Genomic DNA, 42,103 nt, shown 5'->3' with positions numbered 1-42,103 from the left:
CCCAGGCCCGGGCGGGCCGGAGCGTGCCGGGCTGAGTCTGCGATCCGTGCGGTGCCGTGCCGTCGGCCGTCCGGGATGCCGTCATGCCGGTCATCGTTGAACAGCCGTCCGAGGAAGTCAAAGAGGCCCGGTTTGTTTGCCGATAGGCGGCGCTTATCGATAACCCGCGCTTATCACGTCATCGAAAACACCTCTTTGACTTGCTTCAGGAAAGCGGCGGATGCTGCCGTGCGGTGCGCATCGGAGAACGCGGCAACACGCGGGCACGCATATCCCACGCGTGCCCGCATGACAACAGAAAGAGGCGGACCGGATCATGAGTGATATCGAGGACCCCGGCGACGATCTGACGGCCACCCCGCCCAAGCGCTGGGCGACCGGTGTGCCGGCGGTGACACACGCACTGGAGTACTCGCTGGGCCAGACGACCGTACGACGCACCGCGCTGACCCTGCTCAACATCAACCAGGTCAAGGGATTCGACTGCCCGGGATGCGCCTGGCCGGAGCCCGCACCGGGCAAACGGCACCGCAATGAATACTGCGAGAACGGCGCCAAGCACATCAGCGACGAAGCCACCTCGCGGCGCATCACCGCCGAATTCTTCCGCCGGTACTCGATCGCCGAACTCGGCGAGAAGTCGGACTACTGGCTCAACCAGCAGGGCCGGCTGACCGAGCCCATGATCAAGCGGCCCGGCGCCGCGCACTACGAACCGATCGGCTGGGACGAGGCGTTCGACGTGCTCGCCGGCGAACTGACCGGGCTGGACACCCCGGACGAAGCCCTCTTCTACACCTCCGGCCGGCTGAACAACGAGGCAGCCTTCCTGCTGCAGCTCTTCGCCCGCGCCTTCGGCACCAACAACCTGCCGGACTGCTCCAACCTGTGCCACGAGTCGAGCGGTTCCGCGTTGCAGGAGACCCTGGGCATCGGCAAGGGCAGCGTCTGCCTGGACGACATCCACACCGCGGACCTCGTCTTCGTCGTCGGCCAGAACCCGGGCACCAACCATCCGCGGATGCTGACCGCGCTGGAGGAGACCAAGCGCAACGGCGGGCAGGTCATCGCGGTCAACCCGCTGCCGGAGGCCGGGCTCATCCGCTTCAAGCATCCGCAGAAGGCCCGCGGGGTGATCGGCCGGGGCACCCCGATCGCGGACCAGTTCCTGCAGATCCGGCCCGGCGGCGACCTCGCCCTGTTCCAGGCGCTCAACCGGCTGCTGCTGGAGGCCGAGGACGAGCGACCGGGCACGGTACTCGACCACTCCTTCATCAGCTCCCACACCACCGGCTTCGGCGATTTCGCCGACCACGCGCGGAAGATCCCGTGGGAGGACATCCTCGCCGCGACCAGGCTGACCCGCGAGGAGATCGGACGCGTCCACGACCGGGTGCTGCGCAGCGGGAAGATCATCGTGTGCTGGGCCATGGGCCTCACCCAGCACAAGCACGGCGTCCCCACCGTCCGCGAAGTCGTCAACTTCCTGCTGCTGCGCGGCAACATCGGCAGGCCCGGCGCGGGAGTGTGCCCGGTGCGCGGTCACAGCAACGTCCAGGGCGACCGCACGATGGGCATATGGGAGCGCATGCCCCAGCGGTTCCTTGACGCCCTCGGCCGCGAGTTCGGCTTCACCCCGCCCGCGCACCACGGACTGGACTCCGTCAACGGCATCCGCGCCATGCGCGACGGCACCGCGAAGGTCTTCCTCGGCGTGGCCGGGAACTTCGTACGGGCCACACCCGACAGCCGGGTCACCGAGGATGCGATGCGGCGCTGCCGGCTCACCGCGCACATCTCCACCAAACTCAACCGCTCCCATGCGGTCTGCGGCGACACCGCCCTCATCCTGCCCACCCTCGGCCGCAGCGACCGCGACATCCAGGCGTCCGGCGAGCAGTTCATCACCGTCGAGGACTCCATGAGCGAGGTGCACGCCTCCCGCGGACGCCTGGCAGCGGCCTCCCCGCACCTGCTCAGCGAGGTCGCGATCATCAGCCGGCTGGCCCGCAGGACCCTCGGCGACACACCGGCCATCCCCTGGGAGGAGTTCGAGGCGGACTACGACACCGTCCGCGACCGCATCGCCCGGGTCGTACCGGGCTTCGAGAACTTCAATGCCCGCGTGGCCGGGCCCGGCGGCTTCCGGCTGCCCAACCCGGTCAACCAGCGCGTCTTCCGCACGCCGAGCGGCAAGGCCGTCTTCACCGTCAACGACTTCACGATGCCGCACATCCCCGAGGGCCATCTGCTGCTGCAGACGCTGCGCTCCCACGACCAGTGGAACACCGTGCCGTACGCGATGAACGACCGCTACCGCGGCATCCACAACGCCCGCCGGGTCGTGCTCGTCCACCCCGCCGACCTGGCCTCCCTCGGGCTCGCCGACCGCGACCGGGTGGACCTGATCACGGTCTGGCGCGACGGGCTGGAACGCCGGGCGGAGGACTTCCGCGTCGTCGCCTACCCCACCAGCCGCGGCTCCGCCGCCTCCTACTACCCCGAGACCAACGTCCTGGTACCGCTGGACAGCGTCGCCGACATCAGCAACACCCCCACGTCAAAGGGTGTGTTGATCCGCTTGGAGCCCACGCGCGCCGACGCCGCACGATCCATCTGAAGCGCCGGGGGACCGACGCATCGCCTGGCGACTCCGCGGACCGTGGCCGAGGAGCCGCCGAGCCGCACCGGTCCCCGGAATGCCGCATCCGGCCCGGTGCCGTCGGCTACCGGCCCGGGTCGCCGGGCACGCGTTCCAGTGCCGAGGCGACGTCGGTCGTGCCGGCGATGTCCGTCAGGGCCCTGGCCATCACCGAATCCGGTTCCCGGGCGGCGATCACCAGCCCCACCGGCACCGCCGCCGCGGGCTCGACCAGCGGGACCGCCCGCATGCCGTGCGGGACGCCGAACACATGGAGCCAGGCATGCGGCACGATGCTCGCCCATTGCCCCGTCCGCACATGCGCGAACAGCGCCGCCACGGAGTCGGTCTCCAGCCGGGGCGAGGGCTGCGTCCCGGCCCGCGCGAACAGCTCGTCCAGCACCCGGCGGCCCTGCATCGTCCCGGTCAGCAGACACAGCGACAGCCCCGCCGCCTCCGCCCACGTGGCCGTCGTACGCCGGGCCAGGCCGTCGGCGGCCGTGAGCAGCAGGACGTAGCGCTCCTGATACAGCGGAACCGTGTGGAAGTTCCCCGACAGATCCTCGCGCAGATAGGTGACCGCGGCGTCGAGCTCGAAGTTCTGCAGCTGCCGCAGAATGTCCACCGACTGCATATCCGCTATGACCTCCACCGTGACCAGCGGATGCGCCGCGCAGAACGGTCCGGTCAGCTCGGCCACGGCACCGGACGCCGTCGGCACCGAACCGATCCGCATCCTGCCGCTCAGGCCGCTGCGCAGAGCGTCGACCTCGTCCTTGAGGGCATCGCGGTCGGCGAGGATCCGCTGCGCCCATACGACGATGCGCTCCCCCTCCGGGGTGAGGCCCTCGTACTTGCGGCCGCGCCGCACCAGCGGCATGTCGAGTTCCTCCTCCAGCTTGCGCAGCGCCTCCGACAGAGCGGGCTGGGAGACATGGCAGGCCTGGGCGGCACGGGCGAAATGCCGCTCCCGGGAGAGGGCGACGAGGTATTCCAGCTGACGAAAGAGCACGGCACGGGTGTACCCGACCGCTCCCCGCAAAGCCAAACCCTTCGTGGACGCGGGCAGACCCTCCATCGAGTCCTCGGCACAGCGGCGGGCAGTGACTCAGCGTTACCGGTGACGGCGGTGTGTGTCCTCCGTTTGCGGTGCAGTGCCCAGCGGGGTTCAGTGATTACGGACCCCGGAACAACGACCCCGCGGATCACGGATTCGCTGCGGAAGACCGATCCCCCGCGGAATACGGGCCCCCGCGTCCAGGAGCTGTCATGTCGATGTCGTTCGGTGCACCGTTCGGTTCGTCGGATCCCTTCAGCGAGTTGTTCAACCGGTTCTTCGGGATGTCTCCGGCGTCCTCGCCTCCCGCGGTGCAGCGGGTGCCGATCGGACGGCTGCTCACGGAATCGTCGCAGGAACTGCTGAACCTGGCTGCCCAGCGGGCGGTCGAGGACGGTACGGCCGATCTGGACACGGAACATCTGCTGTGGGCGGCCACCAAGGTCGAGCCGTCCCGGAGGCTGCTCGCCCAGGTGGGCGTCGACCCCGACACGCTGGCGGCCGAGATCGCGAAGATCCTGCCGCGTGAGTCCGGCGAGCCGTCCGCGCAGCCGGGCCTCACCCCGGCGGCCAAGCGCACGCTCGGCGCCGCCTACGTCCAGTCGCAGGCCGCCGGTGTGTCGTACATCGGCCCCGAGCACGTCCTCAGCGCGTTGCTGGGTGACAGTGACACGGGTGCCGCCAAGCTGCTGCGCGCCGAGGGCACGGACACGCGGAAGCTGGCGGATCTGACCGAACAGGCCGCCCGGGCCGACGGACTGCCCGCCGAGCGGAAGCAGCCGGCCACGACGCTGGACGAGTACGGCCGGGACCTGACCGAGGAGGCCAAGGCGGGCAAGCTCGACCCGGTGGTGGGGCGAGCCGAGGAGATCGAGCAGACCGTCGAGGTCCTCTCCCGGCGGTCCAAGAACAACCCCGTCCTCATCGGCGAACCCGGTGTCGGGAAGACCGCCATCGTGGAGGGGCTGGCACAGCGGATCGTGGCGGGGGAGGTGCCCGACACCCTGAAGGACAAGCGGGTCGTGGCGCTGGATCTGTCGGGGATGGTCGCGGGCGCGCAGTACCGGGGCCAGTTCGAGGAGCGGTTGAAGAAGGTCATCGAGGACGTCCAGGCCGCCAAGGGCCGGATCATCCTGTTCATCGACGAGTTGCACACGGTCGTGGGCGCGGGGGGCGACGGGGGAGGGGGCGATGGACGCGGGCAACATGCTCAAGCCCGCGCTCGCACGCGGTGAACTGCATGTGGTCGGGGCCACGACGATCGACGAGTACCGCAAGTACGTGGAGAAGGACGCGGCGTTGGAGCGCCGGTTCCAGCCAGTGATGGTGCCCGAGCCGACGGTGGAGGAGACCGTGCAGATCCTGGAGGGGCTGCGGGACTCGTACGAGGCTCACCATCAGGTCCGCTTCGACGACGCGGCGTTGGCGGCCGCCGCCGAGATGTCCGACCGCTACATCACCGACCGATTCCTGCCCGACAAGGCGATCGACGTGATGGACCAGTCCGGGGCGCGGGTGCGGTTGCGCAGCGCGGGCCGTTCCACGGAGGTGGTCAGCCGCGAGGACCTGATCGCCAAACTCCGCCGTGAACTCGAAGAGGCCGTGTCCGTGGAGGACTTCGAGAAAGCCTCGCAGCTGAAGCGGGAGATCGCGCAGGTGGAGGGCGAACTCGCCGGCATCGAGGAACGCCGGCAGGGCGTGGTGTCGGTGACGGCGGCGGACATCGCCGACGTGGTCTCGCGCCGTACCGGGATCCCGGTGTCGCAGCTGACGGCGAGCGAGAAGGAGAAGCTGCTCAAGCTGGAGGAGGAGATGCACGCCCGGATCGTCGGCCAGGACGAGGCCGTGACGGCCGTGTCCCAGGCGGTGCGGCGCAACCGGGCGGGCATGGGCGACCCGAACCGGCCGGTGGGCTCCTTCCTCTTCCTCGGCCCCACGGGTGTGGGCAAAACCGAACTGGCCAAGACGCTGGCCGCGTTGCTGTTCGGGGACGAGGACCGGATGATCCGGTTCGACATGAGCGAGTTCCAGGAGAAGCACACCGTGGCCCGGCTCGTGGGTGCCCCTCCCGGATACGTCGGGTACGAGGAAGCGGGCCAGCTGACGGAGAAGGTGCGCCGCCAGCCCTACAGCGTGGTGCTGTTCGACGAGGTGGAGAAGGCGCACCCGGACGTCTTCAACACGCTTCTGCAGATCCTGGACGACGGCCGGCTGACCGACGCCCAGGGCCGTACGGTCGACTTCCGGCACTGCGTGATCATCATGACCTCCAACATCGGGGCGCACCGGATCCTGGATCACAAAGGTGATGTGTCGGAGCTGAAGGGCGAGTTGATGGAGGATCTGCGGACGAGGTTCCTGCCGGAGTTCCTCAACCGGATCGACGACATCATCATCTTCCACGGGCTGACCTCGGACGACCTGGCGCAGATCGTGGATCATCTGCTGGAGCAGAGCAAGCGCCGCGTCCGTGCGCAGGGCATGACGCTGGAGGTGACCGAGGCGGCGAAGAAGCTGCTGATCGCGCACGGTCATCAGCCGGAGTTCGGTGCCCGGCCGCTGCGCCGCACGATCCAGGCGGAACTCGACAACCGCATCGCCACCCTCCTGCTCAGTGGCGAGGCCGAGCCGGGAAACACCATCGTGGCCGACGTCCAGCACGACTCTCTGCACTGCACGGTGCGGAAGACCAGCAGCTCCGGCGAGCCCGCCGAGACCGGCGGCGCGACGACGGAGCGGTGACGGAGGACCCCATGGCGCGCCATCACCAAGTGGGAGGCCTCCGGGCCCCGACGTAAGGAGGAACAGGCCGAGACCGACCGAGAGCAGGGCTGACGGATCGACCTCTGGAGGTTTTGATGTCCTCGAAGCGACGCCGGAAGAAGAAGTCGCGGCGCAGCCATGCCGCCAACCACGGGAAACGGCCCCAGTGCTGAAGACAGGCATGGGCACGGGACCATGCGCGCCGGCACCATCCGGGGCCGGCGCCTGACGAATCCGCTGGGAAGGCGGGCCTGTTCACCGGCACACTCGTACACATGAGACGGATGCCGCCACCTCGCACCCCCTCGAACGCGGTCATGCCGAGGTGCAGCACATGACGTCCGCGGTGGTGGTCGGCGGTGGGCCCAACGGGCTCGCTGCCGCCGCCCTGCTCGCCAAGGCAGGACTGGACGTGACGCTCCTGGAGGCGGCGGACGAGGTCGGCGGTGGCACCCGCAGCCACGAGGCGCTGCTGCCAGGACTCCTGCACGACCACTGCTCGGCCGTCCACCCCACGGCCGTCACGTCCCCGGCGCTGCGCGCACTCGGCCTCGAACAACACGGCCTGCGCTGGCTGTCGGCGGACATCGACTGCGTCCACCCGCTGGACGACGGCAGCGCCGGGGTACTGCTGCGTTCCGTCGCGGACACCGCACGCCTGCTCGGGCCCGACGGCGACCGGTATCGTGCACTCTTCACCACTCCGGTACGACACTGGGACGCGCTGGCACCCGAGGTGATGGGCCCCCTGCTGCGGTTCCCCTCGCACCCGCTGCTGCTCGCCCGCTTCGGGCTGCCGACCATCCTTCCCGCCACCCTCCTCGCCCGTCTCTTCACCACCCCGCAGGCGCGGGCCCTGTGGGCGGGCGTGGCGGCACACGCCTTCCGTCCGCTGTCACGCCCGTTCACCTCGGCGATCGGGCTGGCCATACTCACCGCTGGACACGCCGCCGGCTGGGCCGTCGCCGAAGGCGGCTCGCAGGCCATCGCCCGCAGCATGGAAACTGTGCTGCGCAAGCACGGCGGCACCATCCACACCGGCGTCCGCGTCACCGACCCCCGCCAGCTCCCGCCCGCCGACGTCACCCTCCTCGACCTCGACCCCGGCCAGGTCGCCGCCCTCTACGGAGACCGCCTCCCGGCCAGGGCACGCGGCGCCTACCGGCGTTACCGGCGCGCACCCGCCGCCTTCAAGCTCGACCTGGCCGTCGAGGGCGGTGTGCCCTGGACGAACGAGCACGCGCGACGGGCCGGCACCGTGCACCTCGGCGGCCCGCTCGCCGAGGTGGTCCGCGCGGAGCGGGACATCGTGGCTGGACGTATGCCCGAGCGCCCCTTCGTGCTGGTCGGCCAGCAGTACCTGGCTGACCCCTCCCGCTCGGTGGGCGACGTCCACCCGGTGTACACCTACGCCCACGTTCCGCACGGCTACGACGGGGACGCGACCGAAGCGGTCCTCCGTCAGCTGGAGCGGTTCGCCCCCGGAGTCCGCGACCGTATCGTGGGCTGGCAGGCCACCCGGCCCGCCGCGTTCGCCACCGCCAACCCCAACTTCGCCGGCGGCGACATCATCACCGGCGCCCGGACGACTCCTCAGCTCCTCCTGGGCCCCCGCCCGACCTTCGAGCCGTACTCGACCGGCCTGCCGGGTGTGTTCCTCTGCTCAGCGGCGACCCCGCCCGGCCCCGGTGCGCACGGCATGTGCGGGGCCGGAGCCGCGGCCGCCGCACTGTGCCACCTATGAGCGGCTGCCTGCCTCGGCCGCGTCGAGGGAGGTCAGCCAGTTGACGGGTTCGTCGGGACGGCGGAAGCGGGGGGTGGCGAGCGGGGCGAAGCGGGCATCGCGGGCGCGGTGCTCGATCTCGCGGAGCCTGGCGGCATGTTGGGACCAGGCCCACCACACCGGTGTAGCGGCCCCGGCCATCGGGCCGAGGCCGGGCCGACTCCGCCGACGTACAGGCGTCCACAGGCGAGGAGTTCACGGAGGTGCTGTCGATCAAATCAGGGGTAGATCTTCTGCTGCGCGGCGAGCATGGCGACGAACTTCTCGATGCGGGCTGCCCGGGTCTCCGGCTTCTTGGCGTCCTGGATCCGGTAGAGGATCGCGTACCGGTTGTGGCTGTCGAGTGTGGCGAAGAAGTCAGCCGCCGTCGGAGAGGCGTCCAGGGCCGCCCGGAGGTCGTCGGGCACCGTGGCCGTGCGCTGATTGGCATACGCCGCCTCCCAGCGCCCGTCCGCCTTGGCCGTCTCCACCTCCCGCAGACCGGCCGGCCGCATCCGGCCCTGCTCCGCGAGCTCGGTCGCCTTCTGACGGTTCACCTTCGACCACTTGCTGCCCGGCCGACGCGGGGTGAACCGCTGCAGCCAGTACTGCTCGTCCAGCCTCTTCTTCTGCCCGTCGATCCAGCCGAAACAGAGCGCCGACTCCAGCGCTGCCGCGTAGTCGACGCCGTCGATTCCGGAGTCTTTCTTCGGGATCTTCAGCCACACCCCGCGCACATCGGCATGATGCTCCTCCAGCCACGCCTCCCACGCCTGCTGCGCGGCGAAGGCCAGAACCGGATCGGCCCCGATCCCTGTATCACCCGACATGCGGCTCATCAAAACCCATGCCGGTGGTGGGGTCAATCCTTCCCGGCGACGGGTCCGATCAGCAGGTATGGCCAATTTCCGCCGGACATCCGGACGTCCCTGGGCCGAGGCCGCACTGTCGAGTGACCCGCCGGCGCGGCGCAGCGCGAGTTATCGGCCGGTGCGTGGCAAGGCAGTGTCTCCCTCGGCGTGACCGCTTGCACGGCCGCCACGAGGCCCTGGTATCGCCCACGCCGGCGGTGGGGGGAGGCCGGGCACCCCGACCACTACACGCCGCGCCTCGCTCACTCCCCCCGCCCCGATCACCTACTCCGCCCCCGCTCACCCACCTCGCTCGCTCACCCCCGACTCACTCACCCCCCGGCGCACTCAACCCCCCGCGCACTCACGCCGCGTACCCACCGTCCACCGAGAGTTCCGCGCCCGTCACATACGCCGTCTCCGGTCCCGCCAGATAGGCCACCGCGGACGCCACCTCCTCGGCCGTGCCGAAGCGGCCCAGGGCGGTCATGGCCGCCTGGCCGGAGGCGAAGGGACCGTCCACGGGGTTCATGTCGGTGTCGGTCGGGCCCGGGTGCACGATGTTCGCCGTGATCCCGCGTCCGCCCAGCTCCCGGGCCAGCGCCTTCGTCAGTCCGACGACCGCCGACTTGCTCATCGCGTAGAGCGTGGCGCCGGGGCCCGGTGTGTGATGGGTGATACAACTGCCGACGGTGATGATCCGCCCGCCCGGCGCCATGAGCGCGGCAGCGGCCTGGGCGGCCAGGAACATCCCTCGTACGTTCACGGCGATCACGTGGTCCACGTCGGCGAGCGACATGTTCTCCAAGGGCTGCATCAGCCCGACGGCCGCGTTGTTCACGAGTATGTCCAGGCCCCCGAGCATCTCGGCCGCACGGGCCACCGCGCCCGCCGCTTCCTCGGCGTCCGCCGCGTCGGCGCGCAGGGCCACCGCCCGTCGACCGAGCGCCTCGACGGCGCGTACCACCTCCTCCGCAGCCTCCTTCCCGTGCACATAGGTCACGGCCACATCCGCACCCTCCTGAGCCAGTCGCAGTGCCGTCGCCGCACCGATGCCCCGGCTGCCGCCGGTGACGAGGGTCTTCTTGCCCGTCAGGTCTGCCTTTGAAGTCATGCCTCCATCTCACCGGCGAGGCCCGGGGAACACTGGCGGCGAACGGACCTCGACCTTGCGGGGGAGACGAGGGGGGAGCATGGGCCACGGCGGCCGTCAGAAGACGAAGGGCACCAGACGCTTCGTTCTGCCGCGATAGTCCGTGTACGCGGGGCCCAAGGTGGCTATGAGCAGGCGCTCCTCGGCGCTGACCCGCCAGACATAGGCAGCCGTCAGCAGCGCTGTCACGATCAGGCTGGCCGGCCAGCTGCCCAGGCCCAGCGAGTACCCGATCCACACCAACAGGCTGCCGCAGTACCCGGGATGGCGGATGTGTCTGTACGGGCCCTCCTGCACCACACGCTGATCCGCGACCGTCCGCAGCGTGCGGGTGTAGTACTGGGCCAGCGTGCGCATGCCCCAGGCACGCAGCGCCAGTCCGCCGGCCAGCACGGCGACACCGAGCCAGCGCAGCGCCATGGTCAGTGGGCCGATCGACGCCTGGCCGAAGGAGACGTTGACCACGACGGCCACCAGATAGGAGACGATCAGGAGCCGCGTGGAACCGCGGTCCCGGTCGTCGGCCTGCCATGTGCCCGCGGCCGCGTCCTCCCGACGGCGCAACAGCACCTCGTACCCGACCCAGCACAGGATGCCCAGCACGGAGAACAGACTGGGGAGAGCCATCGCGCACGCTCCTCACCTTCGGCGATGCCACCATCCACGGTGGCCCACGTCCGGCCCCGAAAGCACGCACCCACGGGTGGAAATGCTCTCCACCCCAGGGGTGAAACCCGCACCGTGCGAGGAGTGGGGAGGCGGCGCAGCCAGCTCTGCTGCAGTGTGCCGGGGAGCACCAGCACCGGCACCTGTGGCCCGCTTTCCAACGTGAGCCCGGCGGAGCCGGCCAGGCGCGGGCGCGGTGATGTGTGGACTCAGGCGTTGTCAGTGGCGGGTCGTAGGGTGCGGAGCATGGCCCGGTACTGGAGGCGATGGGGGTAATGATGGTGCGCAGGCCGGTCGAGGGAGAAGTCCACGTCCACTACGGGCAGATGTACGTCGAGAGCGATCCGGACAGCTACGGCCCGGATCTCGCGGAGGCGTTCGCCGGGCAGTCCTCCGGGCTGTGCGGGGCGGCGATCCCCGGAACCCTGTGGCTCACCACCGGGCTGCACACGGGCGACGTGGGTTTCACAGCCGAAGTGCACGACTGGGCCCCGCCGTTGGATCCCGGCTGGGAGGACGTCGTGGAGGTGTCCTTCCGCCCTGTCTCGGACAGCGCCGTGCTCGTGCTGTGGGGCGGCGAAGGCTCGTGGGAGCTGGGCCTGGAAGAGACCGACTACCGGGTCCGCTACTGCGCCAAGGGCATGGACATGGCCGGGAAGCAGGACACCCGGCTGGATGGCGAGCCCCAACTGGACTGCTATCTCCTGCAGTTCTGGCCGTCGTCGCCCGCGCCGGACCGTGTCGTGAAGCAGACCTCAGCGATTGCCGAGTACTGGCACGACTACGCCCGACGGCTCCCACCGCCTCCCCCACCGGCCGAACGCGCCGAGGCCCTGCGCCAGGCCCGCCTCGCGGAGGAACAGGCGGAAAGAGAACGCGAACTGGCCTACGAACGCTGGGAGTGGGGCGGACGGTCGCCGAGCCAGGCCCTTCGCGAGGTCGGCGGCAATGTACACGGGCTGCTCCGCTTCGACGCAGCCCTCGTGCATGCCATGGACGCGGCCGGCCCGGCCGCCCAGCGGGTGGTGGCTCTGCTGGCCGCGCGCCGCGCCTGCGAGGCGGCCGGTCTGGCGGAGCTGGACTGGATCGCCGCGGGACTCACCGCCGTCACCGACGAGCGGCCGCTGCCGCCGCCGCTCGATGACGAGGGCCATGCGTGGCAAGCCCTGAACGCCGACCCACGGGTCCCGGACAGAACTGTCCGCCGGGCCATCCCGCCCGAGCGCCCGCCCTTCGAGACACCGTTCCCCTGGGGCGAGGTGTCCCTGCCGATTCCCGTGTCCGACCCGACCACACTGGTCGCGGGCCCCGCTGCCGAGTGGGTGCAGGCGTCGCCGACGCCGGCCGAACCGCCGAATCCCGAGCCCACCGGAGCCGCGGAATACACCCTGCGGGTCACCATCGGCGAGCCGGACCCCTCCCTGCCCTTCTCCCAACCGCACATGGCCCTCCCCGCACTGCTCGGCGCCGCCGACCCCGACGCACTGCAGGCGGCCCTGGACGCGGTGTACGCGGGCATCGCCACATACGGCGAGAACTACCCGGCCCTGCTCAGGGAGGTCTGGTCGGTCTGCAAGGGCAGCAACTCGTAGCAGGCGGGCTGACGGGGTCTGCGGCCTCAGATGGTGTGGCGGGCGAAAGCCTCAGGTGGTGTGCAGCGCGGAAAGGAGGGTGCCAGGGGAGAGGAGGAGGTCGATGGCGGCGATGGTGTGGACACGCACGCCGGTCAGCCCGGCGATTTCATGGTCACCCAGGTGACTCCGCGGAGCGAGCTCGGCGATGGGCCGCGACGCGCTCGCGGGTTGCGCAACGCCGGGAGCAGTAGCGGCGTTCGGGCCCTGGTCCCTGGGTGATGAAGACGTTACGGCAGACCGGCGATGCGCAGATTCTGCCGGGCGGGAGCTGGCGGTCCCAGACGAGGACGGTCAGTGCCAGGCAGGACGAGGCGAGGAACCACTCGTCCCAGGGGGCGTTGTCGTCGTGGTCGAGATGGGGGTGCCAGGGCGTGTCTCCGCCGTGTGAGGTGAGGCGCAGTGGTCCGGTGTGGGTGCGCAGCAGGCGGTTGAGGGCGACGGCGGCCTCGTTGGCGTGCTCGGCGGCGAAGACCTCCCGGAGCTGCTCGGCGGCGTCACGCATCCGCGTGACATCGCGGGAGGTGAGGTCGAGGGGGCCCCGCTCGCCGTACGCGCGGAGCACCTCCACCACGTGGCCGGGCCCGGGCTGGGCCTCGGCGAGGGCGTTGACCAGGGCGGCGGTGCGGCGAGCCATGGTCAGGACGGAGTGCCGCGTGGACCAGTCGCCGTCGGGGTGGTTGGGGGAGGACATCAGCTCAATGTAACGCATATTGTGAGGTTTTGAGTTACCTGAGTAGCGTCACTCGGGTGATAAGGCGTCACGCGATGGCCTCCTATGCCGTGGGGGCGGTGATGGCACGTGTCGGGGACGAGATGTCGGGACCGGCGCTGATGCTGGCGGCATACGCCGTCGCCGGGTCGGCCGCCGAAGCGTCGGCACTGCTCGCAGCCATCACGGCCGCGGCGGTTGCAGGGGGCCCGGTACTCGGGGCGGTGCTGGACAGGCAGCGGCGGCCGGGGCGGCTGCTGGCGGCGGCGCTCGTCCTCTACGCGATGGGTCTCGTGGTGATCCTCTTCGGCCTCGCTCGGCTTCCGTTCGCCGTCACGGTCCTGATCGCGGTACTGACCGGGCTCCTGGGGCCCGCGTTGTCGGGTGGCTGGACGGGCCAGTTGCCGCGGGTGGTGCCGGCAGAGCGGCTGCCACGGGCCAACGCCCTCGATGCCATGACCTTCGGCATGGCGAGCCTGGCCGGTCCGGTCCTGGCGGGCGGCCTGGCCCAGACGCCAGGCGCACCGACAGCCGTCGTGGTGTCGGCGGCGCTCATCGGCTCGGCGGCGCCCGCCGTGTGGACCCTGCCGAGCCGTCCCGTGCGGGTGCGGGACGCCCGGCGGGGTTCACTGATCGGCGACCTCGCCGCCGGCATGCGGGTCATCGTCGGACAACCCCGGCTGGCGCGGGCGACCCTGGCCTCCGTCGTGTGCTGTGTGGCGCAGGGCATGCTGACGGCCTGTGTGCCGCTGCTGGGCGACCGTGTCCTCGGCGGGGCGGGCCGTGGCGCGCTGCTGCTGTCCTGCGCGGCGGTCTCCGCCCTGGTGGCCAACGCCGTACTCGCGCGGTTTCCGCAGTCCCTCACCCCTGACTCGATCATCTGGGGCGCCGCCCTGATCCAGGCCGGAGCGCTCGCCCTGGCGGCAACAGGACGCCCAGCCGTGCTCGTCCTGGCCCTGCTGCTGGCCGGCATCGGCGAAGGACCGCAGCTTGCGGCCTTGTTCGCGGTACGCCACCGTGAGGCTCCGGAGCACCTGCGCGGCCAGATCTTCATCACCGGCGCCAGTCTGAAGATCACCGGCTTCGCGTCCGGCGCGGCGATCGCCGGGCCGCTCGCCACCTGGTCGCTGCCCGGCACACTGGCCGCGGCGGCGGGCGTCGCGGCCCTCGCGGCGCCGGCCTTCCTCGCCGTACCGCTGGACGCCGTCGGGCAGCTGGAGGAATCGGTACTGCCGGACTGACGCACACCTCCGCGTCGGTCGGGACAGATGCGTGATGATTCGTGTAAACCATAACGATCTCGGCCCAGCTCTTGTGCGCCCACCGATCCGCTCTAGCCTCCTGACATGGCATTTCTTTCAAGTCGCCGCAAGCGGGCACGCCTTGCTCCGGAGCTGGACGACCAGGATCTGGGCAAGCTGCTGAAGTCGCTTGTGGCGACCGCCAGGACCGGCACCATCGCGACCACCGAGCTGTGTGTGGCGCAGATGTCCCGCCTCCTGGAGCAGGACCCGGGCGACTGGGACCGCCGGACGCATCGGATCGACGTCCTGGCGGGATACCTCGCCGGCTCGCATCTGTCGCGGTCCTGGGTCACGCGTGAGCCGCGCAGCGCGGACGCACTCGTCCTGCATGCCTGGACCCAGGTCGCACAGGCCCGCGCTCAGGGGCGCCTGGAAGATCCGGCCGGCACCATCGACACCTGTCTGCGGGCCGCCGAACTCGCCCCGGAGGACCCCACCCCGTGGGTGGCCCTCCTCGCGGTGGCACGCCTGGAACGCCGGGAGCAGTCCCAGGTCTTCGGGGTGTGGAACGAGATCCTCGCACGCGATCGCTGGAACCGCGAGGCCTACCTGAGCATGCTGAACTACCTCAGCCCGCAGGAGGCGGGCTCGCGCGTCCAGATCCTGGAGTTCGTGGACGCCCTGCGCGCCCGCATGCCCGCCAACGCGCCGTGCGTGGCGACCGAACTCAGCGCTCAGATCCTCCACTACCACGCCATCCTCGACCGCGGCGGATTCGAGGCACTGGTCGCGCGCAACCACTGGTCCCAGGAAATGGCCGCACAGGCTCTCGACCGCGCGGCGCACACCTGGAGCCAGGCAGGGTTTCTCCGGCACGCCAAGGCGCTCGCCGACCTCAACCTGCTGGCCTACGCGCTGATGGCCGCGGACCGGCGTGGCGAGGCCCGTTCCGTCTTCGAGGCGGTCGGCGGGATCGTCACGGCGTGGCCCTGGCGGACCGGCGGTGACCCGGTGACGGAGTTCGACGAGACGCGGCAGAAGGCCACCATGGGCCAGTGAGCCGCAGAAGGCCGTGTCCGACACTGCGTCACTTCAGCCGGCCACCGGCGACGGCAGGGCACACAGCCGCACCGGACCAGCCCCGTCCGGGACACGGCGACACCCGCCGGTGCCGGCCGGGACCGGCCCCGAGCGGACTGGAACAGCCCTCCGGCGCCCGGCACGGTCAGGACGGGGCGATGTGGCCACGGCTCACTCGCCGGCGCCCGGCTGGGACCTCTCCGCCGTCGCCGGCGCCGGATCCGACGCGTTGGAAAGGGTGTAGAAGACGGACGAGCCCTGCTTGGTGCGCTGGGCGCTGTTGCGGGCCACGAGGTTCTCCAGAGTGGTACGGATGACCTTGGTCTGGATCTCCCGGTCGGGATGCGCCTTCCCGAGCGCCTCCGAGACCTCGGCCGCCGAGCGGGGCTCCTGCTGTTCCGCGAGATGGCGACGGACGAGTTCGACGAGCGTGGGCTGAGCCGTCTGACCGGCCGCCTTCTTCGCCGCGGGCTTGGCCGCCGCGGGCTTCTTGGCGGACCGCTTCTTGGGCTCGGGCTGCTCCTCGGTCGCCTTCTTCGGCACGCGGCGGGTGCGGGACACGGTGCCGGACGTGGTGTCGGACGCGGTGGGGGACTGCGTCCGCGGGGCGGGAACCACGGGGGCCTCGCTGGTGGTGGCAGGTGCGCCCACCGAGGTCACGACACCGAGCGCCTCCTGCATGCTCACGAGAATCGTGTGGTCGTGCTGCAGCGCGGCCAACTGATCCTGCAAGGCGGCGATTTCGTCGGTGATGCGTTCCTGTTCCTTGACGTTGTGCTCCAGGTCGTTGGTCACCTGGCTGACGTACTGCGAGGTCAACTCGGTGACGGGAGTGGTTGGCTCAGGCATCTGTCGCTCCGATCGTGACTGTGGTGCGCCCCTTCGCCTGCGGTTGTGGCAAGTGAGGAGCGGGAGTTGTGGTGCGGGTTCCCCGGCAGAGCGGGAGTTGTCCTGCGGGTTGTCCCGACACATGGATGATACGGATCGACGGACCTGTTTCTGCTCACTGAATCCTGTGCGTTGCGCGGGTAAAGGCGCGGTAAGAGCCCAGGCTGCCACCGCAGTCGGTAACGCCCACAGGAGATCGAGGCATGGCCGAACCGATGGCCAGGACATGGCATCGCCCGCAGAATGCGGCCATGGGATCATTCATCTCGTACGACGGAGCCGAACTCGCCTACCGTGTCTCCGGGGACGGGAAGCCACTGGTGTGTGCTTGCCCGGCGGACCGCAGCAGTCGACCTACCTCGGCGACCTGGGCGGCCTGTCCGCGCACCGGAGGCTGATCAGGCTGGACCTGCGGGGCACCGGCCGGTCCGCTGTGCCGCGGGACCTCGCCTCCTGCCGCTGCGACCGGCTCGTCGAGGACGTGGAGGCCCTGCGTCTACACCTCGGCCTGGACCGCATGGACCTGCTCGCGCACAGCGCCGGAGCGAATCTGGCCGTGCGGTATCTGAGCCGTCACCCCGAACGCGTCGACAGGCTCGTGCTCATCACGCCCAGCGTCAGAGCCGTCGGCCTGGCCATCACCGGCCGACTCCGGCGCGAGACCGTACTGCCGCGCCGGGACGAGCCATGGTTTCCGGCGGCGTTCGCGGCCCTGGAGGCGATCGGCGCGGGCGCGGCCACGTTCGACAACTTCCGGGCCATCGCGCCGTTCTCCTACGGCCGTTGGGACGAGGTGGCCCAGGCCCACAAGGCGGCGGAGGACGAGCAGGTGAACCGGGACGTCGTGGCCGCGTTCGGCGCCGAGGGCGCATTCGACCCCGAGGCCGCCCGCGCCGCGCTCGCCCGCTTCGAGCCACCGGTGCTGCTGCTCGCCGGTGAGGTCGACCCGGGCGCCCCTCCGCCCACGATGGCCGAGTTCGCCGCCCTCTTTCCGAGCGCGCACCTCGTCGTACAACCTGAAGCCGGACACTTCCCGTGGCTGGACGACGCGGACCGGTTCGTGGCGACCACCGTCGCGTTCCTGCACGGAGCGGCCACACACGCGCCCTGAGGCCGTAGGCCGGCGTTAACGAGGCTCGGCAGGTGGCGCACACCGGCGGCGTTTCTACAGAGGGTGTTCGCGCAGCCAGGTCAGGACCTGCTCGGCGTGCTCGTTCGGCGGGAAAACCGGGTAGAAGACATGCTCGATCACGCCGGCGCGGAGGACGAGCGTCAGCCGCCTGAACAGCCGCAGCCCTTCGACCTCGAACGTGGGCAGTCCGAGCGCGTCGGCCAGAGTGAGGTCGGGGTCGGAGAGCATGTCGAAGGGCAGCCCGAGGCGTTCCACGACCTCGCGTTGGTAGCCGGTGTCCTGGCTGGACAGCCCGTGGACACGGCCGGCACCGGCTTCGAGGAGATCCTGGAAGTGGTCGCGGAAACCGCATGACTCGGGAGTGCAGCCCCGAGCGCCGGGAATGGAGTTCCAGCCCTCCGGCAGGTCGGTGCCGGGCCGGCCGGTGAGCGGGTAGACATAGACGACCGTGCGGCGCGGGCCCAGCGTGTCCAGGCGCACCGTACGCCCCGCCGTGTCGAGGAGGGCGAGCCCCGGCACCCGCGTGCCCGGCAGATGGTCCGCCGCGCCGTCGTCCTCGGGGACCGGCAGGTTGGCGGGCAGTGTCAGATAGTCCATGGCTCCTGTGTCCTTCTCCTCGGGCGGTACGACGCCGCTGCACCGGTGAGCGGCCGCGTCGAGGTTGGCGATCAGCGTCGCCCGGCGGGCGCTCAGCGCCTCGATCCGCTCGGTCAGCTCGTCGATGGCCTCCCGGTAGCTCGCCAGCGAGGCGGGACAGTCGTCCGCGTACGCGCGTCCGGCCGCCAGGCACTCGATGAAGGGCCGGGTGCGCTCGACGCGGATGCCCAGCCGGTGCAGCGTCCTGATCTCCCGTACGAGGCGTACGTCGTCCTCGTCGTAGTTCCGGTAACCGTTGGGGAGGCGCTCGGGTGTGATCAACCCCAGCGACTCGTAGTACCGCACCGCTTTGGTCGTCACGCCGGCCTGACGCGCCAGCTCGCTGATCCTCATGCCGCTCACCTCGCTCAAACGCTAAACCCTGCCCTCGGGGGCAACGTCAAGCCGCTGCGAGGCGGCCAGGTGGCCGAGGCACGTTCGTCCGCCGGGCGTGCCGTCAGGGGCGTGTCTCCTCCGGTGGCGCGGCGGCCGCGTCCTGGACTCGTTCGCGGAGTCGGCTCATGTCCTGGGCCATGGTCTTCGGGACGGTCTCGTTCCACTCCTGGGCGAAGCCGTCCGTGGCGGCTGCGAATGCCTCGCGCAGCCGTCTTCGGAAGAACGGGGGGCGACGGTGGCTGCGGGGCGAAGGACCGAGCGGCATGGAGGTGCAGGGCGAGCTGTATCTCCCAACGCCCGTCGCCCTGCGGGCGGGGCACGGCACGCAAGGTCGCCCCGGCGTATCGGTGCCCGACGCGCGCCTCGAACGGCGTACCGGAGAATCGCCGTCCCGCGGCCGCCTGCCACCACGTACGCAGACCGACATGAGCCGCACCGCGCCCGCCGCAGACACTCTCAGCGGCCGAGGACCCGTACGGACCCGCGCAGTTCGGCGGCTGTCGGGCGGCTGTCGCCATGGAGTGTGCCCTCCAGTGTTCTGGCCTGCTCGAACCAGGGCCGGGGCACGGAGGTGACGGTCACCGAGTGGCTGATGCGGCTCGCCGCAACACCATCGCCCGCACCATGGGGTACGGGTAGGGGCGGGACTCGGCAGTCGGCCGTCGAGGACCTTGCCGCGTCCCTGCAGAGTGTCTGCGAGACATGTCGGCGGTCCTGCCGAGCTGTCGTGCCTCAGCCGCGCCGGTCCGAGTGGCCGGGTCAGGAGGAGTCGCGTGCCAGTCGCTTGAGGACATCCACGGCCTGCTCGGCCTGCTCATGGGGCACGAAGAGGTGGTCGTGGTGGAAGCCGGCGACGACGTTGCAGCTCAGGCCCGCGTCGGCGAGGGCGCGGGAGACCGCGGCGGTCAGCCCCACCGCGGCCAGCGCGGAGTGCACCCGCAAGGTGATCCACGCGGCGACATAGTCGTACGCCATCCCCGCCCCGTCGGCCTCCGCCTGCGGCACGACCAGGGTCAGGCCCTCCTGCTCGGCCACCGTCACCACGGGGGTGACACCGGACGGCACGCCGCCCTCGGCCATGGTGAAGACATAGCGGCCCGGATTCAGCTCCGGACGCATGCCGCGGAGCAGTGTGTGCAGATCAGTCTCGCCGGTCACGGACCCAGACTACGGGCCGCCGGGCCGTCCGCCTCGGAGGCGAGCGGTGACGTTCGCGTGTGTGGCCCGGCGGCGCCGCGTCGGGCTTGGCCTCCGCGCCGCCGTCAGGTGTGCGCGGCCGTGCCGTCGCTGAGGTGCAGGACCGCGTCCACCGCGTCGAGCGTCGCCTGGTCGAGCGGGAAATAGCCCTGCCTGGGATGGGTGTCCGTCCGTGTGCGGGCGACGGGGGCCCTGCTGGACGCGGTGACCGTGGTGGCCGTTTCCAGGCCCCATGTGGTGATACGGCGCTGGAGGCGGCCCTCGTAGGTGTCCGGGTCCGGGTCGCGTAGCCCGAGGGCCTCGCTGCGGCCCAGGCTGCCGACGACACAGACGTACCGTTCGCCCAGCAGGGAGCCCACGACGGCACCGGCGCCGGACCAGTCGGCGGCCAGGTCGCCCAGGCGCCAGACGCACAGGTTCCGTTGCAGATGGAGGTTGTGCGCGAAGACCAGGGTCGCGCCCCGTGCTTCCTCGATGCCACGGATGTCCAGGAGGTTCTGGGCCATGAGCGCGTCCCGGGTGGCGTGCAGCCCGGCTATCCGGAGACTTGGTTCGAGGGGCTGTGCGCACTGCTTGTGGTAGCGCAGCAGGCCGAGGCCGGCGGTGAGGTGGGTCCGGGCCCTGAACCACTCGTCGCGGGAGGTCGCCGCGATCAGCTCGGGTGCGCGTGCGTAGAGCGAGTTGAGCATGTCGTCGGCGTGCGACCGCAGCCGCTCGGCCTCGGCCGAGGCGCCGGGCGACATCGCGGCGTCCAGGACCGCCTCCGTGCGGCTCCACCGGGTGTCGTCTCCGATGAGGCCCGCGAAGTCGAGGTCGAGTGCCAGATAGTCGCGGGCGTGTTCCAGATAGGGCCGCGGGCTGGGCGCGCTGGTGTTCTCCGTCGGCGCGTCGAAGCCGTGGAAGGCCAGACGCTGTCCTGGCGGCCGGCCCTCGTTGTACTCGCGCATCCGGCTGACCAGCCGCCTGTTGGCGTCCTGGCCTCCCCAGCCGTGGGAGAAGCCTTCGCGCATGACCGTGTCCAGGCTGCCGGTTCCCTCCTGGACGTAGTCGTTCACGGCGAGGGCGGCCACGCGGTCGATCTCAAGGGCGATGGATCGGAAGCCGTGGTCGGCCAGTTGGGCGAACAGTTCGTTCCGTACCCTCCCGAAGGCCGGTTCCTGGTGTGTCGGCTCACCCAGCGCCAAGAGGTCGCATGACGGGGTGACGAAGTCGCGGATGTCCTGACTCATGAGCCTCAATCGTATCCTTGAAAGAGCGGTTGAGGCTTTCTGCGGCCCCAGTGCTCAGAGTCAGCCACTCCACGGAGCGGACTGCGGTAAAGTCTCAACCGGTGATCACCTTGCGACCGACCGACCTCGCACGCGAGCACGGCATCTCGACCCAGGCGGTGCGCAACTACGAGCGGCACGGGTTCCTCCCGCCCGCCGAGCGCACCCCCAGCGGCTACCGGATCTACACCGAGGTGCACGCGGCCGCCCTCCGCGCCTACCTCTCGCTCGTCCCGGCGTACGGCTACGCGGCCGGGGGCCAGGTCATGGCCGCACTCCATCGGGACGATCTCGACGAGGCCTTGACGCTCATCGACCGCGGGCACAGTCAGTTGTTGCGCGACCGGGACACCCTTGATGCCGTGCGCACAGCGGTGCGGCACCTGACGGCGGAGTCCGCGGCTGCCCCGGTCCCCGCCCCGGGCGCGGGAACCCGCACCGTCGGCGAGCTCGCGCACCAACTCGGTGTCACGCCGGCGACCTTGCGCAATTGGGAAGGCGCGGGCATCCTCACGCCCGCCCGGGACCGGGCCACCGGATACCGTGTCTTTCACGCCGACGACATCCGCGACGCCGAGCTGGCGCACCTGCTCCGACGCGGGGGCTATCTGCTGGAGCACATCGCCACCGTGGTCCAGCAGATCCGCACGGCCGGCGGCACGGACGCACTCGCCGCCTCTCTGGACGCCTGGCAGCACAGACTCACCGCGCGGGGCCGCGCCATGCTGCACGCGGCCACGTACCTCAGCGCGTACCTGAAGCACGTCGAAACCGAGAACGACGGATCAGGTTGCAGGACATCGACGGCGCCTCATCAGCACAGGTGAGCGAGGGCATGGGGGTGCCCCGTGCCCTTAAGGCAGTGGCGGAGGGCGTGCCAGCCTCGCGTCTGCGGCAGGATCCGCCACCCCGGCGACCCCGCCGAAACGTCCGCGGGCGCCGCGTCCTTCGCCGCGCAGGGGGCCGAACTCGCGGTCGTCCACCGCCCGTTGCCGTACTCACCCCAGATGTCGGAGCCCCTGGCCCACGAGCTGGCGACGGTTTCATGATCGGGAGGCCGTCGCCCGGTACGCCCTGGACGCCGGCTATCACGTGCTGGTGGAGGGCATCCTGTACGCCGACCGCTACGGCGACATGCTCGCCCGGCTGCGCGCCGACCACCGTGGACCGACCCACGGTTACTACCTCGATGTGCCGTTCGACGAGACCCTCGCCCGCCATGCGGCCAAGCCGATCGCCGACCAGGTGAGCGAGGCCGACCTGCGGGACTGGTACCGGCGGCGTGACCTGCTGCCCGGGGGAGTGGAGACGGTCATCCGCGCCGACAGCTCGCTGACGGAGACGGTCGACCACATCATGCGCGACACGGGGCTGGCCGGCCTTCCGCCGCTGGATATCTGACACAGCCCGCGTGGTCGGCACGGCACGGTCCGATCTCTCACCGGCGCATGCCCTTACGGTGTGCGTCCGGCGGGGGATCGGGCCGAGTCGCCGGGACCCGCCCTGATGCGGGCCCGTGGCGATCGGCGTCTACGGCCGTGGCGCCGAACCCGGCGATGTGCCGACCGCCCGCGTCCGGCCGTAGCGCACCCGGTCCCGTGGAAAGCTGTCCGCTGCCGTACGGACGGCCCGGCTGGAGGTGTCCGCTCCCGTCGGCTCCTCCAGCCGGGATCCCGTCAGGCGCTGCTGGCCTGAACGGTGAAGTAGTGCCCCTTGTCCAGGTCTTCGAGGAGATCCGGGTGGGCCGGCGTCCAGCCCAGCAGTTCGCGGGTCAGGGTGCTCGATGCCGGGACGTCGAGGCCGAGGAACTCGGCCAGCCAGGTGAAGTGCTCAGGCGCCGCCTCCGGTGCCACGGAGACCACCGGCACATCGAGGTGCCGGCCGATCACCTCTGCCGCGTCACGGATCGCGACGCCCTCCTCCGCGACACCGTGCAGCACCGAACCGGCCGGGGCCTGCTCGGCCGCGAGGCGGAACAGCCGTGCGGCGTCGAGTCGGTGGACGGCCGGCCAGCGGTTGGCGCCGTCGCCGATGTAGCCGGAGACGCCCTTGGCGTGGGCGATGGCAACCAGCATCGCCATGAAGCCGTTGTCTCCGTCGCCGTGGCAGGTCGGCGAGAGCCGCACCACGGACGAGCGGATGCCGCGCGAGGCGAACGCGAGCACCTGCTGTGCGGTGGCCGCCCGGATCGCGATCGGCGAGTCGAAGTGCGCGGGCATGTCCCGCTCGGTCGCCACTCGCCCGGGGGCGAGTCCGGCCAGGCCGGAGGCGAGGACGAAGGGCCGGCCGGTGCCGGCGAGCGCCTCGCCGAAGGTGTCGACGGCGCGCCGGTCGGCCTCGGCGGCGCCCTTGAGATCGCCGCTGAAGGCGGTGTCGTGCTTGAAGGCGAGGTGGATCACACCGTCCGACGCGGCGGCCGCGTCCCGCAGGACGTCGAGGTCGTCGACGGTGCCGCGGACGACCTCGGCGCCGGCGGCGGTGAGCGCGGCGGCGGAGGCGTCGGAGCGGGCGAGCCCGGCGACCTGGTGTCCCGCTTCGGTGAGCTGGGGTACGAGGGCGGATCCGATCCAGCCGGAGGCGCCTGTGACGAAGATGCGCATGGGAGACCTCAAAGACTCGATGTCAGTCACTGTCATAGACAGTACACCTGATGTCAGCCCCTGTCATCACGTAAGATCTCCGCATGGGTAGATGGGAGCCGGACGCGCGCGGACGCCTGGCGAAGGCCGCACTGGCGCTCTATGCCGAGCGCGGGTACGAGCAGACCACCGTGGCCGAGATCGCCAAGCGGGCCGGGCTGACGGAGCGGACCTTCTTCCGGCACTACGCCGACAAGCGCGAGGTGCTCTTCGCCGGCTCCGGTGAGCTGGAGGAACTGTTCGTCCGGGCGGTCGCCGGCGCCCCGGAGAGCGTGGCGACGCTCGACGCGCTGACGGCCGGCCTGGACGCCGTCGCCGAGCTGTTCGCCGACCGGCGTGAGTTCGCGCGCCGGCGGCACGCCGTGATCACGGCCAACGCGGAGCTGCGGGAGCGCGAGCTGATCAAGCTCGCCTCGCTGGCGGCCGCGCTCACCGACACCCTGCGCAGCCGCGGTGTCGCCGAACCGGCTGCGAGCCTGGCCGCCGAGGCGGCGGTCGCCGTCTTCAAGATCGCCTTCGAGCGGTGGATCGCACCGGCCGAGGAACGCCCGATGCCGGAGCTGATACGGGAGTCACTGGCCGAGCTCAAGGCCGTGACCTCGGGCGCCTAGGGCTTGCCGGGCCGACGCGGCCCCCATCTGGCCGGGCTGCGCCGAACTGCCCTGTCGCCGCAGGGTAGTTCCGCCGTTCGTTCGCGGCGAGGTCGCTACGGCAGGCCCCACGCCGGACCCGGTTCGCCGACGGTGAGGGGGCGATGACGAGGTCGGGCTGGGAGCCGGAGTGGACGAGGACCTCGCGGCCCTTGGGCAGGTCGATGGCGAGGGCGCCCTCGCCCAGGTCCCGGGTGTGGGCCGGTGTGCCGTCGTCCAGCAGCACGGTGAGGAACCGTTCATCCCGTACCGGAGCTTGAGCCGCTCGCCCGCCAGGCTTCTGACTCGGATGCATCGCGTGGCTCCCGCTGTGCGGACGGCGCTGACCAGGAACGCGCCCTGCGCACGGACGTTGTGCAGGGTCACGTCCGCCCAGGCGGACGGAACCGCCGGGAACACGCGGACGACCCGCCCCAGCTCTGGCAGAACATGTCGTGCAGGGACTGCGAGGCCGACGGCGGCGTCTCGATGACCGGGCCGGCCTCGGTGAATGCGTGTTGGCGCGGCAGGGGAAGCGGGTACCCGGGTCGAAGAACTTCCGCAGATACGCGATCGCCGTGTCACCGTCGCCGGGCGTGAGCCGGCCCAGCACCTCCTGCCGGCGCGGTTTCAACTCGTCGTCGATTCCCAGCAGTTCGGCCGAGTCGAGGAGCGTCCGGCAGCCCCAGCGGAGCAGGGCCAGGTCGTAGTTGGTGTCCCGGGGCGGCACGACGGGGTACTCGGGTGAGAGTGTGCTAGGCAGATGGAGCTTGCCGTCGCTGCCCGGGGTGAGAAAGTGCAGGGGTATCCGATGGCCCGGCGCAGCACGGGGTAGACCGTGTCGCGGAGCAGAGCCTTGTCCATGGAGTGCCGGTACGACAGCCACACATTGTGCGGCGCCCAGGTGAGGTCGCCGGTCTCGGCGCCCGTGCCCGGTTCACCCACACCCCGGTCGGCGAACATGTCGGAGCTGCAGTCGGCCGGAGCTGTCCGAGCGGTACGCGGCGGGCACATTGGCGGCGAGCTGCTCCTGGTTCTGGCGCACCGTGGTGGCGAGCGGGTCGAGTTCGGGGTGATTGAAGCCCTGGATGAGTCAGTACTCCAGCTGCACGTTGAGGTACCACCGGACCGCGGGCCAGGGCGTGGGCTCCGGCCATGGACCGGAGGTGGCCGTCACGGGGCCGCCCGCGCGGCCGGCCGAAGCGACCTTGTACAGCTGGATCCAGTGGACGCTCTGCAGCCGCTGGTCGGGGAACGGCACGAAGCTCTTCCGGTGGAACGCGTGCCACCAGCCGGTGTGCTGTCGCCGCAGGGTGTCGTACGGACGGGGCGCGCCGGAGGTTGCGCAGCGAGTCGGCCTCGGCGGCGGTGCCGGAGGGGAAGCTGTGCCCGACGCTGAGCAGGAGGTCGTCGCCGGCACGGCGGTACGCGGTCGCGGTCCGACCGCCGCCCGTGAGGGGCTGGAGCACCTGCGCGGTGCCGTCGGCGGTGGTGCGGGTGGTCCAGGGCGGGTTGGCGGTGCAGCCGGCGGGCGGGGCCTCGCTGATGCGGCGGTGGCTGACGGCGTCCTCGGGGTGGAACGTCCAGGTGACCTGCTCGCCGCCCGCTGCTGTTACCCGGGCGGCGAAGACCTCAGCGGATCCGGTTCGCGCCCGGCTCCTGGTACACCGTGCTGCCGAGCGGTCCGTCCCCGAGGAACGGACCCTCGTACCAGAGCGTGGGCAGCCTGGTCCCCAACAGGTCCTGGCCGCGCAGGAATCCGTCCCACGCCCGGTCCGAGGTCATGGTGCCGCGCAGTCTCCAGGGACGTCCGATGTCTTCACTGCGAGGTCATCGTCGCTCTCCACGCCTTACGGATCAACGAAACATCGGGTCTGTCGGGGGAACGTAGGTATTCCGCGTGGGCATGTGAAAACTCGCACCGTTCGATAACGATCCATCGACTATGTGCACACGCATTCATAGAACGTCCATACGATCTACGCATGAACAGAGCTGTGAAGATCGGCCTCGCCGGTACGTGCACCGCGCTGCTCGCCCTCGGGGGAATCGGTACCTACAACATCGTGCACAGCCTGGCCTCCGGTTCGGCGGGTGACGGTACGTCCCAGGACGCGCGCGGATTCGACCCCTCCGAGGTATCGAGTACGCCCCCGTCGGGTGCCGAGGCGAAGAAGCTGGCTCGCGCGTTCCTGGACAACTGGTCCCAGCAGCACCTGGACGGCGCGTCGAGCACCACCGACACACCCGACACCGCCGCGCGGGCGCTCCGGGAGTACGCCGACGGCCTGCACCTGAAGAAGCTGACGTTCGATCACATCCTGTCCGCGGGGTCCTCGTCGGTGACACCGGGAGCCACCAAGGTCACCTTTGACGTCACCGCTCAGGTCGCGGGCGGCACCTGGAGCTACGCGAGCGCGGTCGCCGTGCGGAAGAGCACGAACGGTCAGCTGGCGGTCCACTGGAACAGCTCGGTGCTCTATCCGGGCCTGGGCGACGGCCAGTCGCTGACCGCGGGCACGCTGCCGGCCGGCTCGGGCGGCGCGAAGGTCGTCGCGAGCGACGGCAGAACCGACCTGTCCACGTTCCCCTCGCTGCGGGACGTCGCGGCGACCATCGGCAAGAACGCCAAGGCCACGGGTGGAAAACCCGGAACGGGAGTGGCCGTGGTCGACGGCGGCGGCGCGGGTGTGGAGACGCTGAAGGTCTTCACCAAGGGCGAGCCGGCGGTCGTCAGGACGACCATCGACGCAGGCCTCCAAGGGGTCGCCGAGCGCGCGGTGAAGGACGCTCACCTGCAGCAGAAGCCCACGGGCACGGTGGCTCTCGACTGGCGCAACGGTCACATCCTCGCGATCGCGCACACCGGCGAGGACGGCGACATCGCCCTCAACGGCATCAAGGCTCCGGGCTCCACGATGAAGATCATCACCGCGGCCGCCCTCTTCGACAAGGCAGGCCTCACGCCGAGCAGTCCGGCGCCGTGCACGGACTCACTGACGGCCAACAGCCAGTTGTTCCACAACGACCCGGGTGTGCGGGCCAACCCCGGCTCGTCCCTCGCCCAGGCGTTCACGGTGTCGTGCAACACCTCCTTCATCAAGGACGGCTTCCACCACCTGGTGCACGACGGCGACGCCTCCGCGCTGAACGACGAGGCGGTGAACGTCTTCGGCATGGGCAGCTGGTCCATCGGCGGCGGGGTCGCCACGACCGACCCGAGCATCCCGCCGGACGTCCAGGGCGGCGACCAGGCGGCCCAGTTCATCGGCCAGGGCAAGGTCACCGCCACGCCCCTGTTCATGGCATCCGTGGCGGCCACCGTGCGGGGTGCCGGCTTCGAACAGCCGGTCATCCTGCCGGGACAGCACCAGGAGACCGCGCCCCGGCCCATCCCCGCCCGCACGGCCGGCTATCTGCAGTCGATGATGCGCGGCGTGGCCACCAGCGGCACGGCGGCTCCGCGACTGGCCGACCTGGCCGGCGTCGGTGCCAAGACCGGCACCGCGGAGGAAGGGGACCACACCAACGGCTGGCTGACCGCCTACGACTCCCGTATCTCGGTGGCCGCGCTCGTCGAAGGAGGCAGCTCGGGTGTGGACTCCGCCGGATACGTCGTACGTCGGCTGCTGACCGGCGGCTGAGCGCCGGCCGCACGGGCGGTTCCCGCAAAAGCAGTTGAGGTGTCGGCCTGTGTTTGGGGAGGGTCTGCAGTCATGGAGTTCTTCTGCTATCACCGTGATCGGCCCGGCTCTCTGCCCTTGCGGGACGAGCTGTTGGAAGACCACTGGTCCTACATGGACCAGTACGCCAAGGAGATGATCGCCCGCGGCCCGACCCTGACCGACGACGGGGCGACGCCCACCGGCAGCGTGCACATCCTCGACCTGCCGGACCCGGCGGCCGCGCGGGACTTCGCCTTCGACGAGCCCAACTACCAGGCGGGCGTGTACCGGGAGGTGCTGCTGCGCCGTTGGCGCAACCTGCTGGGCCGCACCATGTGGGACTTCCCCGGCGGCCCGACCGAGGGCGACCGGTATCTGGTGCTGGGCCTCGGCGCCCGGCGCACGGTCGACACCGACCTCATCGCGCTGCCGCCGGAGCGGGACGAGCTGATCGCGTACGGCCCCCTGCTGTCCGACGACGGCGAGGCCTGGCTCGGCACGGCCGCGCTGCTCCGGGCACCGGATCCGGACACGGCACGGGCCGTCCTGCCCCCGGACCGGTATGCGGACATCGAGGTCCACGCCTGGACGTTCGGCGGCAGGCGCTGACGAACGGGTCGCTGTCCGGGAGCCGGGATGCCGCTCGCCCGCTGCCGGTTGCCTCTGTGTGACCAGTCGGAGTAGCGCTCTCCGTGCAACACCCGGTCGACATCACGGTGCAGCCGGCGCGCGAGGCTCAGGAGGCCGGGCCGCGCTCGGCGTGGTTCGGGCAGACCTTCTCCTGCGACTCCACGACGCTGGCCGCGATCATCGGCCGCAAGGTCCCTGGCCTGTGGGTCGGCACTGCGGCGATCCCCGTCTTCGGCCGCCATCCGCTGATCGTCGCCGGCCAGGCCCGGACGGCTCAGGCCACCACCACCTCGGGCTCGCCCTCGGCATCAAGTACCTGACCGAAACCGGCTTCGGCATCCCCCACGAGCGTCCCGTCGCCCGGCTCCGCGAGTTCCTCACCGCCCCGCGTCCGCTGCTGGCGACGGGCAGCGCCGACTTCCACGGCGAGCTGCTGACGGCCGCGACCCCGCTGTCGGCGGCCGTGCCGGGCGCCGAACCGCCGGTGCCGATCCTGGTCGCCGCCATGGGACCGCAGACCCTGCGTGTCTCCGGTGGACTAGCGGACGGCATCCTTCCGCTCCTGGCCGGCCCGCGGGCCCTGGCCGAACACATCGTTTCCGCGGTCACCGCAGCGACCGAGGCCGCGGGCCGGCCGGCACTGCGGATCGTCGCCTTCGTCCCCGGCGTGGTCACTGCCGACGTCGAGGCGGTACGGCGGACCGCGACCGACACACTCCCCTCCTATGAGCAGTTCCCGTCCTGCCGACGCGCCATCGCACGGTCCGGCGGCATCCGGGCCGTCGACCTCGCCGTCATCGGCGACGAGGAGGCCGTCGCAGCCGAGGCACGCCGCTACCGGAGCGACCGGGGCGGGTGTTCGCCGGGACCGACCTGGGGGAGGCGGACCAGCGCCGCACCTGGAAGCTGCTCGGCGAGCCGGCGAACGGCTGAGGCGCCCGGTCTCAGGACAGCGACGCGGTGAAATGTGTGACTGGGCGTTCGAGGCGTTCCCCGTCCACCGTGATGCCGACGGCTTCGTTGTAGAAGGCGAGCAGCCCCTTGATCGCGGCCACCGCGGGCAGCGGCTCGGGATAGCTCCACACGACGTCGGGCGGGACGTCCGCCTCGCCGTGCTGACTGTCCCAGGACCAGTACGCGGCGATGCCCTTGTAGGGGCAGCGGGTGTGGTGGTCGGTGGGGCGGAACAGGTCGAGGCGGACGTCCTCGCGGGGGAGGTAGTAGCGGGTGGGCAGGCCGGTCTCGAAGAGGAGCACCGGGCGGTGCGTGTCAGCGACGACCTTGCCGCCGATCTCGACGAGGACATGCCGGCTGCTGGGGATGGCGTCGACCCGTTTGTGCGGGTCGCGGGGGTGGACGAAGATCTCCTCTTCCTCCTCGTACCAGTGGTCCAGGCCTCTGCCGGTGCGGCGGAACCATTCGAAGGCGACATGGCCGGCGAGGTCGTCGGAGGCAAACGTCCAGGCCGCGTTCTCCAGCAGCTCACCGTCGACTTCGAGGTCGTAGAAGAGCGTCGATCCGGTATGGGCCCCGGTCGGCGGGTTCTTCGCCGGGCGCAGCAGATCCGCGCGGACCTCCGTGCGCGGGAAGGCGTACAGCGGCACGGGGACGCCGGGCTCCCACACGAGCAGGGGGTGGCGGCTGTCGACAACGGTGACATCGCCCTTACGGCCGCGCACCCAGCGCTCGCTGGGCTCCCAGAGCAGGCCCTCGGGGGTGGTGTGCACCGACTGGGCGGTGTCGAGGCTGGTCATGACCGGTCTCCTCGGGCGTGGTCGGCTTGGTTGTGGCGTCTTCCGCGGCGCCTTCATGCTGGTTCGACAGCGGCTCCATGCTGGTTCGACGGCGGCTCCATGCTCGCGCAGACGGGAGCCCACGGCCAGGCCGACAGGGGAGCGGCCGGCGGCTGACACACCCGTTAGGGCCCCGTTACGGCCCGGCACTATGCATGGCCATACGGGATGATGCATACTCTTCCTATGTCCAAGGTCCTCACTTCCCTTCCGGTCGGCGAGCGCGTCGGCATCGCCTTCTCCGGCGGCCTCGACACATCGGTCGCCGTCGCGTGGATGCGCGACAAGGGCGCCGTCCCGTGCACCTACACCGCCGACATCGGCCAGTACGACGAGCCCGACATCGCCTCCGTCCCCGGGCGTGCGGCGACCTACGGTGCCGAGATCGCGCGCCTGGTCGACTGCCGTGCCGCTCTGGTCGAGGAAGGGCTGGCCGCGCTCACCTGCGGCGCGTTCCACATCCGCTCCGGCGGGCGTGCCTACTTCAACACCACCCCCCTCGGCCGCGCCGTCACCGGCACGCTCCTGGTCCGGGCGATGCTCGAGGACGACGTACAGATCTGGGGCGACGGCTCCACCTTCAAGGGCAACGACATCGAGCGGTTCTACCGCTACGGCCTGCTCGCCAACCCGCACCTGCGGATCTACAAGCCCTGGCTGGACTCCGACTTCGTGACCGAGCTGGGCGGCCGCAAGGAGATGTCCGAGTGGCTGCTCGCGCACGGGCTGCCGTACCGCGACAGCACCGAGAAGGCGTACTCGACGGACGCCAACATCTGGGGCGCCACCCACGAGGCCAAGACGCTGGAGCACCTGGACAACGGTGTGGAGACCGTTGAGCCGATCATGGGTGTGCGGTTCTGGGACCCCACGGTCGAGATCCTCGCCGAGGACGTCACGATCGGCTTCGACCAGGGCCGCCCGGTGACGGTCAACGGCAAGGAGTTCGCCTCCCCGGTCGAGCTGGTCATGGAGGCCAACGCCATCGGCGGCCGGCACGGCCTCGGCATGTCGGACCAGATCGAGAACCGGATCATCGAGGCCAAGAGCCGTGGCATCTACGAGGCGCCCGGCATGGCGCTGCTGCACGCCGCGTACGAGCGCCTGGTCAACGCGATCCACAACGAGGACACCCTCGCCCAGTACCACAACGAGGGCCGCAAGCTCGGCCGCCTCATGTACGAGGGCCGCTGGCTGGACCCGCAGGCGCTGATGATCCGCGAGTCGCTGCAGCGCTGGGTCGGCGCGGCGGTCACCGGCGAGGTGACGCTGCGGCTGCGGCGCGGTGAGGACTACTCGATCCTCGACACCACGGGCCCGGCGTTCAGCTACCACCCGGACAAGCTGTCCATGGAGCGCACCGAGGACTCCGCGTTCGGCCCGTCCGACCGGATCGGCCAGCTCACCATGCGCAACCTCGACATCGCCGACTCCCGTGCGCGCCTGGAGCAGTACGCGGGTCTGGGCATGGTCGGCACCGAGCACCCGGCCCTGATCGGCGCGGCCCAGGCCGCCTCCACGGGGCTGATCGGCGCGATGCCCCAGGGCGGCGCCGAGGCCATCGCCTCCCGCGGCGAGGTCTCGGAGGAGGACGAGGCCCTGGACCGTGCCGCGATGGAGTCCGGCACGGACTGACGCCGCGCACCGGCCGTCCGCCCTTGGGCAGCGGGCCCCGCCGATACCCAACGGCGGGGCCCGTCGTCGTACGGAGTACGGCGAATTCACCAGCCGTCCGTCCGGGAACCCGGCAGGGCCGGGGGCGGTGCCTCTCGTACGCTGTGTTCCGTGCCGCCCCCGTCCCCTCGCCCGCAGCGCGTCGCCGTCCTGGTGCTCGACGGTGCGAAGCCGCTCGATGTCGGGATTCCCGCGCAGGTGTTCACGACGCGGGCGAGCATGCCGTACGAGGTGCGGGTGTGCGGGGCCGCGCCCGGACTCGTGGCGGGCGGAGACGGGCTGTCGTACCACGTGGCCCACGGCCTGGACGCGCTGGTGTGGGCGGACATCGTCTTCATCCCCGGGTACCGGTTTCCGGACCGCGAGGATCCGCCACGGCCCGTTGTCGACGCCCTGCTCGCCGCCCACGCGCGCGGCACACGCCTCGCCGCCATCTCGACGGGTGCCTTCGCGCTCGCCGCCACGGGACTGCTCGACGGCAAGCGCGCGACGACCCACTGGCACTACTCGCGTGCCCTCGCGGCGAAACACCCGCTCGTCCGGGTCGACGAGAACGTGCTCTTCGTGGACGAGGGCAGTGTGCTGACGTCGGCCGGCGCCGCGTCCGGTATCGATCTGTGCCTGCACATCCTGCGCAAGGACCTCGGCGTGGCCGTGTCGAACCACGCGGCACGGCGCCTGGTCGCCGCGCCCTACCGCAGCGGAGGCCAGGCGCAGTACGTGCCGCGCAGCGTGCCCGAGCCGCTGGGCGAGCGGTTCGCCGCGACCCGCGAATGGGCACTGCACCGCCTCGGCGAGCCCCTCACCCTCACGGTGCTCGCCCGGCATGCGGCGGTCTCACCGCGCACGTTCTCCCGGCGCTTCGTCGAGGACACCGGGTACACGCCGATGGAGTGGGTGATGCGCGCCCGTGTCGACCTGGCCCGTGAGCTGCTCGAACGTTCGGAGCGGAGCATCGAGCAGATCGCCGCCGAGGTCGGCCTCGGTACCGGCACCAATCTGCGGACCCGCTTCCAGCGGATCCTCGGCACGACCCCGAGCGAATACCGACGCACCTTCACCCAGGGCGAGTAGCCGACCCCGCCGGCCCCTGGCGCGATCCTTGCGAACCATGGCGCTCCCGACACGGCCATGAGCGGATGCGGCACGCGACGCTGAGGGGGCACCGAAGGAACCAGCAGGAACCCAGGGGATACCACTCATGACGCGCATCGCCATCAATGGATTCGGCCGCATCGGACGCAACGTGCTACGCGCACTCCTCGAACGCGGCAGCGCCCTTGAGATCGTCGCAGTGAACGACCTCACCGAACCCGTCACCCTCGCACGGCTGCTCGCCTACGACACCACAGCCGGCCGGCTCGGCCGGCCTGTGACCGTCGACGGGGACACGCTCGTCGTCGACGGCCGGCGCATCAAGGTCCTCGCCGAGCGTGAACCGGCCCGACTGCCGTGGGCCGCACTCGATGTGGACATCGTCCTGGAGGCGACCGGCCGCTTCACCGCCGCGAAGGCCGCCCGCGCACACCTGGACGCGGGCGCGAGGAAGGTGCTCGTGAGCGCGCCGTCCGACGGCGCCGACGTCACGCTCGCGTACGGGGTCAACACCGACGCGTACGACCCGGCCCTGCACACGATCGTCTCGAACGCCTCCTGCACCACCAACGCGCTCGCCCCGCTGGCCGCCGTGCTGGACGAACTCGCCGGGATCGAGCACGGGTTCATGACGACGGTGCACGCCTATACCCAGGAGCAGAACCTTCAGGACGGCCCGCACCGCGACGCCCGCCGGGCCCGCGCCGCCGCCGTCAACATCGTGCCGACCACGACGGGCGCGGCGAAGGCCATCGGTCTCGTGCTGCCGAACCTCGACGGCAAGCTGTCGGGTGACTCGATCCGGGTGCCCGTGCCGGTGGGCTCGATCGTCGAACTCAACACGACCGTCGCACGCGAGGTGACCCGCGACGACGTCCTGGCGGCGTACCGCGCCGCAGCCCAGGGACCACTCGCCGGCATCCTGGAGTACTCGGACGAACCGCTCGTGTCGTCCGACATCACCGGCAACCCGGCCTCCTCCGTCTTCGACTCGGCCCTGACCCGCGTCGACGGCCGGCACGTCAAGGTGGTCGCCTGGTACGACAACGAGTGGGGCTTCTCCCACCGCGTGATCGACACGCTCGAACTCCTCGCCGGGCGCTGACCGGAGACGGGGAGCAAGCGGGCGTGGCCTCCCCAGAAGGCCGAGGTCAGCGGCTTGGAGTGGTGGAAACACCCTGGGGTGCCGTAGGGAAAGCCCCCCATCCGGTCCGGTGACTGGCTGGCTGTTCCGGCCGCACGCGCCTGCCGAGACTCGACGGCATGACGATTTCCCCTCATGCCCCGGTCACGGCCGGGGCGCCGGACGCCCGTTCCCGTACGTCCGGATCCGGAGCCGGCAGCGACTTCGCCCGGCTGTCCCGGCGTATCGCCGAGGCGGGGCTGCTGAACCGGCGCCCCGGCTACTACACGGCACGGCTCGCCCTGGTCATCGCGCTGCTGGTGGCGGGCTGGGGCACCTTCCTCGCCCTCGGCGACACCTGGTGGCAGCTGGCCGTGGCCGCCTTCCTGGCGTTGATGTTCGGTCAAGTGGCCCTCGTTGCCCATGACTTGGCGCACCGCCAGGTCTTCCGGCGCGGCCGGCCGAGCGAGATCTGGGGCCGCCTCTTCGGAAACCTCGGCATCGGCATGAGCTACGGCTGGTGGATGAACAAGCACACCCGCCACCACGCCAACCCCAACCACGAGGAACTCGACCCGGATGTCGCCCCCGACATCCTGGTGTGGTCCACCGACCAGGCCCGCGACAGCCGTGGACTGGCCCGTCTCATCGGCGGCCACCAGGCGTGGCTGTTCTTCCCGCTGCTGACGCTGGAGGGCTTCAACCTGCATGTCGCGAGCGTACGGGCGCTGCGCCGGCCGGCCATGAAGCACCGGCTGCTGGAAGCCGGTCTGCTCTTCCTCCACCTGGCGGCCTATCTGTCCGCGCTGTTCCTGGTGCTCCCGCCCGGCAAGGCGATCGCGTTCCTCGCTGTGCACCAGGGCCTGTTCGGGGTCTACCTCGGCTGCACCTTCGCACCGAACCACAAGGGCATGCCCACGTTCACCGGTGACGAACGGCCCGACTTCCTGCGCCGCCAGGTCCTCACCTCCCGCAACGTCCGCGGCGGCGGCCTCACCGACATGATGCTCGGCGGGCTCAACTACCAGATCGAGCACCACCTGTTCCCGAGCATGCCCACGCCCCATCTGCGGCGCGCGCAGGTCATCGTGCGCGCGTACTGCGCGGAGATCGGCGTGCCGTACCACGAGACCGGACTGATCCGGTCGTACCGCGAGGCCCTCACCCATATGCACCGGGTGGGAGAACCCATCAGGCGGCAGCGCAAGGCCTCCTGACGACGGCCCCGGGGCCACCCGGCCGGGACATCCGTCTCAACCCGCGAGCAGTATCGCGACCTCCACGACGCCGAGCAGTGCGAGATACGACCAGGCGTGGGCGCGGTCCGGGATCCGGGGCGGGCGGCGCCGCAGCACCGCGATCACGGGCAGAGCGCCCAGGAGCAGCGCCCCGGCGGCGCGGAGGTCGACCAGGCCGACCAGATGCGGGTGCGTGTGGGCGGCGACGGCGTCCGTGCCGGTCAGGGACAGCGCGGTGGCGGGGAGCGCGATGGCGAGGGTGAGAGGGTTGGCGAGTGCGGTCGCCACACGCATCGGGTGTCCGGCGCGTCGTAGCGCGGGAACGGTCATGACACTGCCGCCGACACCGAGGAAGGCCGCCACCGCGCCGATCGGTGCGCCGAGGACGGCGGGCAGGGGACGGGGCACCTCACGGGTCTCCTCACTGTGTGCCTCGCGGCTCTCCCGGACATGTCCGCGCGGACGCAGAAAGCCGGGGCGCAGCAGCAGATCGACGACGGTGAGAGCGACGTACGCGACGAAGCCGAAGTGGGCCTGGCCGGCCTCGGCGTGCCGGGTGGCGAGCGCACCGGCCGCACCGCCGACGGCCAGCAGGGCCAGCAGCGGGCCGCTGCCGCGCAGGGCGGTCAGGACGCGCCGTGGGGTGACGGCCGTGGCGAACGCCGCGTTGACCAGCATGACCAGGGCCGAGGTGGCCGTCGCCACCCGGATCGCGTCCGCGCCGAGGGCCGCGTTCGCCCACACCACCACCGGAACCGCGACAAAGCCGCCGCCGAACCCGAACAAGACGGTCGTCACCCCGGTGAGGAGTCCGATTCCAAGAAGTGCCACTTCGTTCACAGGGCCACTTCACCAGCCCGACGAGCTGCCCGCATGCGATGCCCGGCACCATTCTTTCGAGAGTCGGCCCCTACAGTGGCCCGGTGAAGAACGTCTCCGTGGACAACGTCGACCATGTGGACCGGGCCGTCCTGCCCATCGGTACCGACTACGCCTCCGGCCAGGTGCTCGACTGGCACCGGCACCGGCGCGCGCAGTTCCTCTACGGCGCCACCGGCGTCATGGTCGTCGACACCCCCGAGGGCACCTGGACCGTTCCGCCGGAGCGAGCCGTCCTGATCCCGGCGACCGCCCGGCACCGGGTCCGCATGCTGGGAGTGAGCACCCGCTCCCTCTACATCGAGCCGGACGCCGTGCCCTGGTGGCCCGCCACCTGCATGGTCGTGGACGTTCCGCCGTTGCTGCGTGAACTGCTCCTGGCCGCAGTCGAGTTCGAGGCCGACTACAGCCTCTCCGGCCGGGAAGGTTGTGTCGTGGCGCTCCTCCTGCACGAGATCGCGGCACGCACCCCGCTTCCGTTCCACGTCGCGATCCCCGCCGCTCCCGATCTCGCGGCGCTCTGCCGTGCGTATCTGGCCGCCCCGGACGCCGGCGTCACCAACGCCGCGTGGGCCGCGCGGACGGCCATGAGCGAACGGGCCTTCACCCGGCGCTTCCGGACCGAGACAGGGGAGAGCCCGGCGGTCTGGCGCACCCGCGCGCGCCTGCTGGCCGCCGTGCCGCTGCTGCGCACGGCATCGGTCACCGAGGTCTCCGGCCACCTCGGCTACGCCTCTCCCGCCGCCCTGACCGCCGCCTTCACCCGCGCCTTCGGCATGCCACCGTCCCGCTTCACCACGAGCCATCGCGACGGCGGCCCAGGAGCGGACCGTCACGCATGACGAGTCGTACCGGAGTACGACCCGGTCGCCGGCCGGCATGTCCCCTTCCGCGAGGAACGCTGAACGGACATCTCGTCGGCCGGCCACCCCTTCTAAACTGGCAAGGCGAGGGTCGTGGACACCGCCGGCCGCATCGAACGCTTCGAGCGTCGCTACGGCCGCCCGGCCACGCCCCGCGGCTGACCGCCGTGAACTCCTGAGCACTCTGAGCGTGCCGGGCCGGTCTCGTCGAAGTGCCCTCACCGGTACAGCCGTAGACCCGGTGTCGCCGTAGGCGTCGACTCCCGCCCGATTCTGGATGACCTCTTACCGCTGTCTTCACGGCCACGAGTCGTCCGCTGCGTACCGTTGCCGTCAAGGTGGCCGTTGGCTGTGACGGCCTTCGATCAGGTGTGAGGGAAACGGATGACGGCTGGTCGGCGTGCGGTGCTCGCTGCCATGGCGGGAGGGCTGCTCGCCGGTTGCGCGAGCCCGAAGAACGACGGCGGCGCGTCCGCCTCCTCCGGTTCGCCGGGCACGGGCGTGGACTCGGCCGCCCCGTCCACCCCCAGCGCCGTGCCCTCGGCCACACGGCCTCCCGTCACCCGCGAGGAGATCGTGGCCCGCTACGGCCGCAGCGTGCCGCACACCTGGGGCTTCGACGCCCCGGGCGTGGTGCACTCGCTGCCGGGGACGACCCGCGACATCGCGCTGACCTTCGACGCGTGCGGTGGCCCCGGCGGCAGCGGTTACGACCAGGCGCTCCTCGACTTCCTCCGCGCACGGAACATCCCGGCGACGCTGTTCATCAATTCCCGCTGGATCGACGCCAACCCGGCGGTGTTCCACCGGCTGGCCACCGATCCGCTGTTCGAGATCGCCAACCACGGCACCCGGCACCGCCCCCTGTCGGTCACCGGCCGCTCCGCGTACGGCATCCCCGGCACCCGCGGCGCGGGCGAGGTGTACGACGAGATCGCGGGCAACCAGGCGAAGCTGACCGGTCTGCTGGGCGCCCCGCCGCGCTTCTTCCGGTCCGGCACGGCCTACTGCGACGACGTCGCGGCACGCATCGTCGGGGACCTCGGGGAACGCTTCGTCAGCTTCTCGGTCAACGGTGACGGCGGCGCCACGTTCACCGCCGAGCAGGTTCACACCACCGTCGCCTCCGCTCGGGCCGGTTCCATCGTCCTGTGCCATATGAACCACCCCGCAGGCGGCACCGCCCGGGGCATCGCGAGAGCCGTCCCCCACCTGCTGGCCGCCGGCCACCGCTTCGTCCGTCTCTCGGACGGCCTGCACCGCGCCTGAACGCCTCCCGGAGGCGGCACATACTCAGCCGCCTCCCCACTCTCGGCCTTGGCATTTGTGTCGCACCACTCGTCACCGCGTCCGCCTCGGAGAACAATGTGTCCCAGAGGCAGACCGGCCGCCGGGAGGCGTCATGAGCACATCAGCGGAGCCGCGGGTGACCGGCCTGGAGATCCGGTCCATCGACTACGTCCCCCTGGACGAGCGGCACGGCAAGCTCTGGCATCTGGGCCCGCTCTGGTTCATGTCCAACGCCCAGATCGCGACCCTGGCCGTGGGGCTGATCAGCATCACCGAGGGCGGCAATCTGATCTGGTCGCTGCTGGCGATCGTGGCCGGCACCGTCCTCGGCACCTTCTTCATGGCCTTCCACTCGGCACAGGGCCCCCAGCTGGGCCTGCCGCAGATGATCCAGTCGCGCCCCCAGTTCGGTTACGTCGGCGCCCTCCTGGTGTGGCTCTTCGCCTATGTGCAGTACGCGGGGTTCAACGTCTTCAACAGCATCCTCGCCGCCGACTCCCTGCACACCACCCTGCACGGCAGCGTCAAGCTGTGGGTGGTCGTGGTGACCGTGGTCGCGCTCGTCATCGCGCTCGTGGGCTACGACATCATCCACAAGGCCGAGCGGATCCTGACGTACACCTTCCTGGTCATCTTCGGCGTCTTCACCGTCGGTGTCCTCGTCACCCTGCACTATCCGGCGGGCTCCTTCGACCTCGGCGCCTTCAAGTGGACCCCGTTCCTCGCCCAGTTCGGCGTGGTCGCCGGCTACCAGATCAGCTGGGCCATCTACGTCTCCGACTACTCCCGCTATCTCCCGCCGGACGTGACGGTCCGCAAGACCTTCTACTGGACCTACTTCGGCTCCGCGCTCGGCGGCATCTGGCTGATGGTCCTCGGCACGCTGCTGGCCGCCTGGGCGGGCAAGGACTTCGACACGATCACGTCGATCAACGCCGCCGGCGACAAGGTGTTCAGCGGCTTCGGTGCCATCGTGCTGCTCTTCGCCGCCCTGGGCCTGGTGTCCGTCACCGCGCTGAACATGTACGGCGGCTCGCTGACCCTCATCAGCGGCATCGACTCGTTCAAGCGGGTGCGGCCGACACTGGGCGTACGCCTGGTCACCATCGGTCTGACGGCCGCGCTCTCCCTGGTCGGTGCACTGGCCGCGACCTCCAACTTCCTGCAGAACTTCAACAACTTCCTGCTGCTGGTGCTCTATCTGTTCATCCCCTGGACCGCGGTGAACCTGATGGACTACTACGTCGTGCGTCGCGGGCACTACGCCATCGCGGAGATCTTCAACCCGCGCGGCATCTACGGCCGTTGGGGCTGGCACGGCATCATCGCCTACCTGGTCGGCTTCGCCGTCATGATCCCCTTCTTCTCCGTCGGCACCCTGTACGTCGGCCCCGCCGCCAAGGCGCTGGGCGGAGCCGACATCTCCCTGTTCATCGGACTCCCGGTCGCCGCGCTGCTGTACTGGTGGCTGACCCGCTCGATCGACGTGGCGGCCGAGACACGGGTTGCCCAGGCCGAGGCGGCGGCGCTGGAGCAGGCGACCCACGAGCACCGCGAGCCCTGAACACCAAGAAAGTGCAGGGCTCTACGGCAGCGGGGAACGCAGGGCGACCGCATGCCGGAGGGCGTCCCGGCAGGCGAGGACCGCGGGGTGCCGGCTGCCGCCCCGGCGTACGACGGTGAAGATGCGGCGAGCACGCCGGCCGCGGGGGAGCTGCCGTAGAGCCACGCTCGGCGGGCGGCCGTCCCAGACCAGGGCGGGAAGGAAGGCGGCGGCGTGCTTCTGGTCGACCAGGCGGAGGTGGAGCAGGAGGTCAGTGGTCTCGAACCGTACGTCGGGTTCGAATCCGGCGGTGCGGCACAGGGTCATGGCCCAGTGCCGGGCGGCGGTTCCCTCGGGCTCCATCACCCAGGGACGGTCCGCGAGGGAGCGCAGCACCGCCAACGGGCCCCGGGTGCCGGGCCGTTCCGCAGTCTCGGGAAGCGCGAGCTGCAGGGCGTCGTCGAGCAGGTCCTCCTGCTCCAGTTCGGCCGGCCGCGGATTGGGGTTGCCCGGGTACTCCTCGGCGAGGACCAGGTCGAAGTCGCGGGCCTGCAGGGCGGGCAGCGCGCGCTCCGGCTCCCGGTGGGTGACGTGGACCCTCAGGCGGGGGTGCCACTCGCGCAGCAGACCCAGCGCGGTCGGCACCAGGGCCAGAGCGGCGGTCTGGAACGAAGCGATGCGCAAGGTGCCCGTCAGACCCGCCAGGCCGGACAGCGATGCGGCGATGTCCGCCTCCGCCCGCTCCAGGCGCTCCAGGACCGCCTCCGTGTGGGCGACGAGGATCTCGGCCTGCTCGGTCAGCCGCACCCGCCGCCCCACCGGTTCCAGCAGGGGGACGCCGGCCTCGGCCTCCAGCAGGGACAGCTGCTGGGAGACGGAGGACGGAGCGTAGGACAGCGCCGTGGCGACGGCCGCCAGGGTGCCGCGGTGTTTGAGTTCGCGCAGGAGGCGCAGCCGGTGCAGGTCGAACATCGCCGGCGACCCTCCTCGTCGTACAGAGCCGTTGATTGATCGGCTTCTCCGACGACCATAGGTCTGAAACATTCGCTGGACCGATCGTAGGAGGGCATCGGACCCTGGTCATGTGCCCGAGAACACCTCTGCCCTCCCGTCGCCGCCCTGGACGCTGCGCCCCGGCGCCCGCACCTGGCGCTGCGCGCCCGCACCCGCCGAGGTGCGGGACTTCCATGCCGCGCTGCCCGGCTACGCGCCCACTCCGCTGAACGAACTTCCCGCGCTGGCCGAGGAGTTGCAGGTCGGACGGGTCTTCGTGAAGGACGAGTCGCGTCGTCTGGGTCTGCCCGCGTTCAAGGCGCTCGGTGTCTCCTGGGCGGTGCACCGTCTGCTCGGGGAGCGGGCGGGGAGCGGCCGGGATCCCGGTCCGGTCACCCTGGTGACCGCCACCGAGGGCAACCACGGCCGCGCGGTGGCCCGCGTGGCCCGCCTGCGCGGACAGCGTGCGCACGTCTTCGTCCCCCGGGGAGTGCATCCGCGAGCCGTCGCCGCGATCGTGGAAGAGGGGGCCGAGGTCACCGCCGTACCGGGGTCGTACGACGAGGCTGTGCGACGTGCGGCCGAGGCCGCCGCCGCGCGGGACACGGTCCTGGTGCAGGACAGCGCCTGGCCGGGCTATGAACGGATCCCGGGGTGGATCGTCGAGGGGTACTCCACGCTCTGCGCCGAGATCGACGGGCAGTTGGCGGCCTGGGGTGTTCACGAAGGGCCCGACCTCGTCTCCATCCCGGTGGGTGTCGGCTCACTGGCCCAGGCCGTCGTCACCCACTACCGCAGCCGCGACCGCGGGGGTGCTCCGGCGCTGCTGGCGGTGGAACCGGAGGCCGCGGCCTGTGTCCTCGCCGGCCTCGTCCGGGGTACGGCCGTCAGCGTCCCGACCGGCGAGACCGCCATGGCCGGCCTGAACTGCGGCACCCCGTCGAGCCTCGCCTGGCCCTGTCTGCAGGGCGG

The 42,103-nt window shown here is 70.9% G+C and carries 34 protein-coding genes and 6 pseudogenes; 23 read left to right on the top strand and 17 right to left on the bottom strand.

Annotation, left to right across the window (positions count from 1 at the left end):
- Positions 1 to 316: 316 nt before the first annotated feature.
- Positions 317 to 2,620 (top strand): FdhF/YdeP family oxidoreductase, encoded by a 2,304-nt coding sequence (locus tag M878_RS53030; RefSeq protein ID WP_023544597.1) that lies wholly within the window; start codon positions 317 to 319, stop codon positions 2,618 to 2,620.
- 106 nt (positions 2,621 to 2,726) lie between these two features.
- Here the strand turns inward: M878_RS53030 and M878_RS53025 are convergent, their stop codons facing one another.
- Complete coding sequence (locus M878_RS53025) at positions 2,727 to 3,653, bottom strand: LysR family transcriptional regulator (RefSeq protein WP_031223835.1); 927 nt, start codon at positions 3,651 to 3,653, stop codon at positions 2,727 to 2,729.
- A 257-nt stretch (positions 3,654 to 3,910) separates the two neighbouring features.
- Here M878_RS53025 and M878_RS53020 point away from each other — a divergent pair.
- From M878_RS53020 to M878_RS53015, 3 genes and pseudogenes are all read left to right on the top strand, one after another.
- Positions 3,911 to 6,440, top strand: a pseudogene (locus M878_RS53020) (ATP-dependent Clp protease ATP-binding subunit).
- 116 nt (positions 6,441 to 6,556) lie between these two features.
- On the top strand, positions 6,557 to 6,634 hold the full coding sequence (locus M878_RS000000102135) for a 50S ribosomal protein bL37 (protein WP_483414725.1): 78 nt from the start codon (positions 6,557 to 6,559) through the stop codon (positions 6,632 to 6,634).
- A gap of 59 nt (positions 6,635 to 6,693) precedes the next feature.
- Positions 6,694 to 8,205 (top strand): phytoene desaturase family protein, encoded by a 1,512-nt coding sequence (locus tag M878_RS53015; protein ID WP_342452747.1) that lies wholly within the window; start codon positions 6,694 to 6,696, stop codon positions 8,203 to 8,205.
- Here M878_RS53015 and M878_RS53010 read toward each other — a convergent pair.
- The 4 genes from M878_RS53010 to M878_RS52995 form a co-directional block, all read right to left on the bottom strand.
- Positions 8,200 to 8,385 carry a hypothetical protein gene (locus M878_RS53010; RefSeq protein ID WP_023544594.1) on the bottom strand — a complete coding sequence of 62 codons (186 nt, stop codon included), beginning with the start codon at positions 8,383 to 8,385 and terminating at the stop codon, positions 8,200 to 8,202. The two genes, M878_RS53015 and M878_RS53010, sit on opposite strands and share 6 nt — an antisense overlap.
- Positions 8,386 to 8,462: 77 nt before the next feature.
- Entirely contained in the window at positions 8,463 to 9,053 is a 591-nt protein-coding gene (locus tag M878_RS53005) for a YdeI/OmpD-associated family protein (RefSeq protein WP_023544593.1), read from the bottom strand.
- 385 nt (positions 9,054 to 9,438) lie between these two features.
- Entirely contained in the window at positions 9,439 to 10,188 is a 750-nt protein-coding gene (locus tag M878_RS53000) for an SDR family oxidoreductase (RefSeq protein WP_023544592.1), read from the bottom strand.
- 96 nt (positions 10,189 to 10,284) lie between these two features.
- A complete protein-coding gene (locus M878_RS52995) occupies positions 10,285 to 10,854 on the bottom strand; it encodes a methyltransferase family protein (protein WP_023544591.1) in 570 nt (189 codons plus the stop codon).
- A gap of 305 nt (positions 10,855 to 11,159) precedes the next feature.
- On the opposite strand from M878_RS52995, the gene M878_RS98785 reads away from it, so the two are divergent.
- On the top strand, positions 11,160 to 12,485 hold the full coding sequence (locus M878_RS98785; protein WP_342452707.1) for a hypothetical protein: 1,326 nt from the start codon (positions 11,160 to 11,162) through the stop codon (positions 12,483 to 12,485).
- Between the two features lie 154 nt (positions 12,486 to 12,639).
- Here the strand turns inward: M878_RS98785 and M878_RS52985 are convergent, their stop codons facing one another.
- Positions 12,640 to 13,236 (bottom strand): CGNR zinc finger domain-containing protein, encoded by a 597-nt coding sequence (locus M878_RS52985; RefSeq protein WP_031223832.1) that lies wholly within the window; start codon positions 13,234 to 13,236, stop codon positions 12,640 to 12,642.
- A 56-nt stretch (positions 13,237 to 13,292) separates the two neighbouring features.
- Here M878_RS52985 and M878_RS52980 point away from each other — a divergent pair, with 56 nt between their 5' ends.
- A complete protein-coding gene (locus M878_RS52980; RefSeq protein ID WP_023544588.1) occupies positions 13,293 to 14,477 on the top strand; it encodes an MFS transporter in 1,185 nt (394 codons plus the stop codon).
- Between the two features lie 105 nt (positions 14,478 to 14,582).
- Positions 14,583 to 15,539, top strand: coding sequence for a hypothetical protein (locus tag M878_RS52975; protein ID WP_031223830.1), 957 nt, complete (start codon positions 14,583 to 14,585; stop codon positions 15,537 to 15,539).
- Between the two features lie 192 nt (positions 15,540 to 15,731).
- Here M878_RS52975 and M878_RS52970 read toward each other — a convergent pair whose 3' ends face one another.
- Positions 15,732 to 16,409 carry a hypothetical protein gene (locus M878_RS52970; RefSeq protein ID WP_031223829.1) on the bottom strand — a complete coding sequence of 226 codons (678 nt, stop codon included), beginning with the start codon at positions 16,407 to 16,409 and terminating at the stop codon, positions 15,732 to 15,734.
- 290 nt (positions 16,410 to 16,699) lie between these two features.
- On the opposite strand from M878_RS52970, the pseudogene M878_RS52965 reads away from it, so the two are divergent.
- Positions 16,700 to 17,559 (top strand): annotated as a pseudogene (locus M878_RS52965) (alpha/beta fold hydrolase).
- A 54-nt stretch (positions 17,560 to 17,613) separates the two neighbouring features.
- On the opposite strand, the gene M878_RS52960 reads toward M878_RS52965, so the two are convergent.
- From M878_RS52960 to M878_RS52945, 5 genes are all read right to left on the bottom strand, one after another.
- Positions 17,614 to 18,570: a MerR family transcriptional regulator gene (locus M878_RS52960; protein ID WP_023544584.1), complete on the bottom strand. Its 957-nt coding sequence runs from the start codon at positions 18,568 to 18,570 to the stop codon at positions 17,614 to 17,616.
- A gap of 103 nt (positions 18,571 to 18,673) precedes the next feature.
- Complete coding sequence (locus M878_RS52955) at positions 18,674 to 18,877, bottom strand: hypothetical protein (RefSeq protein WP_023544583.1); 204 nt, start codon at positions 18,875 to 18,877, stop codon at positions 18,674 to 18,676.
- Positions 18,878 to 19,068: 191 nt separating this feature from the next.
- On the bottom strand, positions 19,069 to 19,194 hold the full coding sequence (locus M878_RS000000100985; protein WP_280923661.1) for a hypothetical protein: 126 nt from the start codon (positions 19,192 to 19,194) through the stop codon (positions 19,069 to 19,071).
- A 177-nt stretch (positions 19,195 to 19,371) separates the two neighbouring features.
- Entirely contained in the window at positions 19,372 to 19,770 is a 399-nt protein-coding gene (locus M878_RS52950) for an ACT domain-containing protein (protein ID WP_023544582.1), read from the bottom strand.
- Between the two features lie 104 nt (positions 19,771 to 19,874).
- The gene (locus M878_RS52945; protein WP_023544581.1) at positions 19,875 to 21,038 is read right to left on the bottom strand and encodes an erythromycin esterase family protein; all 1,164 of its coding nucleotides are present in this window, start codon (positions 21,036 to 21,038) and stop codon (positions 19,875 to 19,877) included.
- A gap of 101 nt (positions 21,039 to 21,139) precedes the next feature.
- Between M878_RS52945 and M878_RS52940 the strand changes: the two genes are divergently transcribed.
- Complete coding sequence (locus M878_RS52940) at positions 21,140 to 21,904, top strand: MerR family transcriptional regulator (RefSeq protein ID WP_023544580.1); 765 nt, start codon at positions 21,140 to 21,142, stop codon at positions 21,902 to 21,904.
- A gap of 226 nt (positions 21,905 to 22,130) precedes the next feature.
- Positions 22,131 to 22,478: pseudogene (locus M878_RS52930) on the top strand (P-loop NTPase family protein); the annotation flags it as partial.
- A gap of 275 nt (positions 22,479 to 22,753) precedes the next feature.
- Here the strand turns inward: M878_RS52930 and M878_RS52925 are convergent.
- Positions 22,754 to 23,677, bottom strand: a complete 924-nt coding sequence (locus tag M878_RS52925; protein WP_023544577.1) for an SDR family oxidoreductase — start codon at positions 23,675 to 23,677, stop codon at positions 22,754 to 22,756.
- A gap of 83 nt (positions 23,678 to 23,760) precedes the next feature.
- Here M878_RS52925 and M878_RS52920 point away from each other — a divergent pair, with 83 nt between their 5' ends.
- The gene (locus tag M878_RS52920; protein WP_023544576.1) at positions 23,761 to 24,327 is read left to right on the top strand and encodes a TetR/AcrR family transcriptional regulator; all 567 of its coding nucleotides are present in this window, start codon (positions 23,761 to 23,763) and stop codon (positions 24,325 to 24,327) included.
- Between the two features lie 95 nt (positions 24,328 to 24,422).
- On the opposite strand, the pseudogene M878_RS52915 reads toward M878_RS52920, so the two are convergent.
- Positions 24,423 to 26,130 (bottom strand): annotated as a pseudogene (locus M878_RS52915) (glycosyl hydrolase family 95 catalytic domain-containing protein).
- 200 nt (positions 26,131 to 26,330) lie between these two features.
- Here M878_RS52915 and M878_RS52910 point away from each other — a divergent pair.
- The 3 genes and pseudogenes from M878_RS52910 to M878_RS52900 all read left to right on the top strand — a co-directional run bounded on the left by M878_RS52910 (position 26,331) and on the right by M878_RS52900 (position 29,573).
- On the top strand, positions 26,331 to 27,989 hold the full coding sequence (locus M878_RS52910) for a penicillin-binding transpeptidase domain-containing protein (protein ID WP_031223818.1): 1,659 nt from the start codon (positions 26,331 to 26,333) through the stop codon (positions 27,987 to 27,989).
- A 72-nt stretch (positions 27,990 to 28,061) separates the two neighbouring features.
- Positions 28,062 to 28,619 (top strand): YciI family protein, encoded by a 558-nt coding sequence (locus M878_RS52905; RefSeq protein WP_023544572.1) that lies wholly within the window; start codon positions 28,062 to 28,064, stop codon positions 28,617 to 28,619.
- A gap of 83 nt (positions 28,620 to 28,702) precedes the next feature.
- Positions 28,703 to 29,573: pseudogene (locus tag M878_RS52900) on the top strand (TIGR03564 family F420-dependent LLM class oxidoreductase).
- Positions 29,574 to 29,584: 11 nt separating this feature from the next.
- Here M878_RS52900 and M878_RS52895 read toward each other — a convergent pair.
- The gene (locus M878_RS52895) at positions 29,585 to 30,394 is read right to left on the bottom strand and encodes a DUF427 domain-containing protein (RefSeq protein WP_023544570.1); all 810 of its coding nucleotides are present in this window, start codon (positions 30,392 to 30,394) and stop codon (positions 29,585 to 29,587) included.
- A gap of 225 nt (positions 30,395 to 30,619) precedes the next feature.
- Between M878_RS52895 and argG the strand changes: the two genes are divergently transcribed.
- The 4 genes from argG to M878_RS52875 all read left to right on the top strand — a co-directional run bounded on the left by argG (position 30,620) and on the right by M878_RS52875 (position 35,542).
- Entirely contained in the window at positions 30,620 to 32,068 is a 1,449-nt protein-coding gene (gene argG / locus M878_RS52890) for an argininosuccinate synthase (protein WP_023544569.1), read from the top strand.
- Between the two features lie 150 nt (positions 32,069 to 32,218).
- Entirely contained in the window at positions 32,219 to 33,181 is a 963-nt protein-coding gene (locus M878_RS52885; protein WP_031223811.1) for a GlxA family transcriptional regulator, read from the top strand.
- Positions 33,182 to 33,308: 127 nt separating this feature from the next.
- Positions 33,309 to 34,307, top strand: a complete 999-nt coding sequence (gene gap / locus M878_RS52880; RefSeq protein WP_023544567.1) for a type I glyceraldehyde-3-phosphate dehydrogenase — start codon at positions 33,309 to 33,311, stop codon at positions 34,305 to 34,307.
- A gap of 158 nt (positions 34,308 to 34,465) precedes the next feature.
- The gene (locus M878_RS52875) at positions 34,466 to 35,542 is read left to right on the top strand and encodes a fatty acid desaturase family protein (protein ID WP_023544566.1); all 1,077 of its coding nucleotides are present in this window, start codon (positions 34,466 to 34,468) and stop codon (positions 35,540 to 35,542) included.
- Positions 35,543 to 35,578: 36 nt separating this feature from the next.
- On the opposite strand, the gene M878_RS52870 is transcribed toward M878_RS52875, so the two are convergent.
- Entirely contained in the window at positions 35,579 to 36,394 is an 816-nt protein-coding gene (locus M878_RS52870; protein ID WP_037730357.1) for a TSUP family transporter, read from the bottom strand.
- Positions 36,395 to 36,486: 92 nt separating this feature from the next.
- Here M878_RS52870 and M878_RS52865 point away from each other — a divergent pair, with 92 nt between their 5' ends.
- The 4 genes and pseudogenes from M878_RS52865 to M878_RS52855 all read left to right on the top strand — a co-directional run bounded on the left by M878_RS52865 (position 36,487) and on the right by M878_RS52855 (position 40,159).
- Positions 36,487 to 37,284, top strand: a complete 798-nt coding sequence (locus tag M878_RS52865; protein ID WP_023544564.1) for an AraC family transcriptional regulator — start codon at positions 36,487 to 36,489, stop codon at positions 37,282 to 37,284.
- Positions 37,285 to 37,350: 66 nt separating this feature from the next.
- A pseudogene (rpmE, locus tag M878_RS93520) lies at positions 37,351 to 37,467 on the top strand (50S ribosomal protein L31); the annotation flags it as partial.
- A gap of 222 nt (positions 37,468 to 37,689) precedes the next feature.
- Positions 37,690 to 38,574 (top strand): polysaccharide deacetylase family protein, encoded by an 885-nt coding sequence (locus M878_RS52860; protein WP_031223808.1) that lies wholly within the window; start codon positions 37,690 to 37,692, stop codon positions 38,572 to 38,574.
- 133 nt (positions 38,575 to 38,707) lie between these two features.
- The gene (locus tag M878_RS52855; RefSeq protein ID WP_031223806.1) at positions 38,708 to 40,159 is read left to right on the top strand and encodes a purine-cytosine permease family protein; all 1,452 of its coding nucleotides are present in this window, start codon (positions 38,708 to 38,710) and stop codon (positions 40,157 to 40,159) included.
- A gap of 21 nt (positions 40,160 to 40,180) precedes the next feature.
- Here M878_RS52855 and M878_RS52850 read toward each other — a convergent pair whose 3' ends face one another.
- Entirely contained in the window at positions 40,181 to 41,110 is a 930-nt protein-coding gene (locus M878_RS52850; protein ID WP_023544561.1) for a LysR substrate-binding domain-containing protein, read from the bottom strand.
- A 112-nt stretch (positions 41,111 to 41,222) separates the two neighbouring features.
- Here M878_RS52850 and M878_RS52845 point away from each other — a divergent pair.
- On the top strand, positions 41,223 to 42,103 hold an 881-nt coding region (locus M878_RS52845; RefSeq protein ID WP_023544560.1), incomplete at its 3' end, for a pyridoxal-phosphate dependent enzyme.

The sequence above is a fragment of the Streptomyces roseochromogenus subsp. oscitans DS 12.976 genome, assembly GCF_000497445.1.
Lineage (GTDB): Bacteria > Actinomycetota > Actinomycetes > Streptomycetales > Streptomycetaceae > Streptomyces > Streptomyces oscitans.
The sequence above is the reverse complement of the archived record's forward strand: the minus strand, read 5'-3'. Positions and strand labels throughout refer to the sequence as shown.

What these genes read in the sequence shown, in the direction of transcription:
- M878_RS53030 (WP_023544597.1), top strand. Translation starts at nt 317, where the DNA reads ATGAGTGATATCGAGGACCCCGGCGACGATCTGACGGCCACCCCGCCC.
- M878_RS000000102135 (WP_483414725.1), top strand. Translation starts at nt 6,557, where the DNA reads ATGTCCTCGAAGCGACGCCGGAAGAAGAAGTCGCGGCGCAGCCATGCC.
- M878_RS53010 (WP_023544594.1), bottom strand. Translation starts at nt 8,385, where the DNA reads ATGGCCGGGGCCGCTACACCGGTGTGGTGGGCCTGGTCCCAACATGCC.
- M878_RS53005 (WP_023544593.1), bottom strand. Translation starts at nt 9,053, where the DNA reads ATGTCGGGTGATACAGGGATCGGGGCCGATCCGGTTCTGGCCTTCGCC.
- M878_RS53000 (WP_023544592.1), bottom strand. Translation starts at nt 10,188, where the DNA reads ATGACTTCAAAGGCAGACCTGACGGGCAAGAAGACCCTCGTCACCGGC.
- M878_RS52995 (WP_023544591.1), bottom strand. Translation starts at nt 10,854, where the DNA reads ATGGCTCTCCCCAGTCTGTTCTCCGTGCTGGGCATCCTGTGCTGGGTC.
- M878_RS98785 (WP_342452707.1), top strand. Translation starts at nt 11,160, where the DNA reads ATGGGGGTAATGATGGTGCGCAGGCCGGTCGAGGGAGAAGTCCACGTC.
- M878_RS52985 (WP_031223832.1), bottom strand. Translation starts at nt 13,236, where the DNA reads ATGCGTTACATTGAGCTGATGTCCTCCCCCAACCACCCCGACGGCGAC.
- M878_RS52980 (WP_023544588.1), top strand. Translation starts at nt 13,293, where the DNA reads ATGGCCTCCTATGCCGTGGGGGCGGTGATGGCACGTGTCGGGGACGAG.
- M878_RS52975 (WP_031223830.1), top strand. Translation starts at nt 14,583, where the DNA reads ATGGCATTTCTTTCAAGTCGCCGCAAGCGGGCACGCCTTGCTCCGGAG.
- M878_RS52970 (WP_031223829.1), bottom strand. Translation starts at nt 16,409, where the DNA reads ATGCCTGAGCCAACCACTCCCGTCACCGAGTTGACCTCGCAGTACGTC.
- M878_RS52960 (WP_023544584.1), bottom strand. Translation starts at nt 18,570, where the DNA reads ATGAGGATCAGCGAGCTGGCGCGTCAGGCCGGCGTGACGACCAAAGCG.
- M878_RS52955 (WP_023544583.1), bottom strand. Translation starts at nt 18,877, where the DNA reads ATGCCGCTCGGTCCTTCGCCCCGCAGCCACCGTCGCCCCCCGTTCTTC.
- M878_RS52945 (WP_023544581.1), bottom strand. Translation starts at nt 21,038, where the DNA reads ATGAGTCAGGACATCCGCGACTTCGTCACCCCGTCATGCGACCTCTTG.
- M878_RS52925 (WP_023544577.1), bottom strand. Translation starts at nt 23,677, where the DNA reads ATGCGCATCTTCGTCACAGGCGCCTCCGGCTGGATCGGATCCGCCCTC.
- M878_RS52920 (WP_023544576.1), top strand. Translation starts at nt 23,761, where the DNA reads ATGGGTAGATGGGAGCCGGACGCGCGCGGACGCCTGGCGAAGGCCGCA.
- M878_RS52910 (WP_031223818.1), top strand. Translation starts at nt 26,331, where the DNA reads ATGAACAGAGCTGTGAAGATCGGCCTCGCCGGTACGTGCACCGCGCTG.
- M878_RS52905 (WP_023544572.1), top strand. Translation starts at nt 28,062, where the DNA reads ATGGAGTTCTTCTGCTATCACCGTGATCGGCCCGGCTCTCTGCCCTTG.
- M878_RS52895 (WP_023544570.1), bottom strand. Translation starts at nt 30,394, where the DNA reads ATGACCAGCCTCGACACCGCCCAGTCGGTGCACACCACCCCCGAGGGC.
- argG (WP_023544569.1), top strand. Translation starts at nt 30,620, where the DNA reads ATGTCCAAGGTCCTCACTTCCCTTCCGGTCGGCGAGCGCGTCGGCATC.
- gap (WP_023544567.1), top strand. Translation starts at nt 33,309, where the DNA reads ATGACGCGCATCGCCATCAATGGATTCGGCCGCATCGGACGCAACGTG.
- M878_RS52875 (WP_023544566.1), top strand. Translation starts at nt 34,466, where the DNA reads ATGACGATTTCCCCTCATGCCCCGGTCACGGCCGGGGCGCCGGACGCC.
- M878_RS52860 (WP_031223808.1), top strand. Translation starts at nt 37,690, where the DNA reads ATGACGGCTGGTCGGCGTGCGGTGCTCGCTGCCATGGCGGGAGGGCTG.
- M878_RS52855 (WP_031223806.1), top strand. Translation starts at nt 38,708, where the DNA reads ATGAGCACATCAGCGGAGCCGCGGGTGACCGGCCTGGAGATCCGGTCC.
- M878_RS52850 (WP_023544561.1), bottom strand. Translation starts at nt 41,110, where the DNA reads ATGTTCGACCTGCACCGGCTGCGCCTCCTGCGCGAACTCAAACACCGC.